The sequence below is a fragment of the Streptomyces sp. NPDC093510 genome, assembly GCF_040683555.1.
GTDB lineage: Bacteria > Actinomycetota > Actinomycetes > Streptomycetales > Streptomycetaceae > Streptomyces.
The window spans coordinates 1-56,296 of the sequence record NZ_JBFBEE010000027.1 but is presented as its reverse complement, the minus strand read 5'-3'; the positions used below and the strand labels follow the sequence as shown (position 1 = coordinate 56,296).

The 56,296-nt window shown below is 69.7% G+C and carries 53 protein-coding genes and 1 pseudogene (1 of these 54 cut by a window edge); 23 read left to right on the top strand and 31 right to left on the bottom strand.

Going from position 1 to position 56,296, the window contains the following annotated elements; all coding sequences use genetic code 11:
- The 4 genes from AB0N81_RS33580 to AB0N81_RS33565 form a co-directional block, all read left to right on the top strand.
- On the top strand, nt 1-1,418 hold the 3' portion of the coding sequence (locus AB0N81_RS33580; protein WP_365365095.1) for a DUF6119 family protein. The gene continues 331 nt to the left of window position 1, outside the view; only the last 1,418 of its 1,749 coding nucleotides appear in the window; the start codon falls outside the window, past its left edge; the stop codon is at nt 1,416-1,418.
- A gap of 642 nt (nt 1,419-2,060) precedes the next feature.
- The gene (locus AB0N81_RS33575; protein ID WP_365365093.1) at nt 2,061-3,521 is read left to right on the top strand and encodes a CBS domain-containing protein; all 1,461 of its coding nucleotides are present in this window, start codon (nt 2,061-2,063) and stop codon (nt 3,519-3,521) included.
- Between the two features lie 237 nt (nt 3,522-3,758).
- Nucleotides 3,759-3,965 (top strand): hypothetical protein, encoded by a 207-nt coding sequence (locus AB0N81_RS33570; RefSeq protein ID WP_365365091.1) that lies wholly within the window; start codon nt 3,759-3,761, stop codon nt 3,963-3,965.
- 594 nt (nt 3,966-4,559) lie between these two features.
- Nucleotides 4,560-5,672: a hypothetical protein gene (locus AB0N81_RS33565; protein ID WP_365365089.1), complete on the top strand. Its 1,113-nt coding sequence runs from the start codon at nt 4,560-4,562 to the stop codon at nt 5,670-5,672.
- Nucleotides 5,673-5,688: 16 nt separating this feature from the next.
- On the opposite strand, the gene AB0N81_RS33560 is transcribed toward AB0N81_RS33565, so the two are convergent.
- From AB0N81_RS33560 to ychF, 3 genes are all read right to left on the bottom strand, one after another.
- Nucleotides 5,689-6,102 carry a PIN domain-containing protein gene (locus AB0N81_RS33560; RefSeq protein ID WP_365365087.1) on the bottom strand — a complete coding sequence of 138 codons (414 nt, stop codon included), beginning with the start codon at nt 6,100-6,102 and terminating at the stop codon, nt 5,689-5,691.
- Entirely contained in the window at nt 6,084-6,368 is a 285-nt protein-coding gene (locus tag AB0N81_RS33555) for a hypothetical protein (protein ID WP_365365085.1), read from the bottom strand. The genes AB0N81_RS33560 and AB0N81_RS33555 overlap by 19 nt, the downstream gene beginning before the upstream one ends.
- Before the next feature lie 275 nt (nt 6,369-6,643).
- Nucleotides 6,644-7,732 (bottom strand): redox-regulated ATPase YchF, encoded by a 1,089-nt coding sequence (ychF, locus tag AB0N81_RS33550; RefSeq protein ID WP_365365083.1) that lies wholly within the window; start codon nt 7,730-7,732, stop codon nt 6,644-6,646.
- A 197-nt stretch (nt 7,733-7,929) separates the two neighbouring features.
- Between ychF and AB0N81_RS33545 the strand changes: the two genes are divergently transcribed.
- Nucleotides 7,930-8,580: a DUF6542 domain-containing protein gene (locus AB0N81_RS33545; RefSeq protein ID WP_365365081.1), complete on the top strand. Its 651-nt coding sequence runs from the start codon at nt 7,930-7,932 to the stop codon at nt 8,578-8,580.
- A 41-nt stretch (nt 8,581-8,621) separates the two neighbouring features.
- On the opposite strand, the gene ppgK is transcribed toward AB0N81_RS33545, so the two are convergent.
- Nucleotides 8,622-9,362: a polyphosphate--glucose phosphotransferase gene (gene ppgK / locus AB0N81_RS33540; RefSeq protein WP_365365079.1), complete on the bottom strand. Its 741-nt coding sequence runs from the start codon at nt 9,360-9,362 to the stop codon at nt 8,622-8,624.
- Nucleotides 9,363-9,403: 41 nt separating this feature from the next.
- A complete protein-coding gene (locus AB0N81_RS33535) occupies nt 9,404-10,396 on the bottom strand; it encodes a 4-hydroxy-3-methylbut-2-enyl diphosphate reductase (protein WP_365365077.1) in 993 nt (330 codons plus the stop codon).
- Nucleotides 10,397-10,495: 99 nt separating this feature from the next.
- Here AB0N81_RS33535 and AB0N81_RS33530 point away from each other — a divergent pair, with 99 nt between their 5' ends.
- From AB0N81_RS33530 to AB0N81_RS33515, 4 genes are all read left to right on the top strand, one after another.
- Nucleotides 10,496-11,902 (top strand): APC family permease, encoded by a 1,407-nt coding sequence (locus AB0N81_RS33530; RefSeq protein WP_365365075.1) that lies wholly within the window; start codon nt 10,496-10,498, stop codon nt 11,900-11,902.
- Between the two features lie 288 nt (nt 11,903-12,190).
- Nucleotides 12,191-13,429 carry an exodeoxyribonuclease VII large subunit gene (gene xseA, locus AB0N81_RS33525; RefSeq protein ID WP_365365073.1) on the top strand — a complete coding sequence of 413 codons (1,239 nt, stop codon included), beginning with the start codon at nt 12,191-12,193 and terminating at the stop codon, nt 13,427-13,429.
- A gap of 9 nt (nt 13,430-13,438) precedes the next feature.
- A complete protein-coding gene (locus AB0N81_RS33520; protein ID WP_365365071.1) occupies nt 13,439-13,684 on the top strand; it encodes an exodeoxyribonuclease VII small subunit in 246 nt (81 codons plus the stop codon).
- 189 nt (nt 13,685-13,873) lie between these two features.
- Nucleotides 13,874-14,464 carry a malonic semialdehyde reductase gene (locus AB0N81_RS33515; protein ID WP_365365069.1) on the top strand — a complete coding sequence of 197 codons (591 nt, stop codon included), beginning with the start codon at nt 13,874-13,876 and terminating at the stop codon, nt 14,462-14,464.
- A 114-nt stretch (nt 14,465-14,578) separates the two neighbouring features.
- Here AB0N81_RS33515 and AB0N81_RS33510 read toward each other — a convergent pair whose 3' ends face one another.
- Nucleotides 14,579-15,106, bottom strand: a complete 528-nt coding sequence (locus AB0N81_RS33510; RefSeq protein WP_365365067.1) for a DUF4245 domain-containing protein — start codon at nt 15,104-15,106, stop codon at nt 14,579-14,581.
- 179 nt (nt 15,107-15,285) lie between these two features.
- On the opposite strand from AB0N81_RS33510, the gene glpX reads away from it, so the two are divergent.
- The gene (gene glpX, locus AB0N81_RS33505; protein ID WP_365365065.1) at nt 15,286-16,317 is read left to right on the top strand and encodes a class II fructose-bisphosphatase; all 1,032 of its coding nucleotides are present in this window, start codon (nt 15,286-15,288) and stop codon (nt 16,315-16,317) included.
- A gap of 139 nt (nt 16,318-16,456) precedes the next feature.
- On the opposite strand, the gene AB0N81_RS33500 is transcribed toward glpX, so the two are convergent.
- Nucleotides 16,457-16,831: a WhiB family transcriptional regulator gene (locus tag AB0N81_RS33500; RefSeq protein WP_365365063.1), complete on the bottom strand. Its 375-nt coding sequence runs from the start codon at nt 16,829-16,831 to the stop codon at nt 16,457-16,459.
- A gap of 129 nt (nt 16,832-16,960) precedes the next feature.
- Nucleotides 16,961-17,617, bottom strand: a complete 657-nt coding sequence (locus AB0N81_RS33495; protein WP_365365061.1) for a DUF1707 domain-containing protein — start codon at nt 17,615-17,617, stop codon at nt 16,961-16,963.
- Nucleotides 17,618-17,796: 179 nt separating this feature from the next.
- Between AB0N81_RS33495 and AB0N81_RS33490 the strand changes: the two genes are divergently transcribed.
- On the top strand, nt 17,797-19,464 hold the full coding sequence (locus AB0N81_RS33490; protein WP_365365059.1) for a fumarate hydratase: 1,668 nt from the start codon (nt 17,797-17,799) through the stop codon (nt 19,462-19,464).
- A gap of 86 nt (nt 19,465-19,550) precedes the next feature.
- Here AB0N81_RS33490 and AB0N81_RS33485 read toward each other — a convergent pair whose 3' ends face one another.
- Nucleotides 19,551-21,017 carry a ricin-type beta-trefoil lectin domain protein gene (locus AB0N81_RS33485; protein ID WP_365365188.1) on the bottom strand — a complete coding sequence of 489 codons (1,467 nt, stop codon included), beginning with the start codon at nt 21,015-21,017 and terminating at the stop codon, nt 19,551-19,553.
- 224 nt (nt 21,018-21,241) lie between these two features.
- On the opposite strand from AB0N81_RS33485, the gene AB0N81_RS33480 reads away from it, so the two are divergent.
- The 4 genes from AB0N81_RS33480 (at nt 21,242) to AB0N81_RS33465 (ending at nt 26,254) form a co-directional block, all read left to right on the top strand.
- The gene (locus AB0N81_RS33480) at nt 21,242-22,654 is read left to right on the top strand and encodes a class II fumarate hydratase (RefSeq protein WP_365365057.1); all 1,413 of its coding nucleotides are present in this window, start codon (nt 21,242-21,244) and stop codon (nt 22,652-22,654) included.
- Between the two features lie 53 nt (nt 22,655-22,707).
- Complete coding sequence (locus AB0N81_RS33475) at nt 22,708-23,394, top strand: DUF402 domain-containing protein (protein ID WP_365365055.1); 687 nt, start codon at nt 22,708-22,710, stop codon at nt 23,392-23,394.
- 116 nt (nt 23,395-23,510) lie between these two features.
- Nucleotides 23,511-24,152 carry a class I SAM-dependent methyltransferase gene (locus tag AB0N81_RS33470; RefSeq protein ID WP_365365053.1) on the top strand — a complete coding sequence of 214 codons (642 nt, stop codon included), beginning with the start codon at nt 23,511-23,513 and terminating at the stop codon, nt 24,150-24,152.
- A gap of 62 nt (nt 24,153-24,214) precedes the next feature.
- On the top strand, nt 24,215-26,254 hold the full coding sequence (locus tag AB0N81_RS33465; RefSeq protein ID WP_365365050.1) for an ATP-binding SpoIIE family protein phosphatase: 2,040 nt from the start codon (nt 24,215-24,217) through the stop codon (nt 26,252-26,254).
- Between the two features lie 84 nt (nt 26,255-26,338).
- Here the strand turns inward: AB0N81_RS33465 and AB0N81_RS33460 are convergent, their stop codons facing one another.
- The gene (locus AB0N81_RS33460) at nt 26,339-28,585 is read right to left on the bottom strand and encodes a transglycosylase domain-containing protein (protein WP_365365048.1); all 2,247 of its coding nucleotides are present in this window, start codon (nt 28,583-28,585) and stop codon (nt 26,339-26,341) included.
- A gap of 250 nt (nt 28,586-28,835) precedes the next feature.
- Between AB0N81_RS33460 and AB0N81_RS33455 the strand changes: the two genes are divergently transcribed.
- Genes AB0N81_RS33455 through AB0N81_RS33445 form a run of 3 tightly spaced genes read left to right on the top strand, consistent with a single transcriptional unit; the run spans nt 28,836 to nt 32,388 of the window.
- Nucleotides 28,836-29,363, top strand: a complete 528-nt coding sequence (locus tag AB0N81_RS33455) for a PadR family transcriptional regulator (RefSeq protein ID WP_150171593.1) — start codon at nt 28,836-28,838, stop codon at nt 29,361-29,363.
- Nucleotides 29,360-30,046 (top strand): ABC transporter ATP-binding protein, encoded by a 687-nt coding sequence (locus tag AB0N81_RS33450; RefSeq protein WP_365365046.1) that lies wholly within the window; start codon nt 29,360-29,362, stop codon nt 30,044-30,046. The genes AB0N81_RS33455 and AB0N81_RS33450 overlap by 4 nt, the downstream gene beginning before the upstream one ends.
- On the top strand, nt 30,043-32,388 hold the full coding sequence (locus AB0N81_RS33445; protein WP_365365044.1) for an FtsX-like permease family protein: 2,346 nt from the start codon (nt 30,043-30,045) through the stop codon (nt 32,386-32,388). The genes AB0N81_RS33450 and AB0N81_RS33445 overlap by 4 nt, the downstream gene beginning before the upstream one ends.
- 285 nt (nt 32,389-32,673) lie before the next feature.
- Here AB0N81_RS33445 and AB0N81_RS33440 read toward each other — a convergent pair whose 3' ends face one another.
- On the bottom strand, nt 32,674-33,618 hold the full coding sequence (locus AB0N81_RS33440) for a LysR substrate-binding domain-containing protein (RefSeq protein WP_365365186.1): 945 nt from the start codon (nt 33,616-33,618) through the stop codon (nt 32,674-32,676).
- 141 nt (nt 33,619-33,759) lie between these two features.
- Between AB0N81_RS33440 and AB0N81_RS33435 the strand changes: the two genes are divergently transcribed.
- Both AB0N81_RS33435 and AB0N81_RS33430 read left to right on the top strand, forming a co-directional pair.
- Nucleotides 33,760-34,314 carry a peroxiredoxin gene (locus AB0N81_RS33435; protein WP_150171589.1) on the top strand — a complete coding sequence of 185 codons (555 nt, stop codon included), beginning with the start codon at nt 33,760-33,762 and terminating at the stop codon, nt 34,312-34,314.
- A 15-nt stretch (nt 34,315-34,329) separates the two neighbouring features.
- Nucleotides 34,330-34,860 carry an alkyl hydroperoxide reductase gene (locus tag AB0N81_RS33430; protein WP_365365041.1) on the top strand — a complete coding sequence of 177 codons (531 nt, stop codon included), beginning with the start codon at nt 34,330-34,332 and terminating at the stop codon, nt 34,858-34,860.
- A gap of 89 nt (nt 34,861-34,949) precedes the next feature.
- Here AB0N81_RS33430 and AB0N81_RS33425 read toward each other — a convergent pair whose 3' ends face one another.
- The 4 genes from AB0N81_RS33425 to AB0N81_RS33410 all read right to left on the bottom strand — a co-directional run bounded on the left by AB0N81_RS33425 (nt 34,950) and on the right by AB0N81_RS33410 (nt 39,936).
- Entirely contained in the window at nt 34,950-36,287 is a 1,338-nt protein-coding gene (locus AB0N81_RS33425) for an AI-2E family transporter (protein ID WP_365365039.1), read from the bottom strand.
- A 136-nt stretch (nt 36,288-36,423) separates the two neighbouring features.
- Nucleotides 36,424-37,161: a lytic transglycosylase domain-containing protein gene (locus tag AB0N81_RS33420; protein ID WP_365365037.1), complete on the bottom strand. Its 738-nt coding sequence runs from the start codon at nt 37,159-37,161 to the stop codon at nt 36,424-36,426.
- A 382-nt stretch (nt 37,162-37,543) separates the two neighbouring features.
- Entirely contained in the window at nt 37,544-38,866 is a 1,323-nt protein-coding gene (locus AB0N81_RS33415; protein WP_365365035.1) for a PhoH family protein, read from the bottom strand.
- A gap of 308 nt (nt 38,867-39,174) precedes the next feature.
- Complete coding sequence (locus AB0N81_RS33410; RefSeq protein WP_365365033.1) at nt 39,175-39,936, bottom strand: isoprenyl transferase; 762 nt, start codon at nt 39,934-39,936, stop codon at nt 39,175-39,177.
- Between the two features lie 129 nt (nt 39,937-40,065).
- Here AB0N81_RS33410 and mgrA point away from each other — a divergent pair, with 129 nt between their 5' ends.
- Nucleotides 40,066-41,103, top strand: coding sequence for an L-glyceraldehyde 3-phosphate reductase (mgrA, locus tag AB0N81_RS33405; protein WP_365365031.1), 1,038 nt, complete (start codon nt 40,066-40,068; stop codon nt 41,101-41,103).
- Nucleotides 41,104-41,224: 121 nt separating this feature from the next.
- Here the strand turns inward: mgrA and AB0N81_RS33400 are convergent, their stop codons facing one another.
- Entirely contained in the window at nt 41,225-41,755 is a 531-nt protein-coding gene (locus AB0N81_RS33400; RefSeq protein WP_365365029.1) for a hypothetical protein, read from the bottom strand.
- Nucleotides 41,756-42,114: 359 nt separating this feature from the next.
- Here AB0N81_RS33400 and AB0N81_RS33395 point away from each other — a divergent pair, with 359 nt between their 5' ends.
- Complete coding sequence (locus tag AB0N81_RS33395; RefSeq protein ID WP_365365184.1) at nt 42,115-42,486, top strand: DUF192 domain-containing protein; 372 nt, start codon at nt 42,115-42,117, stop codon at nt 42,484-42,486.
- Between the two features lie 216 nt (nt 42,487-42,702).
- Here AB0N81_RS33395 and AB0N81_RS33390 read toward each other — a convergent pair whose 3' ends face one another.
- From AB0N81_RS33390 to AB0N81_RS33320, 15 genes are all read right to left on the bottom strand, one after another.
- On the bottom strand, nt 42,703-43,086 hold the full coding sequence (locus AB0N81_RS33390) for a helix-turn-helix domain-containing protein (RefSeq protein WP_365365028.1): 384 nt from the start codon (nt 43,084-43,086) through the stop codon (nt 42,703-42,705).
- Nucleotides 43,087-43,114: 28 nt separating this feature from the next.
- Nucleotides 43,115-43,993 (bottom strand): class I SAM-dependent methyltransferase, encoded by an 879-nt coding sequence (locus AB0N81_RS33385; protein WP_365365025.1) that lies wholly within the window; start codon nt 43,991-43,993, stop codon nt 43,115-43,117.
- Nucleotides 43,994-44,009: 16 nt separating this feature from the next.
- Nucleotides 44,010-44,708, bottom strand: a complete 699-nt coding sequence (locus AB0N81_RS33380; RefSeq protein ID WP_365365023.1) for a hypothetical protein — start codon at nt 44,706-44,708, stop codon at nt 44,010-44,012.
- 101 nt (nt 44,709-44,809) lie between these two features.
- Nucleotides 44,810-45,499 carry an OmpA family protein gene (locus tag AB0N81_RS33375; protein ID WP_365365021.1) on the bottom strand — a complete coding sequence of 230 codons (690 nt, stop codon included), beginning with the start codon at nt 45,497-45,499 and terminating at the stop codon, nt 44,810-44,812.
- Between the two features lie 4 nt (nt 45,500-45,503).
- Nucleotides 45,504-46,103 carry a hypothetical protein gene (locus tag AB0N81_RS33370; RefSeq protein WP_365365019.1) on the bottom strand — a complete coding sequence of 200 codons (600 nt, stop codon included), beginning with the start codon at nt 46,101-46,103 and terminating at the stop codon, nt 45,504-45,506.
- Between the two features lie 28 nt (nt 46,104-46,131).
- Entirely contained in the window at nt 46,132-46,740 is a 609-nt protein-coding gene (locus AB0N81_RS33365; protein ID WP_365365017.1) for a pilus assembly protein TadG-related protein, read from the bottom strand.
- Nucleotides 46,737-46,955, bottom strand: coding sequence for a hypothetical protein (locus AB0N81_RS33360; RefSeq protein WP_365365015.1), 219 nt, complete (start codon nt 46,953-46,955; stop codon nt 46,737-46,739). Before AB0N81_RS33360 ends, AB0N81_RS33365 begins: the two co-directional genes overlap by 4 nt.
- Before the next feature lie 293 nt (nt 46,956-47,248).
- The gene (locus AB0N81_RS33355; RefSeq protein ID WP_365365013.1) at nt 47,249-48,139 is read right to left on the bottom strand and encodes a DUF5936 domain-containing protein; all 891 of its coding nucleotides are present in this window, start codon (nt 48,137-48,139) and stop codon (nt 47,249-47,251) included.
- A gap of 26 nt (nt 48,140-48,165) precedes the next feature.
- Nucleotides 48,166-49,113, bottom strand: coding sequence for a type II secretion system F family protein (locus AB0N81_RS33350; protein ID WP_365365010.1), 948 nt, complete (start codon nt 49,111-49,113; stop codon nt 48,166-48,168).
- Complete coding sequence (locus tag AB0N81_RS33345; RefSeq protein ID WP_365365008.1) at nt 49,110-50,447, bottom strand: CpaF family protein; 1,338 nt, start codon at nt 50,445-50,447, stop codon at nt 49,110-49,112. Before AB0N81_RS33345 ends, AB0N81_RS33350 begins: the two co-directional genes overlap by 4 nt.
- A gap of 56 nt (nt 50,448-50,503) precedes the next feature.
- Entirely contained in the window at nt 50,504-50,845 is a 342-nt protein-coding gene (locus AB0N81_RS33340) for a TadE/TadG family type IV pilus assembly protein (RefSeq protein ID WP_365365182.1), read from the bottom strand.
- A 35-nt stretch (nt 50,846-50,880) separates the two neighbouring features.
- Nucleotides 50,881-52,497 carry an AAA family ATPase gene (locus AB0N81_RS33335; RefSeq protein ID WP_365365006.1) on the bottom strand — a complete coding sequence of 539 codons (1,617 nt, stop codon included), beginning with the start codon at nt 52,495-52,497 and terminating at the stop codon, nt 50,881-50,883.
- Nucleotides 52,498-52,507: 10 nt separating this feature from the next.
- Nucleotides 52,508-53,218: a Flp pilus assembly protein CpaB gene (gene cpaB / locus AB0N81_RS33330; RefSeq protein ID WP_365365004.1), complete on the bottom strand. Its 711-nt coding sequence runs from the start codon at nt 53,216-53,218 to the stop codon at nt 52,508-52,510.
- Nucleotides 53,219-53,331: 113 nt separating this feature from the next.
- Complete coding sequence (locus AB0N81_RS33325) at nt 53,332-54,249, bottom strand: hypothetical protein (RefSeq protein ID WP_365365002.1); 918 nt, start codon at nt 54,247-54,249, stop codon at nt 53,332-53,334.
- Between the two features lie 215 nt (nt 54,250-54,464).
- Nucleotides 54,465-55,796, bottom strand: coding sequence for an Nramp family divalent metal transporter (locus AB0N81_RS33320; RefSeq protein ID WP_365365000.1), 1,332 nt, complete (start codon nt 55,794-55,796; stop codon nt 54,465-54,467).
- A 175-nt stretch (nt 55,797-55,971) separates the two neighbouring features.
- On the opposite strand from AB0N81_RS33320, the pseudogene AB0N81_RS33315 reads away from it, so the two are divergent.
- Nucleotides 55,972-56,296 (top strand): annotated as a pseudogene (locus AB0N81_RS33315) (zinc carboxypeptidase); the annotation flags it as partial.

Below are 56,296 nucleotides of genomic sequence, written 5' to 3'. Positions count from 1 at the left end.
AGCTCAAGGACGCGCACTTCGGTCTGTCCTTCGGTATCCGCGCCATCAACCCGCGGCAGGTGCGGGACTTCACCGCCAGCGTCCTCGGCCAGGCGCGCATCGACAGTTCCCTGGTCCCTGCCGGCGCCTCCGTACCGGCCCTCGGCCTCCGGGACCATGGGCGGATCATCCGCCACCTCGGCGGCTACCTCGACGAAGTCGACCTCACTGCGGGGAGCGGCACCAGGAACGGGGCCATAACCGCGGAGGGCGGCATCGGTCTCCGTATCAAACTCGGCACCACCCCCACCACGCTGGTCAAGGACATCCGCGCTATCGCCGCGATCTGCGAGCACGTCCTTCCCCACCCCGACCTGGCCTTCGTGGAGCACATCACCCCGGTCAAGGCCCCCTCCCTCATCGACGCGCTCGACGCGGAACTGGACGCCACGCTCGGCCGTCCCGCAGACGGCCGGATCGTCAGCGCTGTCCCCTTTTCCCAGAGCGCCGACCTGTCCCGGTCCACCGCCTGCACCATCAAGATCGGATCCTGCCCACCCCACCTCCAGGACGAGTTCAGTCTCGACTACGTCCTGGAGCGGGCCCGCGTGATCAAGGCAGGCGCACGCGTCGAGGCCCTCCGGCAGGGCACCGTCGAACTGTTCCGCGACACGCTCGCCGCACGGACCGCACTCGCCCCGCGCACCGCTTCCCTCGAAGCCCTGTCCAAGGAATCCGCCATGAAGTGGATTGGGGCCACCTTCTCCCTCAACTCCCGCACGTTCTGCCTGCTCGACGATGAGTGGTACGAGCTCGGGGCGGACTACCTGCGCAACGTCAACGAGACCGTGGCCACGTTGTTCCCCGACGCGCCCTCCGTCGACCTCCCCCGCTGGCCGCTCGTCGAGAAGCTGAACAAGAAGGGAATCCGCGTGATCCGCCCCGCAGACGAAGGCGACTACAACAAGCTGGCCGCCCAGGCCCGCCGCGGCTGGGTCTGCCTGGACAAGAAGAATGTCCACAACCCCTTTCGGCCGAGCAACTCTGTCGAGATCTGCGACCTGTTCACCGAGGACGGCACGCTTGTCCTCGTGAAGCCCGCGCACTCCTCTAGTCCGCTAAGTCACCTGTTCAACCAGGCGCGCGTCTCCGTTGAACTCCTCTTCGAGAACGCGGCCGTACGCGCGGAGTTCGCCCGGTCCGTACACGTCAACAGCGATCCGGCCCGCAGCATCCCCGAGGATTTCACCCCGCGCCGCGTCGTCTTCGCGATCCTTCTGAAGGACGGAGCCAAGCTCACGCCGGACTCCCTCTTCCCGTTCTCCGCCATCACCCTGGCCCAGACCGCGAAGGCCCTCGCCGCTCGCGGCGTGACCGTCGAAGTCATCGGCATCGAAAGCGAGTCGGCCCAGTCGGCCATGCTCGACGAGGCTGCATAGCCGCCCGGGCCCGCTCACCACGTGCAGCGTTCCCGGAGCCTGGCCGAATCCGCTTCCCCTTGAGCGCACCCCTACCTGCGAGCGGCCGACGCTCCCACCGGCACCACCCGCGCCCGCCCCTCCACCCACACCGTCGCACAAACCCGCAGGTCAGAACCATGCGCAACACCAGCCACGTTTGGCGGCTCCCGCCGGGGGCGCACGTTTATGCAGGTTAGAGGCTGTCCCTGGCTCTTCGTGAGATCTCCCGCAGAGGGCCTTTTCAGCACCTCCGAGGTCATTCTGCGCGTAAATAACCCTCGTTGAGAGGGCGCGTCCCACATACGTCCCCGGTTGCGGCACCGACATACGTCTGGCCGCCACTCGCCAGAGAGTCGTCCCTGGTCAGAGCCAGACTGATGACCTATTAGCCAGGAACAGGGCGGGCGCCAAAGCGACGCCTGCCCTGTTCCTGGCTGCTGGCTCGATCTGCTCCGCGCCTGTCGTCACGCCGCAACACGCACGTAGATTCATCCCCAACGCGAGCCGCCCGACGTGGATGCGGCTGGAGGGCTTTACGGGTGGGGAACCATGGTCAGAGCTTGGACAGTCCGCGGGGGCCAGTACGGAGAGCGCGAAGAGCAGGCACTCGACGAGGGCGTGGTGATCGCTGGCTGGGAGGAGGTCGGCGATCTGAGCGGCTGCGCGTCGATCGCTGATGTAGGGGATGTGCTGGCTCGGGCCTATCCGGATGAGCTGCCCGGCCGAGTGGACAACTGGAAGCATCAGCTGTGGCGCTTCATCACGATGGACACCGGGGATCTGGTCGTGATGCCCCGGAAGTTTCTCGGCGTTGTCTCCATCGGACGGCTGACCGGCGGATACGAGTACCGGAGCGAGGCCGCCCCCGGCTTCCGGCACACGCGCAAGGTGGAATGGGTGCGCACCCAGGTCGAGCGGGCCGCGATCGGTGGGGACCTCCGTGACAGCATCGGCGCGTTCCTGACCGTGAGCGAGCTGCGCCGCCGTGACGCAGCACACCGTGTCGAGACACTGGCGCAGACCGGTGTCGACCCGGGCTACAAGGGTGCCGTGGAGCCGCCTGCGGACCCCGATGCGCTGAAGCAGGATGTACGCGACGAGGGCACCCGGCAGCTGACCGCCCGGGATCTGATCGGTCTGTGGGGCTGGCAGAGGCGCACTGGTGACGTCATCGACCTCGTCGACCGGGAGCTCGCGGCTCGAGGTCTGCAGGTGGCCCCTCACTTCACGGAAGTCCAGCTCGACGGCCTGGTCACGGTCTCCGCGGAGGAGACCACCCTGACGGGAGAGACAGCTCAAGAACCTTCGGGGACAGACCTTGGTCACACGCCCACAAGGGCCGCGGGCGAGGACCTGAGTCGCCATTGGCGCATCGGCAGCCTCCCCTTCGCCCGCGACGTGGTCACGGTCGGCTTCGACGAGCCGCTCAGCCGCGCCATCACACGCATGGTCCAGGGTGACTTCTCCCAGCTTCCAGTGGTGAACCGGAACAACGTGCTGCGCGGGGTCGTCACTTGGGAGAGCGTCGCGCGAGCCCAGTTGGGGAACCGCGGCGCCACCATAGCCGCAGCCTTGGATCCGCATCCGCTCACCGCTCAGGAGCAGGAGGAGTTGTTCGTCCGCATCGACGACATCCAACGCCACGGCTTCCTCATCGTCACTGACGGCGACAATCTCGTGCTCGGCATTCTCACGGCATCCGACTTGGCGGATCAGCTCAAACTCCGAGTCGAGCCATTCATCCTCCTCGGCGAGGCGGAGCGGCGGCTACGCCGCCTCACCGATCGGCTGCCCGTGGACGAGCTGCCCACGGGTTCGGGAGTACGCAAGACGCGCACCGCGGGCAAGTACCTCACTCTCGGCCAGTACCCGGAAGTCCTCAAGGACGATGCTTGCTGGGCGAGGCTGGCGTGGCCGTACGAGCAAGACGATCTCGTGCGCCGTGTCACCGCCGTCAAGGAGTACCGGAACGAGCTGGCGCATTGGGACATGGACGCCCCGGAGACGAAAACCGAGGCCCTGACGGAGACCAAGCAGCTTCTGAGTCTGCTGAAGCTGATCGACCACGACCCACGGCCCTGACCGGCTGAGGCGCCCTGGGCCGGGCCCGCTGTCAGGCTTCCGGCTCAGGGCTGTCGAGGCCGAGTTCGATCACCGCGAGTGCACGAGTGCGATGTCCTGATCCTGCCAGCCGACGAGGCTGCACTCTCATGGCAGATCCGGATGGCGCCGCGAGGCAATAAGTGCCTGCTGGCCATCGAGTGCAAGTACTACACCGCCAGTCGGGCCAGCATCGGCCACGCGCGTAATTTCGAAGGGTTGCACACCGACCTGCGGACCGCCCGCAACCTGTTCGTCTCCAACACGGGAGCATCGAGCGTGGTCAAGTACCTGTCCGCCCGCAAGCGGGGATACGAGCGGGAGGTCGTACCGGCCAACGTCAACACCGTCGGCTACACACGTGGCCAGATCCGCGAGGCGTTTAAGATCTACCTCGGCGAGACGGCTCCGTCCACGGTGATCTGATTCAGACGCGCACCGCGGCGACCGTCGACAACGTCCACGAACGCCCGATCTCGGGCTCAGCTGCGTGCACGACGATGTCGGCCCACTGCCCCTCCCGGACGTCCACCCGCACCCCAAGCCAGTTCAGCCAGATCCCTATCGACGACTCTGAACCCAAGCCGTTTCGCATCAATGCCAGGAATAACTACTCTCGCCGTAAACATGCCCTCTATATCTCTCACCCGAACGAGGAGTCCTTTCAACAGCCCGGAATTCCCGCAAGGGCAGCGGGCATCGTCTCCGGGGGCAGGGCAGCCAGGGAACGGCGGGAGGCTACATGGAACAGGCCCTCAACAAGCGGCAGCAGGCCGTGCTCGACTGGGTGGGCCAGGGGTGTCCCGACGGAGTCTGGCCGGACAGCACGTACAAGACCAGCGGACAAGCCCTGCAGAACCGAGGGCTCATCAAGGTCACCAAACGCCGCGGGCATTGGAGCGCCCACCTCACCGAGAAGGGGCAGCAGCATCTCATCGACCGCGGCATCCGCCCCGTGGAGCAGAGCACCCGGCCGCCGGAACGGCCCGCTCGAAAGCCGTCACCGCCGCGCCCCGAGCCGTGCCGAAGGCCCTTGCGAACTACGCGGACCAGCTACTCGATGAACTGGCCGTTGCGAACGACCGCTGTCTCATCAAGCCTATCGAATCCGGCCCGCACGCGGTGAATTGGGCGTCACGGGTCAACGCCGCCCGCAAGTCCGGCAAGATCCCCCACACGCAGGAACTCCACGGATACCGCACCCACCGCGGCTACGAGATCAAGCTGGTCGACATCCCTGCCTGGCGCCTCGCGGAACTAACCCCGCTCCCTGTGCCGGCCAGACTCACCAAACCCCATGCCGTCGTGGCCGCCCTCCAAAAGCAGCCGCAGCCCATGGGCCTGACCAAACCCCTCCAGGGCCGAGCCCTGCGCATCATCCAAACCCTCATCGCCGCCACCACAGCCCAAGGCCACAAGGCATCGCTCGGAACCACACAAGGCGCACCCCCGCCCCATCGGCGCCACAAGGCACCACCGCACTTCTCCATCACCACCCAAGGCGAAAGTGTCGGATTCCTCGTCCTCCAAGAACAGGACCGCAGCGAACAGGTCCCCACAGACAAGGAACTCGCCGACGCCAAGAAGTACTCATGGATGCGTATCCCCCGCTTCGACTACACCCCCTCCAGCCGCCTACGCTTCATACTCCGCGGCGGCAGCCCGCACCGCGCAAGCGAATGGGCAGATCTCCCCGACCGGTCTCTGGAAGAACAACTCGCCGAGATCGTGCAGGAGGTCGGACTCCGCGGCGAGGCCGCAGAACGCAAACGCCTTGCAGACCAGCAAGCCAGAGAGGTACAGCAAAAGCGCTGGGAAGCCGCCATGCAGGAAGCCCACGCCGCCTACGCCCACGCCTACCGCGTCAAACACCTCGGAGAACAGGCAGACACCTGGTACCAGGCCAGCCGCCTGGCCGAATACATCGCAGCAGTAAGCGACCACGCCACGTCACTGCCGCCTGGGCAGGATCGGACCGAGATCGAGGCGTGGCTCGCGTTCGCGGACGCTCACCTTCAACACCTCACCGAATCGGTCTCAGCGCCGAAGCTGCCCACGCCGCCGAAACCCAGCGGCGACGACCTCAAGCCTTTCCTCGGTCACTGGAGCCCCTACGGACCCCGCTCCTACTGAGCCGGACCACGGGAAATCACACCGCCACGAGCCGGACCCGCTCGCCGCACAGCTTGGCCATGTCGTCAATATCGGAAGTCAGCATGACCACGGGGCGGTGCTGTCGCAGCGCGGCCTCGGCGACGGCCGCATCGATCGCGTACTTGTGTCCGTGCAACCCGGCATTCATCAGCAACTTCGAGGCAGCCCTCGCCTCCTCATCACCGACCGGGACGACCCGCAGCCCGGAAAGCACCCAGTTCAGGCGGGACTTGTTCGTACGGGCATGGACGGCCTCGACGATGGTGAGCGCACTGATCACGACCTCCATGCCGCGCGAGCGCGCCTCAGCGATCAGAGCCACCACCTGCTCGTCGTCGGCGAGCAGCTTCGAGAGTCCCTCGCTGTCGAGGACCAGAGTCCCCTCATGACTCAACCTGCGGCGGGCCACTCGGCCTCCCCGGCGAACACCTCGTCGAAGACCTGCCGCGCCCGCTGACGAGCCGGCTCGGAGACCGGCCCCTTGCGGCTCTCGTAGTCCGCCAGGTACTCGTCCATGACCTGCCCGCGCAGCTCGCGCTCGACCGCCTCGGCAATGAACGCGGAGAACTCCCTCTTGCCCACCCGCGCCCGGATCGCCTCCGCGGTCCCCTCCGGCAGCGACAAGCTCACCCGCGTCGCTGGCCCTTCCCCGATGCTGTACGTCGCCTCAGCCATGCCCCCGATTGTGTCAAACGAGTAGGAAAAGCGCCACGTCCGCACTACCTTCACAGCTCGGTCAGCGCCCCGCTCGCACAAATCCCAGCACGGGCACCCCATCCCAACACGATCCCAGCACAGTACGGATGACCAGGGATGACGACAGGTGACGAGGGGTCAGCTATCCCAGCACCATCCCAGCACGGGAAAACGCAAAGGGCCCGACCCTGAAGAGTCGGACCCCATATGACCTGCACGTTTGCGAGATCAGTGACGTGGTGATATGTCAGCCGCTACACATTGAACCGGAACTCCACCACATCCCCGTCCTGCATCACATACTCCTTGCCCTCCATGCGCGCCTTGCCCTTCGCGCGGGCCTCGGCGACCGAGCCGACCTCGACCAGGTCCTCGAAGGAGATGACCTCGGCCTTGATGAAGCCCTTCTGGAAGTCGGTGTGGATGACACCGGCCGCCTCGGGGGCCGTCGCGCCCTGGGGGATCGTCCAGGCGCGGGACTCCTTGGGGCCTGCCGTGAGGTAGGTCTGGAGGCCGAGGGTGCGGAAGCCCACGTGGGCGAGGGTGGCGAGGCCGGGCTCTTCCTGGCCTACCGACTGGAGGAGTTCGAGGGCCTCGTCCTCGTCCAGCTCCGCGAGGTCCGACTCCAGCTTCGCGTTGAGGAAGATCGCCTCCGCGGGGGCGACCAGAGCGCTCTGCTCGGCCTTGAACTCGTCGTCCGTCAGCTCGTCCTCGTCCACGTTGAAGACGTAGAGGAAGGGCTTCGTGGTGAGGAGGTGCAGGTCGTGGAGGAGCTCCTCCTTGCCGGAGCCCTGGACGATGCCCTGGGAGAAGAGCGTGTCGCCCTTCTCCAGGATCGCCTGGGCCTCCTCGACCGCCTTCACCTTCGGAGCGACGTCCTTCTTGATGCGCGACTCCTTCTGGAGGCGCGGCAGGACCTTCTCGATGGTCTGGAGGTCGGCGAGGATCAGCTCGGTGTTGATCGTCTCGATGTCGTCCTTGGGCGAGACCTTGCCGTCGACGTGGACGACGTTCTCGTCCTTGAAGGCGCGGATGACCTGGCAGATCGCGTCCGACTCGCGAATGTTCGCGAGGAACTTGTTGCCCAGGCCCTCGCCCTCGCTCGCGCCGCGCACGATGCCCGCGATGTCGACGAAGTCGACCGTCGCCGGGAGGACCTTCTGGGAGCTGAAGATTTCCGCCAGTTTCGTGAGGCGGGGGTCCGGGACACCCACCACGCCGACGTTCGGCTCGATCGTGGCGAACGGGTAGTTGGCCGCCAGCACGTCGTTCTTGGTCAGGGCGTTGAACAGGGTCGACTTGCCGACATTGGGCAGACCGACGATTCCGATCGTGAGCGACACGTTGCGACTTCCCGTACGTGAGGGCTGGGGGTGGACGGCCCGGAGGGCCGTAGCGACCGTGGGGCGATCCCCCAGTCTACGGCGTGCCGTCGCCGCCCCCGCCTGCCCGCCGCCTCCTCTTCGAACGCATGGCCAAGGTCGTCCCAAAGGCGTGTCCCGCGACGGATTCCGCGTGGTACCCCGCCTAGGTTGGTCCAGTGGAGCAACACAGGACGCGTCCCCCTCAGTCCGGCCCCAGGCCCGCCCGGTCCGCCCCCGGCACCACCTCACCGGCCCGGCCGCCCCGCCGGCCCGCCCCGCTGCCACCACAGGGCGGCCCCGCCGTGCCGGGCACGGCGGGGCCGGCCGTTCCCCGCCCGCGCCGTCCCGCCCCGCCGTTCCTCCGGGCCCTGCGCCGGGCGCCGCTGTACCGCGCGCTGCGACGGATGCCGAACCCCCGCCTGACCGGGCTCGGCAGCGGTCTCTTCTGCACGGCGGTGATGTTCCTGCTCGCCTGTCTGCTCCGCCTGGCCGGGGGCGATTACGTCGTCGCGTACGGCGTGCTGTTCCTGCCCGTGGCCGCGCTCACGGCGCTCTGGGTGCGCCCGGCCGACCTGATCACCGCGCCGGTGGGCGTGCCGATCGCCTTCGCGGCCGGCGTGCTGCCCGTCGCCGGGGGTGAGGGCGGCTTCGGCGGCCAGTTCATGGGGCTCGTGACGACGCTCGCCCTGCACGCCGGCTGGCTGTACGGGGGGACGCTCGTCGCCGGGCTCGTCGTGACCGTACGCAAGGCCAGGCTGATGGCGCAGCGGCGGAACGCGCGCCCGCCGCAGCGCCCGGCCCGCGAGGGGCGCGTCCCCGCCGCCTGAGGAGGGGGCCTTCCACAACGCTCGCGCCCCTCCTGGAGGGCCTACGCCTCGGCCGCCGCCATCGCCGCCCCCACGATGCCCGCGTTGTTCTGCAGCTGTGCCGGGACGATCTCCGCGGAGATGCCCTCGATGTGCGGCAGGAACTTGTGCGCCTTGCGGCTCACGCCGCCGCCGATGATGAACAGTTCCGGGGAGAAGAGCATCTCCACGTGCGCGAGGTACTTCTGTACGCGGTGCGCCCAGTGCTCCCAGCTCAGGTCCTCGTCCTCGCGGGCCTTGGAGGAGGCCTTCTTCTCCGCGTCGTGGCCGTGCAGCTCGAGGTGGCCGAGCTCCGTGTTCGGGACGAGGCGGCCGCCGGTGAACAGCGCGCTGCCGATGCCCGTGCCGAGGGTGAGCATGATGACCGTGCCCGTACGGCCGCGGCCCGCGCCGAAGTGCATCTCGGCGACGCCCGCCGCGTCCGCGTCGTTCAGGACGGTGACGGGGACACCGCCGAGCCGCTCCGCGACGAGCTTTCTGATGTCCGTGCCGATCCAGCTCTTGTCCACGTTGGCGGCGGTGCGCGCCACGCCGTTCGTGATCACCCCGGGGAAGGTCGCCCCGACGGCGCCCTTCCAGCCGAAGTGCTCGACGACCTCGCGCACGCCGTCGACCACGGCGTCCGGCGTCGCCGGATGCGGGGTCAGCACCTTGTGCCGCTCTTGTGTCAGGTCTCCACGATCCAGGTCAACGGGAGCGCCCTTGATCCCGGATCCGCCGATGTCCACACCGAAGATCTGCATGGCTCCCACCGTACGGCGCCCGCGCCCTCAGAGCCTGTCTTTCAGCGCTGGGACAGCTCGGCCGCTTCGGCGCGCAGGTCCCTGCGGAGCTCCTTGGGCAGGGAGAAGGTGATGGACTCCTCGGCGGTCTTCACCGTCTCCACGTCTGCGTAACCCCGCTCGGCGAGCCACTCGATGACGCCGTCGACCAGGACGTCGGGCACGGAGGCTCCCGAGGTCAGGCCGACCGTGGTGACGCCCTCCAGCCAGGCCTCGTCGATCTCGTCGGCGTTGTCGACGAGGTGGGAGGCGGCGGCGCCCGCGTCCAGGGCGACCTCGACCATGCGGATGGAGTTCGAGGAATTCTTGGAGCCGACGACGATGACCAGTTCCGCGTCCTCGGCGAGCTTCTTCACCGCGGTCTGGCGGTTCTGCGTGGCGTAGCAGATGTCGTCGCTGGGCGGCGAGAGCAGGTTCGGGAACTTGCCCTTCAGGGCGTCGACCGTCTCCATGGTCTCGTCTACGGAGAGTGTGGTCTGGGAGAGCCAGACGACCTTGTCCGGGTCGCGGACCTCGACGTTCGCGACGTCCTCGGGGCCGTCGACCAGCGTGATGTGGTCGGGCGCCTCACCGGACGTACCGATGACTTCCTCGTGGCCCTCGTGCCCGATCAGGAGGATGTCGTAGTCCTCCTTGGCGAACCGGACCGCTTCCTTGTGGACCTTCGTGACCAGCGGGCACGTCGCGTCGATGGTCGCCAGCTTGCGCTCGGCGGCCTCCGCGTGGACGGTCGGGGCGACGCCGTGCGCCGAGAACATGACGATGGAGCCCTCGGGGACCTCCGCCGTCTGGTCGACGAAGATCGCACCCTTCCTCTCCAGAGTCTGCACCACGTACTTGTTGTGGACGATCTCGTGGCGTACGTAGATCGGGGCCCCGTACTGCTCCAGGGCCTTCTCGACGGCGATCACGGCACGGTCCACGCCCGCGCAGTAGCCACGGGGAGCGGCGAGCAGGACACGGCGGGAGCCAGGCGTAGCAGTCATGCCCACCATCGTAAGGCCGCGTCCAGCGCGTCAAAGATCGCCGGGTTGGGGAGACTGGGGACCTGCGTTGATCCACGCGGCCTTGATCCACGGAGGCACGGAGGCACGATGTCCGGACAGTCCGCCAGTACGGGAGCCCATGCCGAGCCCACGGGGGGCGCCGAGCCCGCACAGGGGGACGGGCTGCGGCGAAGTCTCGGCTTCCGGGACCTCGTGGTCTACGGACTGCTCTTCATCGCACCCATGGCGCCGGTCGGCGTCTTCGGGACGCTCGACGCGAAGTCGCACGGCGCGGTCGCCCTCGTCTATCTGATCGCCACGGTCGCGATGGCGTTCACCGCATTCAGCTACGCCCAGATGGTGCGGGTGGTCCCCCAGGCGGGTTCCGTCTTCGCCTACGCGCGCGCGGGGCTCGGAAAAGGCCCCGGGTTCATCGCCGGGTGGATGGCGATGCTCGACTACCTCCTCATCCCGGCGGTGGCGTACCTCTTCTCCGGGATCGCCATGAACTCGCTGGTGCCGTCGGTGTCCCGGTGGGTGTGGACGGCCCTCGCGGTGCTCATCACGACGGCGCTGAACCTTTGGGGGGTGCGGACGGCGGCGCGGGTGGGCTTCGCGGTGCTCGCGATGGAAGTCGTGGTGCTGCTGGTCTTCGTCGTGGCGGCCGTCGTGGTGCTCATCCGGGACGGGGCGCAGCGGGACTGGCTGTCGCCGCTGACCGGTGACGGTTCGCAGGGGGCGTTCGCGCTGTCGGCGGTGGTGGGAGCGGTGTCGATCGCCGTCCTGTCGTATCTGGGCTTCGACGCGATCGCCTCGTTCGCGGAGGAGGTGACGGGCGGTTCGGCGAAGGTCGCGCGGGCGGTGCTGTTCTGTCTGACGCTCGCGGGCGTGCTGTTCGTCGCCCAGACGTATCTGGTGGCGCTCCTGGAGCCGCTGTCGTCGGCGGAGCTGGCGGCGGAGCCTGGCAAGCAGGGCACGGCCTTCTACGACGCCGTGGACTCGGCCGCCGGGTCGTGGCTGCACGACCTGGTGGCCGTGAGCAAGGCGATCGGCGCGGCCTTCGCGGCGCTCGCCGGGCAGGCCGCGGCGGGGCGGCTCCTCTTCGCGATGGCACGGGACCGGCGACTGCCGAGAGTCCTGTCGAAGACGGACTCCGGGACGCCGCGGATCGCGCTGCTGTGTGCGGCCGTGGTGACGATGGTGGCGGCGGTGTGGGCGGCCCGCAGGGACGACGGCATGGACCACCTGGTGTCGGTGGTGGACATCGGCGCCCTGACGGCGTTCCTGCTGCTGCACGCGAGCGTGGTGGGCTGGTTCGCGGTACGCCACCGCGGCGCCGCCTTCAGCTGGTGGCGGCATCTGCTGGTCCCCGCCCTCGGTGCGGCCATCGTGGTGGCGGTCATCTGGGAGGCGTCGGGCTCGGCGCAGGTGGTGGGGGCGGTTTGGCTGGGGGTGGGCTTGGTTGTGTTGCTGGTGCAGGGGCGGGAACGGGGAGAGGAACGAGCGGGGGGCTGAGGTCGCGTCCCGGGTGCGGGGCTGTTGTGGCTGGTCGCGCAGTTCCCCGCGCCCCTGGGGCGTCTGGCCGGTGCGTCGCCTGTCCCGTGCGGGTCCGTCGTGGTTGCTCGCGCAGTTCCTCGCGCCCCTGAGGCCCCTCGCCTGTGCATCACCTTGTGCGGGTCCGTCGTAGTTGCTCGCGCAGTTCCCCGCGCCCCTTGAGCGGCACCTGGGCCCCGCCCCCGTTCCGTTGAGGGGCGAGCGTCTCGTGTACCCAGGGTTGTCGGTGGGGGCCGTTACGCTCGGTGTATGGCTCTCAACACGTCCGCGGACGCGCCGCTTCCCGTCGGGGAGGTGTCGCGGCTCATCGGTGGGTGGATCGACCGGCTCGGTGCCATCTGGGTCGAGGGGCAGATCACACAGCTGTCCCGCAGACCCGGCGCCGGCGTCGTCTTCATGACGCTGCGCGACCCGTCACACGACATCTCGGTGAGCGTGACCTGCTACCGCCAAGTGTTCGACGCGGTGGCGGACGTCGTCTCCGAGGGCGCCCGCGTCGTCGTCCGCGCCAAGCCGGAATGGTACGAGCGGCGGGGGCAGCTGTCGCTGCGGGCCGCCGAGATAAAGCCGGTCGGCGTCGGTGAACTGCTCGCGCGGATCGAGCAGTTGAAGAAGAGCCTCGGCGCGGAGGGACTCTTCGCGCCCGAGCTCAAACAGACGCTGCCCTTCCTGCCGCAGCTCATCGGCCTGGTGACGGGCCGCGCGTCGGCCGCCGAACGCGACGTCCTGGAGAACGCGAGGCACCGCTGGCCCGCCGTCCGCTTCGAGGTGCGCAACGTCCCCGTCCAGGGGGTGCACGCGGTGCCGCAGGTCGTGCAGGCCGTCAAGGAGCTGGACGCACTCCCCGAGGTCGACGTGATCATCGTGGCGCGGGGCGGCGGCAGCGTGGAGGACCTGCTGCCGTTCTCGGACGAGCAGCTGGTGCGCGCGGTGGCCGCGTGCCGTACGCCGGTGGTCTCCGCGATCGGCCACGAGCCGGACAACCCCCTCCTGGACCACGTGGCGGACCTGCGCGCCTCGACCCCCACCGACGCCGCCAAGAAGGTCGTGCCGGACGTCGGCGAGGAGTACGAGCGCGTGCAGTGGCTCCGCGACCGCGCCCGGCGCAGCATGGACGCCTTCCTGGACCGGGAGGCCCGCGGTCTCGCACACGCTCTGGGCCGCCCCTCCATGGAGCATCCGCACCGCATGGTGGAGGAGCGCGAGGAGCAGGTCTCCGCGCTCGTCGACCGCAGCCGCCGCACGCTCGGGCACCTCCTCGACCGGGCGGGCTCGGAGCTGACGCACACCCACGCGCGTGTGGTGGCCCTCTCCCCCGCCGCGACGCTCCAGAGGGGGTACGCGGTGCTGCAGAAGCCGGACGGCGCGGTCGTGCGGGCGCCCGAGGAGGTGGGCGCGGACGACGAGCTGAGGGCGCGCGTCGCCGAGGGCACCTTCACCGTACGAGCGGTGGGAACCGCACAAAACGATGGCAATGACGAGAATTAGGGTGGGCGCATGACCAGCACAACGGACGAGGCCGCGGGCTCCGCCGACGCTCTCGGTTACGAGCAGGCGCGGGACGAGCTGATCGAGGTGGTGCGCCGCCTGGAGACCGGCGGCACGACCCTGGAGGAGTCGCTCGCCCTGTGGGAGCGCGGCGAGGAGCTGGCGAAGATCTGCCGGCGCTGGCTCGACGGCGCCCGCGCCCGGCTCGACGCGGCCCTGGCGGGCCCGGAGCTGGACGAGGACACCGAGGCCTGAGGAATCAGAGAAACAGCACTGACCCGGGAAACAGCACTGACCTGGAAACAGCACTGACCTGCTATTTGTGAACCGGATCACCCAACTCCAGTTTTGATTGAAAGTTGAACAGCACCGGCGTACTGTCGTTGTGGCGGGCTCGGAAACGGGCCCGGCAGACACACCCCGTACGTCGAAGAAGGTTGATCCATGTCTCTCGCCCTTGACCCCGCCGCCCAGGACCTGCTGTTCCGCGAGGCCCGCACCGCGAACACCTTCACCGACGAGCCGGTCACCGAGGAGCAGGTCCAGGCGATCTACGACCTGGTCAAGTACGGCCCGACCGCCTTCAACCAGTCGCCGCTGCGCGTCACCCTGGTCCGCTCCCCCGAGGCCCGTGAGCGCCTGGTGCAGCACATGGCCGAGGGCAACCGCCCGAAGACGTCGACCGCGCCGCTCGTCGCGATCCTCTCCGCGGACAACGAGTTCCACGAGGAGCTCCCGGCGCTGTTCCCGCACTTCCCGCAGGCCAAGGACGCCTTCTTCTCGGAGCGCCCGGTCCGCGAGCAGGCCGCGCTGGTCAACGCCACGCTGCAGGCCGGGTACTTCATCGTCGGCGTGCGCGCCGCCGGTCTGTCCGCGGGCCCGATGACCGGCTTCGACTTCGCCGGCGTCCAGAAGGAGTTCCTGGACGACGACCACACCCCGCTGATGATCGTCAACATCGGCAAGCCGGGCGAGGACGCCTGGTTCCCGCGCTCCCCGCGCCTGTCCTACGAGGACGTCGTCACCACGGTCTGAGTCACCCCCCGACCGACGCGTGAAGGGCCCCCGGCACACCGCCGGGGGCCCTTCACGCGTACAGGATCAGAACATCACAGGGTCAGGACATCGCAGGGTCCGGACATCGCAGGATCAGGACATCTTCAGCGACTCGGCCATCTTCGTCAGCTGCCCGAAGGACGCCGTGCCCGTGACCACCGTCGTCGCGCCCTTCTCACCGGTCACCAGGGCGTCGTACTTGGGGCCCTCGTAGCGCGTCCAGGTGCGGCCGCCGATCTCCGCCGTGGTCTTCGTCCTCGACGCGTCGTGCGTGACCCTCTTGATGAAGGCGGCCGGCTTGGCCGTGGACTGCTCGATCGCGACGTACTGCTCGTCCGGGTCGAGGAAGCCCAGGTGCCAGGAGTCCTGCTCGGCGCCGTTGTACCGCACGGACGTCGCCTTCCACGCCTTGGCCAGGCCCTCGGGCGCGGCGACCGGATAGGCCGCGGCCCGCCGGGCCGTCAGGAGCTCGACGCGGTAGTCGACGCGCTTCACGGAGCTCTTGGACTCGTTGTGCGGGATGAAGAGGTAGATCACGCCCGCGGCGAGCGCGATCACCACCAACGACCACAGCATGTTCTTGACGGTCTGAGTGCCTTGTCTTCCTGCCACGCCCCCCATGGTCTCAGGCGCCGTCCGCACCCCTTCCCCCGGTGTCCGCTCCCCGCTTCCCCCGGTGTCCGCTCCCCGCACGGGCCCGCTCATGCGTGGGCCCCACTGCTCATTTTGTCGGCCTGCGGATAGAGTCGTTCACAATCCCTCATTCGGCTGTCGTCGTATCAGCAGAAAGGTGCGCTCCGATGACCGAGCATCATCTCCCGTCCGAGCTCGAGGTCTCCCCCGAGGCCCCCGACCGCAACCTCGCCCTGGAGCTCGTCCGGGTCACCGAGGCGGCCGCCATGGCCGCGGGCCGCTGGGTGGGCCGCGGCGACAAGAACGGCGCGGACGGCGCCGCGGTCAGGGCCATGCGGACCCTCGTCCACACCGTCTCGATGAACGGCATCGTCGTCATCGGCGAGGGCGAGAAGGACGAAGCCCCGATGCTCTTCAACGGAGAGCGCATCGGTGACGGCACCGGCGCCGAGGTCGACATCGCCGTCGACCCGATCGACGGCACCACGCTGACCGCGAAGGGCCAGCCGAACGCCATCGCCGTGCTGGCCGCCGCCGACCGCGGCGCCATGTTCGACCCGTCCGCCGTGTTCTACATGGACAAGCTGGTCACCGGCCCCGAGGCCGCGGACTACGTGGACATCAACGCGCCCGCCTCGGTCAACATCCGCCGCGTCGCCAAGGCCAAGAACTCCTCGCCCGAGGACGTCACGGTCATGATCCTGGACCGCCCCCGCCACGAGGGCATCGTCAAGGAGATCCGCGAGACAGGCGCCCGCATCAAGTTCATCTCGGACGGCGACGTCGCGGGTTCGGTCATGGCCGTCCGCGAGGGCACCGGCGTCGACCTCCTGATGGGCATCGGCGGCACCCCCGAGGGCATCATCTCGGCCTGCGCGATCAAGTGCCTGGGCGGCGTCATCCAGGGCAAGCTGTGGCCCAAGGACGACGCGGAGCGCCAGCGCGCCATCGACGCGGGACACGACCTGGACCGCACGCTCTCCACGGACGACCTGGTCAAGGGCGACAACGTCTTCTTCGTCGCGACCGGCATCACCGACGGCGAGCTGCTCCAGGGCGTCCGCTACCGCGCGGCCACCGCCTCGACGTCGTCGCTCGTCATGCGCTCCAAGTCGGGCACGATCCGCAAGATCGACTCCGACCACCGGCTCTCGAAGCTGCGCGCCTACAGCGCGATCGACTTCGACCGCGCGAAGTAGGAAATCGCTGAGCAGGAAGTCGCTGAGCAGGAAGTCACTAAGCGGGAAGTAGGGCGTACGCGGCGGGAATTGCGCGGCAGTACGTGCGCGAAGGGGGCGTCCCGTGCGGGGGACGCCCCCTTCGACGTACGTGAGCGGGCTACCCCGCGGCGGCGATGCCCGCCGCGTGAGCCGCTTTCTGCAGCTCCAGGTCGCGCCTGCGGCGGCGGGCCAGGACCACGCGGCGCTCGGCGGCGGTGAGGCCGCCCCACACGCCGTACGGCTCGGGCTGCAGGAGCGCGTGCTCGCGGCACTCGACCATCACGGGACAGCGGGCGCAGACGCGCTTGGCCGCCTCCTCGCGGGAGAGCCTGGCCGCGGTCGGCTCCTTGGACGGGGCGAAGAAGAGTCCGGCCTCGTCGCGGCGGCACACGGCCTCGGTGTGCCATGGGGCGTCATCGTCCCGATCTCGCACGGGCACCCGCTGTCCGGGAACGGCGGCGACCTGCAGAGACTGACGCGACGGTTGCAGCACGGGTCTACTCCTGACGACGGCTTCGCGAGCGAGAGACGATGCAGCAAGCTCTACCCGCTGTGTGCGCGCCTATGCACTGAGTTCCGATGTCCGGAGGTCCGGGTTCCCCGTGGCGGGGCCCGTGTGCCGTCAGCGCCCGAGGTGCTTGCGCAGGTGCCGGTGCAGATCGCGGACGAGCTTGCCCCGCTTGGGCCGTGCCTCGATGCTGCCGAGGACCGCCATCCCGTCCACGTAGACGACGGGGGCGTCCTGGTCCGGGGAGTCGAGCGTGTCCACCTCGAAGCTGCCGAGGACGCCGGCGCCGCTGCCGCGCAGCGACACGTTCTCCGGGACGCGGATCTCGACGGAGCCGAAGATCGCCACGGCCTTGATGACCACCTGGCGCTGCTCGAAGATCGCCTCGCTCAGGTCGATCTCGACGCTGCCGAGGATCGCGTACGCGTGGGTGCGGCGGGCCACCCGCCAGCGGCCCCTGCGCGAGGAGCTGCTGAGCACCGCGACGAGGTTCTCGTCCGCGACCGGCGGGACGACTCCGGGGGACGGCCTGGACGGGGCGGGCTCGGGTGCGCGGTCCCTGGCGGCCGTCCGCGTGTGCGCGGCGGGCAGGTCCCTGATCAGCGGCTCCAGTTCGGCCGTGGTCTTGGCGCTGTAGACCCCGTCGATCCGCTCCGAGTGCTCCTCGGCGGTCAGGCGGCCCTCGGCCAGGGCGTCGCGGAGGATGTCCGCGGTGCGGTCCCGGTCGGCGTCGGAGGCACGGAGCGCTGGGGGCTGCTTTTCGAGGTCCACGGGAGCAGCGTACCCAGACGCGATAGATCGCGACTAGCCCTGTATCGCGACTATCGCCTCCCGGTGACGCCTCTACTGAGCCTTACCTCACAGGAACGGTCCGCCGGGCGCGTTCTACGCTGGTTGGCGCGTCGCCAATGGAGGCCGCGCCGCTGTCTGCCGAGTGAGGAATGGCCGCAATGCCAGAGTTTGAGTACTCCGATCTGCTCCCCCTGGGAGAGGACACCACCCCGTACCGGCTGGTGACCTCCGAGGGTGTCTCCACCTTCGAGGCCGACGGGCGGACATTCCTCAAGGTCGACCCGGAGGCGCTGCGCAAGCTGGCCGCCGAGGCGATCCACGACATCCAGCACTACCTGCGGCCCGCGCACCTGGCCCAGTTGCGGCGCATCATCGACGACCCGGAGGCGTCCGGCAACGACAAGTTCGTGGCGCTCGACCTGCTGAAGAACGCGAACATCGCGGCCGCCGGCGTGCTCCCCATGTGCCAGGACACCGGCACCGCCATCGTCATGGGCAAGCGCGGACAGAACGTCCTCACCGAAGGTGAGGACGAGAAGGCGCTCTCCAAGGGCATCTACGACGCGTACACGAAGCTGAACCTGCGCTACTCGCAGATGGCTCCCCTGAACATGTGGGAGGAGAAGAACACCGGCTCCAACCTCCCCGCCCAGATCGAGCTGTACGCGACGGACGGCGGCGCCTACAAGTTCCTCTTCATGGCCAAGGGCGGCGGTTCGGCGAACAAGTCGTTCCTCTACCAGGAGACGAAGGCCGTCCTGAACGAGGCCTCCATGATGAAGTTCCTGGAGGAGAAGATCCGCTCCCTGGGCACGGCCGCGTGCCCGCCGTACCACCTGGCGATCGTCGTGGGCGGCACCAGCGCCGAGTTCGCCCTGAAGACCGCCAAGTACGCCTCCGCGCACTACCTGGACGAGCTGCCCGCCGAGGGCTCCCCGACCGGCCACGGCTTCCGGGACAAGGAGCTGGAGGAGAAGGTCTTCGAGCTCACGCAGAAGATCGGCATCGGCGCGCAGTTCGGCGGCAAGTACTTCTGCCACGACGTGCGCGTGGTGCGTCTGCCGCGGCACGGCGCCTCGCTGCCCGTCGCGATCGCCGTCTCCTGCTCGGCCGACCGCCAGGCGACCGCGAAGATCACCGCCGAGGGCGTCTTCCTGGAGCAGCTGGAGACGGACCCGGCGCGCTTCCTGCCGGAGACCACGGACGAGCACCTCGACGACTCCGCGGACGTCGTGAAGATCGACCTCAACCAGCCCATGGACGACATCCTCGCCGAGCTCACCAAGCACCCGGTGAAGACCCGCCTCTCGCTGACCGGCCCCCTCGTCGTGGCCCGCGACATCGCGCACGCCAAGATCAAGGAGCGGCTCGACGCGGGCGAGGAGATGCCGCAGTACCTGAAGGACCACCCGGTGTACTACGCCGGTCCCGCGAAGACCCCCGAGGGTTACGCGTCAGGCTCCTTCGGCCCGACGACGGCCGGCCGCATGGACTCCTACGTGGAGCAGTTCCAGGCGGCGGGCGGCTCCAAGGTGATGCTGGCCAAGGGCAACCGCTCCAAGCAGGTCACCGACGCGTGCGACGCGCACGGCGGCTTCTACCTCGGCTCGATCGGCGGCCCGGCCGCGCGCCTCGCGCAGGACTGCATCAAGAAGGTCGAGGTCGTCGAGTACGAGGAGCTCGGCATGGAGGCGGTCTGGAAGATCGAGGTCGAGGACTTCCCGGCCTTCATCGTCGTCGACGACAAGGGCAACGACTTCTTCCAGAACCCGGCCCCCGAGCCGACGTTCACGCACATTCCGGTGCGGGGTCCGGGCCTGGCCTGATCTTTTAAGGGGCACGGGGAACTGCCCGACCAGCCACGACGCACCCGCAGAGGCCGACCGGCAGCAGTTCCCCGAACCCGCGGGCCTCAGGCGAACCGCTGGTTCGCCGCGCCCGCGCACTTCTGAAGCCGCACCGGCTCCTTGCCCCCCGCAAGGGTCAGACACAGCCCACTCGCGGCAGCAGGCCGCACCGTCCCGGCCTCCCGGACGAACTTCTGGTTGCCACCCCCGTGGCAGTTCCACAGGACGACGGCGGTGCCTTCCTTGTACGCGCCGTCAGGCACGTCCACGCAGCGGTCCTGGGTCAGCCCGGTGTGCAGGGACCCCCGGGAGTCGTCGTACCACCAGGTCTGGTTGCGGTTGCCGGTGCAGTCCCAGCCCTGGACCTTGGTGCCGTTGCGCGACGCCGACGCGTCAACGTCCAGGCACGTGCCGGTGCCCTCGTTCTTGAGGGGCTTGAACACGTCGTCCCAGGCCAGCTCGTACAGCTTCGGGCTGCCCGTGCTCGCCGGGTCGGCGCAACTGGCCTCGCGCTTGCCGGAGTTCTGGATCTGGGTGAGGCAGGACGCGAAGGCGGCGTGGCCGCGGGCGTTGGGGTGGAAGGACTGCCGGACCGAGTTGGAGTCCGGCGGGAACGGGTTGGACACGTCTACGTAGAGGCCGCGCGCCCAGGTGTCCTCCATGCAGACCTCGTGGCCGTGGAAGAGGCGCGAGTTGTCGAGGTAGGTGGCGCCCGCGTTCCGTGCGGCCTTGCGCATGCCGGCCTCGAAGGCGGGCACCGCGATGTTCCGGCCCCACTCGGTGTCGGAGTCGTAGCCGAGTCCGCCGCAGGCCAGCTTGCCGGGGAACTTCGGGTTGTCGCGGAAGTCCGGTCCTATCGGGCTCGGGTAGCCCATGGCGACGAGCTTGTAGTCGCCTTCCTGATAGCCCGCGTCCTTCATGACGGTCTTCAGGTCGCGGATGGACTGCTCGACCTTGGGCACGAGGGCGTCCACGCGCGCCTGCCAGCCGTCGTTGTACTTGCCGGCGCAGGCACCCTGGAGGAGCAGGTAGCGGGTGACGCAGTCCGTCATCACCGGCGCGAACTGGAGGTCGTCGTTGGCGCCGATGACGAGCAGGATCGTCTTGATCCTCGTGTTGCGCGCCTTGACGGCGAGGTTGTCGCTCTGCACCAGCTCGTCGGCGTACTGCTTCTGACCGCCGATCCTAATGTTGACGGTCTGCGCGCCCGAACAGGCGACGTTGTAGGTCACGTCGGCGGGGATGCCCGTGCGGTGGATGGCCGCGTCCGGCGAGCGGTGGCACCAGTTGTCGGGGCCGTCCGTGCCGGGTTCGTAACGGCCGACGCCCTCGCCGGAGATCTCGCTGTCGCCGAGCGAGATCAGGCCGGTCTTGCGGTCGGCCATGGGGCGCTCGGCCGGGCTGCCGTAGAGCTTGGTGGCCTCCGCGGCCCGGATCTTCTCCAGCTCGGGCGGCAGCGGGGTGGCGGCGGCCGCCTTCGCTTCGCTCCCGTCCGCCGCCTGCGCGGGTACGGCGGCCGCCGTGCCGAGCATCGCCGTCATCGCCGTCATCGCCGTCATCGCGACCGCTGCCGCGAACGAACATCGCAGGCGCCCCCGGCCGCTGTTTCGGCCACTGCGTCTGATGCGCTTCATTGCGCCTCCCCGGTGTGGTGTTACCCAGGGTTTTTACTGGTGGGTAGCAGGCTTGGGAATACCTGGAACAAGACAAGTGCTCAACTTTTCACGGGGTTTGAGCGGAGAGGTAGGTTCACGGCATGACCAGCGACGCCAGCGACGACCGCACCGGTGAGTACCGGACCGAGCACGACTCCATGGGCGAGGTGCGGGTCCCCGCGCACGCCAAGTGGCGTGCCCAGACCCAGCGCGCGGTGGAGAACTTCCCCATCTCCGGGCAGGTCCTGGAGCGCGCCCACATCGCCGCCCTCGCACAGATCAAGGCGGCCGCCGCCAAGGTCAACGCGGAGCTGGGGGTGCTCGACAAGGACATCGCCGGAGCGATCGCGGACGCGGCGGCCGAGGTCGCCGACGGACGCTGGGACGACCACTTCCCCGTCGACGTCTTCCAGACCGGCTCCGGCACCTCGTCCAACATGAACACCAACGAGGTCCTCGCCACCCTCGCGACGGAGCGGCTCGGCCGGGACGTACACCCCAATGACCACGTCAACACGTCACAGTCATCCAACGACGTCTTCCCGTCCTCGATCCACATCGCGGCGACGGGCGCGGTCAGCAACGACCTGATCCCCGCCCTGGAGCACCTCGCCGCCGCCCTGGAGCGCAAGGCCGAGGAGTTCGCGGACGTCGTCAAGTCCGGGCGCACGCACCTCATGGACGCGACGCCGGTGACGCTCGGCCAGGAGTTCGGCGGGTACGCGGCGCAGGTGCGGTACGGCGTCGAGCGGCTGCGCGCCTCGCTCCCCCGGCTCGCGGAACTCCCCCTCGGCGGCACGGCCGTGGGCACCGGCATCAACACCCCGCCCGGCTTCTCCGCCGCCGTCATCGCCGAGGTCGCGCGGACCACGGGGCTGCCGCTGACCGAGGCGCGCGACCACTTCGAGGCGCAGGGCGCGCGCGACGGCATCGTCGAGACCAGCGGGCAGCTGCGGACGATCGGCGTCGGCCTGACGAAGATCGCGAACGATCTGCGGTGGATGGCCTCAGGACCGCGCACGGGGCTCGCCGAGATCAACCTGCCGGACCTCCAGCCCGGCTCGTCGATCATGCCCGGCAAGGTCAACCCGGTCATTCCGGAGGCCGCGCTGATGGTCGCCGCGCAGGTCACCGGCAACGACGCGACGGTCGCGGCGGCGGGCGCGGCGGGCAACTTCGAGCTGAACGTCATGCTGCCGGTCATCGCCAAGAACGTCCTGGAGTCGATCCGGCTGCTCGCCAACGTGTCGCGGCTGCTCGCCGACCGGACCGTCGACGGGATCACCGCCAACCGCGAGCGGGCCCGCGAGTACGCCGAGTCGTCGCCGTCCGTCGTGACGCCGCTGAACAAGTACATCGGGTACGAGGAGGCGGCGAAGGTCGCCAAGCGGTCGCTGGCCGAGCGGAAGACGATCCGCGAGGTCGTCCTGGAGGCCGGGTACGTCGACCGGGGCGCGCTCACCCTCGAACAGCTGGACGAGGCACTGGATGTCCTGAGCATGACGCGTCCCTAGGGCCTGTCCCGCGGGGGCCGGTGCCCGGCAAAGTCGGCGTCTAGTATCTGTGCATGACAGACCTCGACGGGAAGACGACGACCGGTGGCGGGGCGGTGCGGTGGGCACCCGGAGACCACATCCTGTGGCGGTACCGGGAGAATTCCGGGGACCGTATCCACATCTGCCGCCCCGTCACCGTCGTGCGGGACACCGACGAGGTGCTCGCCGTGTGGATGGCGCCCGGCACCGAGTGCGTGAAGCCGGTGATCGCCGACGGCACGTCCGTGCACGACGAGCCGCTGGCCACCCGCTACACCAAGCCGCGCACCGTCCGCAGGGACCACTGGTTCGGCACCGGCGTCCTGAAGCTGGCGCGGCCGGACGAGCCGTGGTCGGTCTGGCTGTTCTGGGAGCCGGGCTGGCAATTCAAGTGCTGGTACGTGAACCTGGAGGAGCCGCGCACCCGTTGGGCCGGCGGCGTCGACTCCGAGGATCACTTTCTGGACATCTCCGTGCGGCCGGACCGCAGCTGGCGCTGGCACGACGAGGACGAGTTCGCGCAGGCCCGCCGGGTGGGCCTGATGGACGACGAGAAGGCCTCCGACGTACGTGCCGCGGGGCGGGCCGCGCTTGACGTGATCGATGACTGGCGGGCACCGTTTTCGGACGGCTGGCAGCACTGGCGCCCCGATCCGTCCTGGGTCGTACCGACCCTTCCGGATGACTGGGACCGTACGCCCGCGCATGTGTCCTCATGAGACCCTTGATGCGCCCCCGTGGTTCAAACGTAGGATCGTCCTCCGCAAGGGCGCACAGCAGTAACTCCGTGGGTCTGCGCGGTGCCTGACAGGAAGTCATCGAGGGGCGGCAGAACGTGAGCGAGGACCGCAGAGGTCAGGCCGAGGCCTTTGACGCCATCGGGCGGCACTACGACGAAGCCTTCCCGCACAAGGAGGGCCAGCTGGCCGCGGGCCGCCACCTCGCCACGGCGCTCCCGCCCGGCTCCCGCGTCCTGGACGTGGGCTGCGGCACCGGTCTGCCGACCGCCCGGCAGCTGGCCGAATCCGGCCACTCGGTGCTCGGCACGGACATCTCGGCGGGCATGCTGGACCTGGCGGGAAAGAACGTCCCGGCAGCCCAGTTCCGGCAACTCGACATCGCCGACCTGCGGGCCGAAGGCCCGGGCGGAGTCGGCCGGTTCGACGGTGTCGTGTGCTTCTTCTCCCTCCTCATGCTGCCGCGCGCCGAGATCCCCGAGGCGCTGCGGCTGCTGCACGGGCTGCTGCTGCCGGGCGGCCTGATGGAGCTGTCCATGGTCGAGGCCGACCTGGACGACGCGGCGATTCCGTTCCTGGGGCACACAATCCGGGTATCGGGTTACCTGCGGGACGAACTGCGGCAGGTCGTGCGTGACGCGGGCTTCGAGATCACCGGCGAGGACACGTACTCGTACGCCCCCGCGAGCACCGACGTACCACCCGAGCACCAGATCTTCCTGCACTGCCGACGCGGCTGAGCAACGTGCAACGCTGGACGGCGCGCACGGCGCGCAGCCCCGGACGGACGGATTCGAAACGCGTGACGGAGCACCTCACCCCCCACGAGGGTCGCAAGGCACCAGCTGCCCGGCCGACCGCCCCCGCGGATCCCCGCGGGGCGCTGCTGCGTTCCCCCGGGACCTCGGAGGAGGGCGGCACAGCCGTGCCGCCCTCCGGTGAACACACCCAGTCCCCGGCGCACTCGGCGTCCTCGGCCGCCGAGCCCGACCCGCACCGGCCGCGCCCCGTCCCGGAGAGCGGCGTGCCGTCGCAGTCAGGACCCGTGCCCGTGGGTCCGCCGGACGGCGAGGAGCGACGCTCCGGGCAGCCGCGGCCCCCGGGGACCGGCCCGGTGGCGATGCGGCGCGACGGCGACCGGCTGCGCTTCGTGGGCGCCGCGACCCGGCGCATCGCACGCGGCATAGACCTCGACGAGATCGTGATGGGTCTCTGCCGGGCGACCGTGCCGACATTCTCCGACGCGATCCTGGTCTATCTGCGCGACCCGCTGCCCGTCGGCGACGAACGGCCCACGGGCCCGCTGGTCCTGCGGCTGCGCCGCTCCGACCGGCTGCGCTCCATCGAGGAGGGCGGCGAGGACACCGACACCGACGGCGGCACGCCGCCCGCGCATCAGTCGGCGCCCGACATCACCGACGTGATGGGCAGCGCCGAGCTGTGCGAGGTGCGGCCCGGCGGCGCGCTCGCCGAGGTGCTGCGCGGTGTGCGCCCGGTCTTCGCGGACTCGGCGGCGGCGCGGGCCGCGCTGCCCGAACTGCTCGGCGAGGGCCGCACCCTGCCGGGCGGCCAGCGCGGCATCCTCGCGCCGCTGCGGGGCCGCCGCCGGGTGATCGGCGCGGCCGTGTTCCTGCGCCGCCCCGACCGGCCCGCGTTCGAGGCGGACGACCTGCTGGTCGCCGCCCAGCTGGCCACGCACAGCGCGCTCGGCATCGACAAGGCCGTCCTGTACGGCCGCGAGGCGTACATCGCCGACGAGCTGCAGCGCACCATGCTGCCCGAGACGCTGCCCCGCCCGACCGGTGTGCGGCTCGCCTCGCGCTATCTCCCGGCCGCCGAGACGGCCCGGGTCGGCGGCGACTGGTACGACGCGATCCCGCTGCCCGGCAGCCGCGTGGCGCTGGTCGTCGGCGACGTCATGGGGCACTCCATGACGTCGGCCGCGATCATGGGCCAGCTGCGGACGACGGCGCAGACCCTCGCCGGTCTCGACCTGCCGCCCCAGGAGGTCCTGCACCACCTGGACGAGCAGGCCCAGCGGCTCGGCTCCGACCGCATGGCGACCTGCCTGTACGCGGTCTACGACCCGGTCTCGCACCGCATCACCATCGCCAACGCCGGCCATCCGCCGCCCGTCCTGCTGCACCTGGGCGGCCGCGCGGAGGTCCTCCGGATGCCGCCGGGCGCCCCCATCGGCGTGGGCGGCGTCGACTTCGAGGCCGTGGAGCTGGACGCCCCCGCGGGCGCGACGCTGCTCCTGTACACGGACGGGCTCGTCGAGTCCCGCCTCCGCGACGTGTGGACCGGCATAGAGCAGCTGCGCGAGCGGCTCGCGGCCACCGCCCAGTTGACGGGCCCCGACCACCCGCCGCCGCTGGAGGCGCTCTGCGACGAGGTGCTCGACATGCTCGGCCCCGGCGACCGGGACGACGACATCGCGCTGCTCGCCGCCCGCTTCGACGGGATCGCGCCGAGCGACGTCGCGTACTGGTTCCTTGAGCCGGAGGACGCGACGCCGTCCCGCGCCCGCCGCCTGGCCCGCAGCGCGCTGGTGCGCTGGGGTCTCGAGGAGCTGACCGACTCGGTGGAGCTGCTCGTCAGCGAGGTCGTGACGAACGCCGTGCGGTACGCGTCGCGGCCGATCACGCTGCGGCTGCTCCGCACCGACGTGCTGCGCTGCGAGGTCGGCGACGACGTGCCGCAGCTGCCGCGGCTGCGCCAGGCGCGCGCCACGGACGAGGGCGGCCGCGGCCTGTACCTGGTCAACAAGATGGCGCGGCGCTGGGGTGCCACGCGGCTGAGCACGGGCAAGGTCGTCTGGTTCGAGCTGAACCGGAACTGACAGGACCCGGCGGCGTACGGGAAGGCGCCCCGGACCTGGATGGTCCGGGGCGCCTTTCTGCGCTGATGCGGCTGAACCCTGCGGTCAGTCCCTGCTGGGCCTGCCGTCCTCCGGGTCCGGGGGCCCTTCGGTGTCCGTCGGGTCCGGGTCGGCCGTCGGCGACGGGGTCGTCTTGGTCGGTGTCGGCGTCGGGGTCGGCGTCGCCGACGACTTCGTCGGGGTCGGCGTCTTCGACGGCTTCTTCGTCGGCTCGTCGTCCTCGGGCTCGCTCGGCGTGCTCGACGGCTCCTTCGGGGCCTTCGACGTCGGGTCAGGGACCGGTGCGATGGCGGCGCCCATGTTCGTGTCGAGGTCGAACGAGCTCGGCGAGCCCATCGCGTCGAACGTGTAGGCCGCCCAGATCTGGGCGGGGAAGCCCGAGCCGTTGATGCGCGGGAAGCCGCCCGCGCCCCTCATCGACACCTGCTTGTGCTCCTCGGCGGTGCCCTGGGCGCCCTCGCCGAACAGACCGACCGAGGTGACCATCTTCGGCGTGTAGCCGGTGAACCAGGCCGACTTGTTGTCGTCGGAGGTGCCGGTCTTGCCCGCCACGTCCTGCGCGGGGTTGCGCACCGCACTGCCGGTGCCGTCGTCGACCACGCCGGTCAGGACCGAGGTGATGGAGTCGGCGGTGCCGCGCTGGACGACCTGGTCGCCGATCGGGTCGGGCAGGTCGACCGTGCGGTCCTTGTGCTCGACCGAGCCGACGAGGGCCGGGGTGACCTTCTTGCCGTGGTTGTCGAGCGTGGCGTAGACACCGGCCATCTCCAGCGGGCTCGCGCCCATGGAGCCGAGGGTCTGGGCGGGCACGGCGGGCAGTCCCTTGACGTCCATGCCGAGCTTGCCCGCCGTCTCCATGACCTTGGGCATGCCCACGTCCACACCCATCTGCGCGAAGACGGAGTTGACGGACTTGTTCATCGCCTTCTGGACGGTGACGGGCCCGTAGCTGATGTCGTCCTCGTTGGGCGGCGAGAAGGCGACGTCGCCGCCCTTGACCGGCCGCTCGCTGGTGCCGTCGTAGACGGTGCTCGCGGTGATCGGCAGGCCCTCCTGCGTCTTGGAGCCGTTCTCCAGGGCCGCGGCGAGGATCAGGGGCTTGAAGGTGGAGGCCGACTGGTAGTCGCGGCGGGTGGCGTTGTTCGTGTAGTGCTTCACGTAGTCCTCGCCGCCGTACATGGCGAGGACCTTGCCCGTCTTGGGGTCGACGGACGCTGCGCCGGCCTGGACGCGGGCGTCCGCCTTGTTCTTCTTGCGGTCGAGCTTGTCGTTCAGCTTCGCGTCGACGGCCTTTTCGAGCTGCTTCTGCTTCTTGGGGTCGATGTTCAACGTGATCGTGTAACCGCCGGCCGCGAACTCGGCCTCGCTGAGGCCGCTGTTGCGCAGGACCTCCCGCTTGGCCTCCTCCACGAGGTAGCCGATCTGGCCCTCACGGCCGGGCGGCGCCTTGGGGTCGTCCGGCACGGGGAACTTCATCGCCTCGCGCTTGCCGGAGTCCAGCCAGCCCTCCTCGACCATGTTGTCGAGGACGTAGTTCCAGCGGGCCTTGACGAGCTTCCTGCCGGTCGGGGTCGCGGCCTGCCAGTCGTACTGGCTGGGGGCCTGGAGCAGGGCGGCGAGGTAGGCGCCCTGGTCGACCGTCAGCTTCTTGGCGTCGACGCCGTAGTAGGCCTGGGCGGCGGCCTGGATGCCGTAGGCGTCGCGGCCGTAGTAGCTGGTGTTGATGTAGCCCGCGAGGATGTCGTCCTTACTCTTCTCGCGGTCCACCTTCAGCGAGATGACCAGTTCCTTCAGCTTGCGGCTGACCGTCTGGTCCTGCGTGAGGTAGTAGTTCTTCACGTACTGCTGGGTGATCGTCGAGCCGCCCTGCTTGCCCTTGCCGGTCACCGTGTTGAGGACGCCGCGGGCCGTGCCCTTGAAGTCGATGCCCTCGTCCTTGTAGAAGGACTTGTTCTCGGCGGCGACGAAGGTCTTCTGAACGCCCTCGGGGACCTTGTCCAGGTCGACGATCTCGCGGTTCACGTCGCCGGTCCGCGCGATGACCTCGCCGTTGCTGTACTTGTAGATGTTGCTCTGCTTCTTCGCGGCGGCGTTGCCCTCGGGGATGTCCACCACGAGGTACAGCACCACGAAGCCGAGCATGCCGAGCAGGCAGAACCCGAAGAACGTCCCGAGGATCTTCTTCCAGGTGAAGAAGCGGCGTATGCCGGTGCGCTTGCCGCCGGACGGGCGCTTGCGCGCTGCCCTGCGGGCCCCGCGCTGCCGCGCTTGTCGTTCTTCGGCTCGGCCCATGACTGAGAGTGCTCCGCTTCCGTCTAGTCAACATGCGTACGTCGAGTCAGCTCATGAAGCTAACACCGCACCCTGGGACAAACTCCTGCCGATCCGGTCTTTTGCGGACGTGACAATGAGCACCTGCCCCTTAAGAACCGACGTTCGCAGGGCCTGGATGGTTGCCCAGCCGTCGCACATGTGAGCTGCCCGACGGACTCTGCACCGGGCGTATACACAGCGGGTATACACGGCGTGTAGAGTGCTCCGCATGTCCATTGGCCACACCCTTCTGGGACTTCTGGAATCCGGCCCCCGGCACGGCTACGACCTCAAGCGCGCCTTCGACGAGAAGTTCGGGCACGACAAGCCCCTGCACTACGGGCAGGTCTACTCGACCATGTCCCGGCTGCTGAAGAACGGCCTCGTCGAGGTCGACGGCATAGAGGCGGGCGGCGGCCCCGAGCGCAAGCGGTACGCGATCACCGAGGCCGGCATCACCGATGTCCAGCGGTGGCTCGCCACCCCGGAGAAGCCGGAGCCCTACCTCCAGTCGACCCTCTACACCAAGGTCGTCCTCGCGCTCCTCACCGAACGCGACGCCGCCGAACTCCTCGATGTACAGCGCGCCGAACACCTGCGCCTGATGCGCATCCTCACCGACCGCAAGCGCAAGGGCGACCTCGCCGACCAGCTCATCTGCGACCACGCGCTGTTCCACCTCGAAGCCGATCTGCGGTGGCTCGAACTGACCGCCGCACGTCTCGGCAAGCTCGCCCAGGAGGTTCGCTCCGCATGACCCCCGCAGGTTCCCTTCTCGTGGCCCACGGACTCCGCAAGGCGTACGGCCCGACCACCGCGCTCGACGGCGCGGGCTTCTCCATCCACCCCGGCGAGGTCGTCGCCGTCATGGGTCCGTCCGGCTCCGGCAAGTCGACCCTGCTGCACTGTCTCGCCGGGATCGTCCGTCCCGACGAGGGCTCCATCACGTACAACGGCCGTTCGCTGACCGGGCTCTCGGACGCGGAGCTGAGCGCCCTGCGCCGCAGCGAGTTCGGGTTCGTCTTCCAGTTCGGCCAGCTCGTGCCCGAGCTCACCTGTGTCGAGAACGTCGCGCTCCCGCTGCGTCTGAACGGCGCCAGGCGCAAGGAGGCCGAGGCGACCGCCCGCTCCTGGATGGAGCGCCTGGAGGTCGACGACGTCGCCGCCAAGCGGCCCGGCGAGGTCTCCGGCGGCCAGGGCCAGCGCGTCGCCGTGGCCCGCGCCCTCGCCACCAGCCCGCGCGTGATCTTCGCCGACGAGCCGACCGGCGCCCTCGACTCCCTCAACGGCGAACGCGTCATGGAGCTCCTGACCGACGCGGCCCGCTCCACCAACGCGGCCGTCGTCCTCGTCACCCACGAGACCCGCGTCGCCGCCTACTCCGACCGCGAGATCATCGTGCGCGACGGCCGCTCCCGCGACATGGAGCGGATCGTATGAGCGCCTGGACACGCGACCTCGGCATGGGCATACGGTTCGCGGCGGGCGGTGGCCGCGAGGGCTGGATCCGTACGATCCTGACCGCCGTCGGCGTCGGTCTCGGCGTCGCCCTGCTGCTCGGCGCCGCCTCGGTGCCGAACATGCTGGAGAACCGCGACGACCGGTCGGTCGCCCGCACGCCGTACGCCTCGATGGACGGCAAGCCGCCCAAGGCGGGCGACGCGACGATCATGGTGCGCGACACCGGCACCGAGTTCCACGGGCGCACCGCGACCGGCAGGTTCCTGAAGGCCGACGGCGACCACCCGGTGCTGCCGCCGGGGCTCGACAAGATCCCGGAGCCCGGCGAGATGGTCGTCTCGCCCGCGCTGCGCGACCTGCTCGACGACCCGGCGAACAAGCTGCTCAAGGAGCGTTTCAGCAAGTACCGCCAGGTCGGGACCGTCGGAGAGGCGGGGCTCGTGTCGCCGCTGGAGCTCTACTACTACGTGGGGGCCGACCCCCTCACCTCCGCGCACGGCGCCCATCGCGTCGAACGCTTCGGCCAGGACGACTCGCTGCCCCTCGACCCGTTCCTGATGGCGCTCGTCGTGCTGATCTGCGTCGTCCTGCTCACCCCCGTGGCGATCTTCATCGGCACCGCGGTCCGGTTCGGCGGGGACCGGCGCGACCGGCGTCTCGCCGCGCTGCGCCTGGTCGGCGCGAGCGCCCGCTCGGTGCGCAGGATCGCCGCGGGCGAGGCGCTGTTCGGGGCGCTGCTCGGCCTCGCGGCCGGCGCCGTCCTCTTCCTGCTCCTACGACAGCTCGTCGGCGTCGTCGACCTGACGAACGTCAGCGCGTTCCCGTCCGACATGGTGCCCGCGCCCGGCCTGGTGGTGCTGGTCGCGGTGGCCGTGCCGGTGTCGGCGGTCCTGGTGACGCTGATCTCGCTGCGGTCGGTCGCCATCGAGCCGCTCGGCGTGGTCAGGGGCGGCAAGCAGCGCAAGCGCCGCCTGTGGTGGCGGGTGGTCCTGCCGGCCGCCGGCATCGCCATCCTGCTTCTCTCCGGCCGCATCGACGCCGACATGGGCAACGACGCCGTCAACGTGACGGCGATCGCGGTGGGTTCGGCGCTCGCCCTGGTCGGGCTCAGCGCACTCCTCCCCTGGCTCGTCGAGGCGGTCGTGGGACGGCTGCGCGGCGGTCCCGTGCCCTGGCAGCTCGCCGTCCGCAGGCTGCAGATGACGTCGGGCACGGCGTCCCGCGCGGTCAGCGGGATCACCGTCGCGGTGGCCGGCGCGGTGGCGCTGCAGATGATGTTCGCGTCCATGCACGACGACTTCAACCAGGTCACCGGGCAGGACCCCACGCGTGCGCAGCTGACGGTCCACAGCATGACCGGCAACGGCCCGCTCGCCCAGCGGATGATCGACGACTTCACCCGGACCGAGGGCGTCACGAAGGTCATCGGGACCGTGCAGGCGTACGTCACCCGGCCCGGCGGCAAGAAGGAGGACGGCATAACGCCGACCACGGAACTGACCATCGGCACCTGCGCGACCCTGCGCGAGCTCGCCGGCATCGGCTCCTGCAAGGACGGCGACACCTTCGTCTCGCACACGGGCAGCCGGAAGCAGAACGAGTGGGTCGACACGACCGCACGCCCCGGTAAGCCGGTCAACGTCGGCCCCGACCCCGACTTCGACAAGAAGGCGAAGCCGGTCCTGTGGACGCTGCCGAAGGACTCACGCACCGTCAAGGCCCGGCCCAACCCGTCCGGCACGAGGTTCGACGGCATCTTCGCCACGCCCGGCGCGGTCGACATCAAGATGCTGGACGACGCGAGTACGACGTCCTGGGTCAAGCTCGACCCGAAGACGCCGGACGCCGAAGAGCACGTACGCAACGCGGCGACCCGCATCAGCCCCTTCCTCGGCGTGGACTCGATCAAGGCGGTCGACCGCGACAAGCAGTACGCGTCCATCGCGCGCGGCCTGCAGATCGGCGCGAGCGTCACGATGGCGCTGATCGCCGCGTCGATGCTGGTGTCGATGATCGAGCAACTCCGCGAGCGCAAGCGCCTGCTGGCCGCGCTGACCGCGTTCGGCACGCGCCGCTCGTCGATGGCGTGGTCGCTGCTGTGGCAGACCGCGATCCCGGTGGCCCTGGGCCTGGCCCTGGCGATCGCCGGCGGCCTCGGCCTCGGCGTGGTCATGACCCGCATGATCGGCAAGAGCGTCACCGACTGGTGGTCGTTCGTACCCCTGACGGGCGCGGGCGCGGCGATGGTCGCAGCAGTAACCCTCCTGAGCCTCCCACCCCTACGCCGAATGATGCGCCCGGACGGCTTGCGCACGGAGTAGCCCCCGTTCGGGGGGGGCGCCCCTCAGGAGCGCGGGGAGGCTCTAAGGGGCGCGGGGGCGCTTTTAGGGGAGCGGGGAACTGCGCGCCCAGCCCCCTCCGGGCCGCAGAAAACCCCGACCCGGAGGACCCACAGTCAGGGGCGCGGGGAACTGCGCGAACACCCCCACCGGGCCGCGGAAAAACCCGAGCCGGAGGCCCCCAGGGGCGCGGGGAACTGCGCGACCAACCCCCACCGGCCCGCGCAGAGAAGCGAACCGGCGCCGCGGCGGAGGAGCCGGTGCGGGTCACACCACCCGCACCGGCAACGGCCGCACCGCCTCCTTCAGGGCCAGGGCCAGCTCCTCGTACTCCGCGGCCCGCGCCGCCCCGGTCCGCATCGCGAGAGCGATCCTCCGCGTGGGCGCGGGATCGGCGAAGTACCCGGTAAGGAGCTGATTGCTGCGGGTCGTCTCGACCCGCACAGCCGTGCGCGGCAACAGCGTCACCCCGAGCCCGCCCGCGACCAGCTGCACCAGGGTCGAAAGCCCGGCGGCGGTCGTGGTGACGGGGGCGTCCGCGCGGCCCGCCTCCCGGCAGATGTCGAGAGCCTGGTCGCGCAGACAGTGGCCCTCGTCCAGGAGCAGCAGGTTGAGCTCCTTCAGCGCCTCGCGGGGAATGCCCTCGCGGCCGCCGAGCCAGTGGTCGAGCGGGGTGACGAGCACGAAGTCCTCGTCGAAGAGCGGCAGTTCCGTGACGCCGGGCATGCCGAGCGGCACGGCGAGCAGCAGCAGGTCGAGCCGTCCTGCCGTGAGCCCTTCGAGGAGCGAGGAGGTCTGCTCCTCGTGCACCTGGAGGTCCAGGTCCGGGTACTTCTCGTGGACGAGGGCGATCACGGTCGGCAGCAGGTAGGGCGCGACGGTCGGGATCACCCCGAGCCGCAGCGCCCCGGTGAACGGCGCCTTGACCGCGTCGGCCTCCTCCATGAGCGCCTCGACCTCGCCGAGGACGGCCTTGACCCGCAGGGAGAGCCGCTCGCCGGCGGGCGAGAGGAGCACCTTGCGTGTGGTCCGCTCCAGGAGCTGGACACCCAGTGCCTCCTCCAGCGCCGCGACGGCCCCGGAGAGCGCGGGCTGACTCATCCCGATCGCCGCGGCGGCATCCCGGAAGTGGAGATGCTCGGCCACGGCGGCGAAGGCGCGGAGCTGCGCCAGGCTGGGCTGTCTGCCACTGGGCTGCTTGCCCCTATTTATGGCTCGCACTGATAACCACCTCCGATCAACACGACCCACTCTAGCTATTTCCCTAATCAATGCACCCTGTGCCACCATCGACATCAGTCCAACCCCACAGGAAAGTCCCCAAAAGGGACTCTCTTCGCGCAAGGAGTACGTGTGCTCACTGTCGGTGACAAGTTCCCCGAGTTCGACCTGACCGCCTGCGTCTCGCTGGAGCAGGGTAAGGAGTTCGAGCAGATCAACCACAAGACCTACGAGGGCAAGTGGAAGATCGTCTTCGCGTGGCCCAAGGACTTCACCTTCGTGTGCCCGACCGAGATCGCCGCCTTCGGCAAGCTGAACGACGAGTTCGCCGACCGTGACGCCCAGATCCTCGGCTTCTCCGGCGACTCCGAGTTCGTGCACCACGCCTGGCGCAAGGACCACCCGGACCTGACGGACCTGCCCTTCCCGATGCTGGCCGACTCGAAGCACGAGCTCATGCGTGACCTCGGCATCGAGGGCGAGGACGGCTTCGCGCAGCGCGCCGTCTTCATCGTCGACCAGAACAACGAGATCCAGTTCACGATGGTGACCGCCGGTTCCGTGGGCCGTAACCCCAAGGAGGTCCTCCGGGTCCTCGACGCCCTGCAGACCGACGAGCTCTGCCCCTGCAACTGGAGCAAGGGCGACGAGACCCTCGACCCGGTCGCGCTGCTCTCCGGCGAGTGAACAGGAGCCTCTGACATGGCACTCGACGAACTGAAGTCCGCCGTACCGGACTACGCCAAGGACCTGAAGCTGAACCTCGGCTCGGTCATCGGCAACAGCGACCTGCCGCAGCAGCAGCTGTGGGGCACCGTGCTGGCCTGCGCCATCGCGTCCCGCTCCCCGAAGGTGCTGCGCGAGCTGGAGCCCGAGGCGAAGGCGAACCTCTCCCCCGAGGCGTACACGGCCGCCAAGTCGGCCGCCGCCGTCATGGCGATGAACAACGTCTTCTACCGCACGCGTCACCTGCTCTCCGACCCGGAGTACGGGACGATGCGCGCCGGTCTGCGGATGAACGTCATCGGCAACCCGGGTGTCGAGAAGGTCGACTTCGAGCTGTGGTCCCTCGCGGTCTCCGCGATCAACGGCTGCGGCCAGTGCCTGGACTCGCACGAGCAGGTCCTGCGCAAGGCCGGTGTCGACCGCGAGACGATCCAGGAGGCCTTCAAGGTCGCCGCGGTCATCCAGGCGGTCGGCGTCACGCTGGACTCCGAGGACGTCCTGGCGTAACGCCCAGAGACGCCCAGAGACACAGAGTGGGCCGGAACCTTCGGGTTCCGGCCCACTTCGCGTTTCCCGTACACCCGTACGGAGTGGAGCTACAGCGGGGGCTGCTTCGTCGGCTCCGCCGGTGACGCGCCCACCGCCGTGGCACCCCGCGGCTGCGGTGCCTGCTTGAGGGCCGCCTCGCGGGAGTACGCCCGCAGATAGCCGACGACCGTGTTCGTGACGGCCACCAGCGGCACCGCCACGACCGCCCCGCCGATCCCGGCGACCATGCCGCCCGCGGCGACCGAGAGGATCACCGCCAGCGGATGCACCCGCACCGCGCGGCCGAGGATGAACGGCTGCAGGATGTGCCCCTCGATCTGCTGCACGGCGAGGACCACGGCCAGCGCCATCACGGCCGTGAACACCCCCTGCGTGACCAGCGCGACGACCACCGCGAGGGCACCGGAGACCACGGCGCCGACCAGCGGCACGAACGAGGCCAGGAAGATGATGACGGCGAGCGGCACCGCCATCGGCACCCCGAGGAAGTAGATGCCGAGGCCGATGAAGATGGCGTCGATCATGGCCACTATCACCGTGCCGCGCACATACGCGGTGAGCGTGCGCCAGGCCCGCGGTCCCGCCCCCGCGATCCCGGGCCGCGCCTGGGCGGGCACCAGCTTCAGGAACCACTGCCAGATGCGCTTGCCGTCGTAGAGCAGGAAGAGCGTCGAGAACATCGCGAGCAGGATGCCGGTCAGCGTCTCGACGATGACCGTGACGCCTTCGAGGCCCGCGGAGGTGAGCTCCTCGGTGTTGGCGCCGACCGCGTCGCGCAGGCTCTTGGCGATGTCGTTGATCTGGTCCTCGGTCACGTGGAAGGGGCTGTTCAGCAGCCACTTGCGCAGGTCCTCGATGCCGTCCTGGACCTGCCGCGACAGTTCGTCGGCGTTCTCCATGACCTGCCACACCACGAACCAGCCGACCAGGCCCATGATGACGAAGCCGAGGATCGCGGTGACCGCGGTCGCGAGACCGCGCGGCAGACCGAGGTTCCTGAGCCGGGCCACCGTGGGCTGCAGCAGCGCGGTGATCAGCAGGGCCGCCACGAAGGCGAGCACCACCAGCTGCACCGCGCTGATGACCTTCATCAGGACCCAGAGCGTGCCCGCGAGGACGAGGAGGCGCCAGCCGGCCTCGGCCGCGACCCGCATCCCCCACGGCACGGCCGCCGCGGGATCGGGCCGGGGTGCCACCGCGGGCGCGTAATCGGGCGGCGGGGGCACGTACTCCTGCTCGTGCTCGCCGGTGATGACGTCACCCGGCTCGCCGGTCTCCGGGTCGGTGTCCCGGTCGGCGTTCTTCTCACGCCGCTCGTTCAACCGCTCGCTCACCCCGCTCAGTCCGGCACCGACCCGGCCGAACCACCCTGGCACTCGCGACATGTTCCGTCCTCTTCCCCCGTCTTTCCCCACCACTCCCCCCTGGAGCTGTCCGGACCGACCGTACACGGATGAGGCCCCTCACCGAAGGACGGTGAGGGGCCTCATCAGGTTGAGCACGGCACGGCCGGAAGGGGGCCTAGTACCAGTTGTTCGCCTGCCAGAAGCTCCAGGCGCCGCACGGGCTTCCGTAGCGGTCGTTCATGTAGTTCAGGCCCCACTTGATCTGCGTGGCCGGGTTGGTCTGCCAGTCGGCGCCCGCCGAGGCCATCTTGGAACCGGGCAGCGCCTGGACGAGGCCGTAGGCACCCGAAGAGGCGTTCTGTGCCTTGTAGTTCCACGTGGACTCGTGGTTGACGATGTTGCTGAAGCACTGGAACTGGTCGCCGGGGACCATCTGCCGTGCCATCGCCTGGACCTGAGCGACCGTGTAAGAGCCCTGGGGCTTGAAGCTGGAGGCGTCGCGGGCGGAGGAGCGGCTGGCCTTGGTCTCGGCCTTCTCCTCACGCTCCTTCTTCTCCGCGGCCTTCTGGGCGGCCTCTGCCTTCTCCGCGGCCTTCTGCTTCTCGATGGCCGAGGCGGCGGCCTGCTTGCGGGCCTCCTCCGCCGCGGTCTTCTTCGCCGCGGTGTCGGCGGCCATGGCCTGCGCGTCGGCCTGCTGCGTCAGGGACGCGGTCTGGACCTGGGCCTGCTGACCCGCGGGTATCTCTGCGAGGAGCGTCGCGTCGCTTGCCGCTGCCTCGAGGTCGTTCGTGTTCGAGGGCTGGGTGTCGCCCGAGGCGACACCCACGACAGCGCCGACGGTGGTGACCGCGGTGGCCGAAGCCACGGCGAATCCCCGGACCGAAATCCGGCTCACACGGTTTCCTTCCAGCATCGCCCGCATAGGTGACCTCGCGGACGCAATCGTGCCCCTGGCGCTGGCCTCCGCTTGTCGATCGGTCACGGGAGGCACGGGCCCGGTGGACAACTCCCGGTGCGGGAGCGTCGCGTGGTGCTTCGGGCGGCATGCGACGGTCACTATGAAGTTCTGTGGTGCTCGGGTTGCCGTACCTCTGGGGGTACAGGTGTGTCGCATGCGGGGCCTGACAGGACCCAGACTCTGCCCCAGCCGGACAGCGCAAGGCAATTCTCCGTTGCGTGGGAAAGCTCACACCCCGTTTGCCCCAGGAGTTTTACGGAAACAGGCACACGCGAAGACGCCGCCCGGCTAGGCTCACTCGCTTCGCCGGACGGCGCCAATCACCGTGCATACCGCGTCAGATGTGGCCGTCCTCCAGCATTTCGGTCACCAGTGCCGCGATCTGTGAACGCTCCGAGCGCGTGAGCGTGACGTGCGCGAAGAGCGGATGGCCCTTCAGTTTCTCGACGACGGCGACCACTCCGTCGTACCGCCCGACGCGGAGGTTGTCGCGCTGGGCCACGTCATGGGTCAGTACGACACGGGAGTTCGCCCCGATGCGGGACAGCACGGTCAACAGGACGTTCCGCTCCAGGGATTGCGCCTCGTCCACGATCACGAACGCGTCGTGCAGCGAGCGTCCGCGGATGTGGGTGAGCGGCAGCACCTCGAGCATCCCGCGCGCCGTGACCTCCTCGATGACCTCCTTGCCCGCGACCGAGCCGAGCGTGTCGAAGACCGCCTGCGCCCAGGGCCCCATCTTCTCGGCCTCGGTGCCGGGCAGGTAGCCGAGCTCCTGCCCGCCCACCGCGTACAACGGCCGGAAGACCATCACCTTCTGATGCTGCCTGCGCTCCAGGACGGCCTCCAGGCCCGCGCAGAGCGCGAGCGCCGATTTGCCGGTGCCGGCGCGGCCGCCCATCGAGATGATCCCGACGTCCGGGTCGAGGAGCAGGTCGAGCGCGACGCGCTGTTCGGCGCTCCTGCCCTTGAGGCCGAAGGCCTCGCGGTCGCCGCGGACGAGACGGACGTTGCCGTCGGCCGTGACGCGGCCCAGGGCCTTGCCCTTCTCGGACTGGATGGTGAGGCCCGTGTGCACGGGCATGTCGGCCGCCTCCGGGACGTAGAGATGGTCCTCCTCGAAGAGGAGGTCCACCTGCTCTCCGGAGAGCGTCAGTTCGGACATTCCGGTCCAGCCGGAGTCCGTGATGGCGAGCTCGGCCCGGTACTCCTCGGCGAGGAGCCCCACGGACGACGCCTTGATCCTGAGCGGCAGGTCCTTGGAGACGACGGTGACGTCGTACCCCTCGGCCTGGAGGTTGCGTGCTACGGCGAGAATCCGAGAGTCGTTGTCCCCCAACCGGTAGCCGGCCGGGAGCACGCCGGGATCGGAGTGGTTGAGCTCGACGCGCAGCGAGCCGCCCAGGTCCCCGATCGGGATCGGGGCGTCCAGGCGGCCGTGCCGGATACGGAAGTCGTCCAGCAGGCGCAGTGCCTGCCGGGCGAAGTAGCCGAGCTCCGGATGGTGCCGCTTGGCCTCCAGCTCCGTCACCACGACGACGGGCAGCACTACTTCGTGCTCGTCGAAGCGGGTCAGGGCGTTCGGGTCGGCCAGCAGGACGCTGGTGTCGAGAACATAGGTGCGCCTGTCGGGCATGCGGCGCTTTGTGCTGGTCACCACGGAAGGACGTACCCCCTCGGATGAGGTCGGGGAGCGACGGGAGGGTGCAGGACCGGTCTCGGGCCACGATGCGTGGGCCGAGCGCCGGCCCTCCACGTCGCCCGTGTTGCGCACACGGTCGTCCTGGTGCAAAGGGCCTCCCGGGCGGACGGCCCCATGCCGTCCGCTGAGATACGACGTCCCTTTTCGGATACTGCTGGGACGTCGACCTGGAAGGCTTATTCCCTCGAACAAGCGCAGCCATGCCAGGGCATATGACGACGCGTTGGTTAACTCCGGGTTACCCCGACCTCAGGGGCACGGGCGGGTCAGCCGCCGTAACGCCGGTGGCGCGCCGCGTAATCACGCAGGGCACGCAGGAAGTCGACCTTCCGGAAGGCCGGCCAGAAGACTTCGCAGAAGTAGTACTCGGAGTGAGCGGACTGCCAGAGCATGAATCCGGAGAGGCGCTGTTCACCACTCGTACGGATCACCAGGTCGGGGTCCGGCTGGCCGCTGGTGTAGAGGTGCTTGGAGATCTGGTCGATGTCGACGCTCTCCGCGACCTCCTCCAGGTCGGCGCCCTTCGCCGCGTGCTCCAGGAGCAGTGAGCGGACGGCGTCGGCGATCTCCTGGCGGCCTCCGTAGCCGACGGCGACGTTGACCAGTATTCCCTTGTTGTGGTGGGTCGCCTCTTCGGCTTCCTTCATGACCATCTGGGTGTGGGCAGGCAGCAGGTCGAGCGCGCCGACGTGGTGCACACGCCAGCGGCCGTCCGCGACGAGCGAGCGCACGGTGGCCTCGATGATCCCCAGGAGCGGCTTCAGCTCGTCCTCGGGCCGGTCGAAGTTGTCCGTCGAGAGCATCCACAGCGTGACGACCTCGACGTCCGTCTCCGCGCACCAGCCGAGGAACTCCTCGATCTTGTGTGCGCCCGCCTGGTGGCCCTGTGCGGTGGTCCCGCCCGCAGCCTTCGCCCAGCGACGGTTGCCGTCGAGGATGACCCCGATGTGCTTGGGCACCTGGTCGTGGTCGAGGCGGCCTTCCACCCGGCGTGCGTAAAGTCCGTACACCAGGTCGCGCAGGTTCACGTGTGTCAGCCTCCAGCAGATGGCGATCCTCCAGGGGCGCGCCCAGAGCAACCCCGAGGGCGACACCCTACCGTCGCTCTAGTGTCCCTCCACAGTCGGGGCGCAGGCTGCTGAAGTAGCTTCGTACCCATGAACGACACGTCTATGTATCGCGCGGCGCCGGACCGGTACGACTCGATGGAGTACCGGCGCACGGGTCGCAGCGGCCTGAAGCTGCCCGCCGTCTCGCTCGGCCTCTGGCACAACTTCGGCGACGACAAGGCCCTCGACACGCAGCGCGGGATTCTGCGGCGCGCCTTCGACCTGGGCGTCACCCACTTCGACCTGGCGAACAACTACGGTCCGCCGCCCGGCTCCGCCGAGCTCAACTTCGGCAAGGTCTTCGCGCAGGACTTCGCCCCGTACCGCGACGAGCTGGTCATCTCGACCAAGGCCGGCTATCTCATGCACCCCGGCCCGTACGGCGAGTGGGGCAGCCGCAAGTACCTGCTGTCGTCGCTGGACGCGTCGCTCGCGCGCATGGGCCTCGACTACGTGGACATCTTCTACTCGCACCGCTTCGACCCGGAGACTCCGCTCGAGGAGACGATGGGCGCCCTGGCCTCGGCCGTGCGGCAGGGCAAGGCGCTCTACGTGGGCGTGTCGTCGTACAACAGCGAGCAGACCGCGGAAGCGGCGCGCCTCCTCAAGGAGATGGGCGTTCCGGCGCTCATCCACCAGCCGTCGTACTCGATGATCAACCGATGGACCGAGGAGGACGGTCTCCTCGACACGCTGGAGGCGACCGGCATGGGCTGCATCTCCTTCGTGCCGCTCGCCCAGGGCCTGCTCACCGGCAAGTACCTGAAGGGCATCCCGGAGGGTTCGCGCGCGACGCAGGGCAAGTCCCTGGACCCGGGGCTCCTGAGCGACGAGGTCGTACGCCGCCTCAACGGCCTGAACGACATCGCGGCGGGCCGCGGCCAGTCCCTCGCCCAGCTCGCCCTCAACTGGGTGCTGCGTGACGAGCGGATGACGTCCGCGCTGATCGGCGCCTCCAGCGTCAAGCAGCTGGAGGAGAACGTGGCGGCGCTCGCGGGTCCGAAGCTGACGGACGCCGAGCTGTCCGCGATCGACACGTTCGCCGTGTCGACGCCCGGCACCAACATCTGGGCCGGGCGGGGCTGACCCGGCGGGTCGATACGAGGGAGCCCCGGGCCGGAGTCGTTCCGGCCCGGGGCTCCTTTCGCCCACGGCGTGCGCCGGAGCGTTTGCTGTTCGGCGCGTAGCGTGTTTGCTCCGTGCTCCGTCAGGCGCGCGGGCGGTTGAACCACGCGCCTGCCGCGCCCTGCGAGAGCAGGATGACCGTGGCGATCGAGCCGAGCAGCGGCAGCAGGCCGCCCGGGTTGCCGGAGGCCGCGCCGCCGAGGCCGAAGAGGATCTGCACGCTCATCAGGACGATGCACGTGATGCGGACACCGTTGCCGCCGGCGTCGAAGCGAAAGGCCATGCCGGCCGCGACCAGGAGGCAGATGTTCACGCCGAGGGCGGCGCCGCCCGTCTCCGGGTTGGCCATGGCTATCAGGATGATGCTGCCGAGGACGGTGAGTCCGCCGAGCACCCAGATGACGATCTGCGCGGCGCGCACGACGCCCGGCATCTGCTGCGGGGGCATCGGACCGGGTCCGTAGCCGTAGCCGGGTCCGTAGCCGGGTCCATACCCAGGGCCGTATCCGGGGCCGTATGCGTGTCCGGGGTCCTGGGCGGGGCCGGTGTACCTGGGGAGGCCGGACTGCGGGTCGGGCTGGGAAGCGGGCGGCGGCGGGAACTCGTTCGACATGTCCCTGACGATAACGGGGTGTCGATCTTCACCGGCGGTCGGTCCGGGGCGATCGGACCCGGCCTGTGGGCGCCCACGCCGTGGCACAAAAAAACGGGCCGGTCCGTGGGGGGGAGACGGACCGGCCCGAGGGGGGGTTTCCACCATAACCCTTCGTAAGTGCTGCTGGGTGCATCCGCGCCACACAACTACTCTCCGAGAGCGGCCGACGACTGCGCGGTCCCGTTCTACCGGCGGAATCGCGGGTTCGAGGGCGATTTCCGGCCGGGCGCGGCCGTACCTCCCAAGAGGGACCCCTGAAGGGGCGCGCGCTTGACGCCCCGGGCTGCCGGGCCGCTAACTTCGCGGACATGGCGACGATGACGGTCTCCGCTCCCCCGCCCGAAGCCGCCCCGGGGACTTCCCCGGAGGCCCGATCGCAGACTCCGGAGATCCCGCTGGAGATCGCGGGCTCGGCGCGGGCGCGGCGGCAGGGTCTGCTCGGGCGCGCGGGCGTGGCGGGGGCGATCTTGCTGACGCCGGCGAGCAGTGTGCACACCGTGCGGATGCGCTTCGCCATTGATGTGGCGTATCTCGACCAGGAGTGGCGCGTGTTGTCCGTCCGGACGATGCGGCCCGGGCGGATCGGGCTGCCGCGCCCGCGGGCCCGGCATGTGATCGAGGCGGAGGCCGGGGCGATGGCCCGGTGGGGCGTACGCCGGGGTGCGCGGATCGTCGTGCGCGACGGTTGATGCGGCGGGAGGTGCAGGCTCGCGGTGCCGCGCGGCCCCCTCCACCGCGCGGCACCGCCCGCGCGGTTTGCTCGCGCGAATTAGCCTTGGTCTGAACTTACGTGACGCCGACGGGCGGATCGAGCCAGTATTGATAACGATGCGGAATCTCGGCTTCGATTACGGGACATACGTCACGAGGTGCGACACAAGGCGCGTCATGCCCGAATTCCCCACTTACGCGGCACTATTCGCGCCTTCGCCCGCTCCGGCGCCCACCGCGCCCTTGTTCGCGATCACCTGCTGCATGTGCTCGTCCCCCCACAACCCCAGAGGCAACAGGGCCGCGTTGAGCGACTGGCCGAGGTCGGTCAACGAGTACTCGACCTTCGGCGGCACCTCTCGGTACACCTCGCGGTGCACGATGCCGTCGGACTCCAGCTCCCGGAGCTGCTGGATCAGCACCTTCTCGCTGACGCCGGCGATGTGCCGCCGCAGCTCACCGAAGCGCAGCGTCACGCCCGAGTGCAGCGCCCAGAGAATCATGGGCTTCCACTTGCCGCCGACGACGTCCACCGCGGCGTCCAGTCCGCAGGCGTACGGCTTGCTGTCCTTCGGCACGGCCAACTCCTCTGCTCCGTCCGCACACTTACCGATCGACAGCCGACAGTACCGGCTTGCGGAGGTCGAAGAGGTGCCGCGTGCTGTGGGCCACGAAGGGGCCTTCCGCCTGGATGCGGTCGTGCAGCTCGCGCAGCCGCGGACGGTACGCCGCCACGGTGAAGCCGGGGACCATCCACACCACCTTCCGCAGGAAGTGGACGACCGCGCCGATGTCGTGGAACTCCATCCGCAGCCGTTCCGCGCGCAGCTCGACGACCTCGAGCCCCGCCGCCTCGGCCTCGGCGCGCTCCGCGTCGGGATGGCGGGCGTTCCTGACCTCCTCCGGCTGCGCCCCGAGGAAGTACTCGACGACCTCGAAGACGCTGGCGGGCCCCACATGCTGGGCGAAGTACGAGCCGCCGGGGCGCAGCACGCGGGCGATCTCGTCGAAGTGCGCCTTGACCGGGTGACGGCTGGTGACCAGGTCGAACGCGGCGTCCGCGAAGGGCAGCGGGGCGTCCTCCGCCGACGCGACGACCGCGACGCCCCGCGGGTGCAGCAGGGCGGTCGCCTTGGCGACGTTCGCGGGCCAGCCCTCCGTGGCGACGGCGAGCGGGGGCAGGGTGGCGGCGGAGGCGAGCACCTCACCGCCGCCGGTCTGGATGTCGAGGCTCGCCGTGGCGTCCGCGAGCCGCCGCGCCATCGCCTCCGCGTACCGCCACGAGGGCCGCGCCTCGGTGGCCCGCCCCTCGAACCAGGAGAAGTCCCACCCTTCGGTGGGCGCGGCCTCTGCTTCGGCCACGAGGTCGTCGAAGGGGTCGGGGGCTGTGGGGCGGGGATTCGTGGCGCGGGGGTTTTGGCTGTTCCTGTTGGTGTTGGTGTTGATGTTGGTGTTGGTGTCGTTGTTGCTGCTGCCGCCGCTCATGGGGCCATCCTGACATTTACAGGTCCGGCCAGACGTACCCCTCGACGTAGGCGGGCTCGCCCCGGAAGAACCAGTCGGCGAGGTCTCCGATGCGTTCGAGGCAGTCCTCGTAATAGGACTGGGGCGCCGGACGTGGGAAGTCGGGATGCGCGGTCCAGGCCGGGACGGCCGTCGCGACCTCGTAGAAGCCGTCGGCCATCCAGCGGTGGAGCTGCTCGCTCGCCTGGTGGTGCGCGCACGCGATGCGCATAGCCCGCTCCAGACGGGTGAAGGCCTCCCGGTCCCACGTCAGGTCGCACCTCAGCCGCAGCAGAAAACTCCCCTCCTCGGCGGCGAACTCGCGCCGCAGGACGTCCATGGACTTCTCCACGCGGTCGATGGGGTGCCCGATCAACATGGGCCAGTCGGGCCGCCAGCGGGCCAGATACTCGGCGAAGTCGTCCCGCAGGAGCGCGGGATCGGCCGGCTTCAGTCGCAACTGCTGCCGGTGCTCGTCCGCCCACCACACCTCGAAGTCGGCGACCGTGCCTTCCGCCGGCCAGTGCGCCACGTCCCGAGGCATGAGCACGACATCGACGAACCCCTGCACAGGCAGCCCCACGTCCACGAAGATGCCGATCGCTCCGGGGTTCGGCACGTGGGCGACGGTGCCGGTGAGGATCTGCCCGAGGCGCAGGTCGCTTCGGAGCCGGGTCCACTCGGCGTCGGTGATCATCCGCGCATTCTGACATCGGGGGTGGGTCGCGCGTAAGGATCTGTCGCGGTGGCGGGGCGGTCGCGGTCGCCGGCGCGGTGGTGGGGCGGTCGCGGGCAAGCTCAGCCGGTGCTCTCGGTGCTTTCGGTGCTCCCGCTGTCCGTTCCTGTCGCGCCGCGCGGGAAGGAGACCTCGACGCGGCGGTTCTTCTTGCGGCCCTCCTCGGAGCCGTTGTCGGCGATCGGGTAGTCCTCGCTGTAGCCGCGTACCGCGTACGTGACCTCGGGGCCGAGGTAGCTCGCGAGCCTGTCGTGGACGGCTTCCGCGCGCTCCCGGGAGAGCTTCTTGCCGTGGCCGTAGGACCCGAGGTTGTCCGTGAAGCCGAACACCCTTACGTCCGTGGCCTTCTGGGCCTCCGCCTCCTCCGCGATCGCCTTGATGCGGGCGTTCGCGTCCGGGTTCAGCTTCGCGCTGTCCTTGGGGAACAGAACCTCCGCCTGCAACGCGAACTTCACATCGGTGTTGGTGTCCTCACGCCGCTCCTCGCCGCCGAGATCCTCGACGACGGACTTGATGTCCAGCACCTTGGCAGGCGCGAGCGTGGCCCCGTCGGCGAGCTTCAGCCCCGGGCTGTTGGAGTCGACTTCGGGGGGTGGGGAGGTGGTGGTGCTGCCTGGGGGGGCGGAGGGGTCGTCGTCGGCCAGGGCGGCGCCTGACCCGACGAGGAGGATCAGGGCGGTGAGTGTGGCGGTGGCTGTGGTGGTGCGGGGGTGGTGGGGGCGGTGACGGTTGCGGTGGCCTTGGCGAGTCATGGGGTTACTCGCCCTCGGAGATCTCGATGGGGGCGGGGGGCATGGCGCCTACCTGGAAGGTGACCTTCTCGGTGCCTTCCGGTGGGGCGGGGAACTGGGCGAACCAGTTCGTCGTCTGCCCCGAGAGGACACCTCCCGTGAAACGCGTGCACAGGCAACGGCCCTGGGTGTCCCGCAGGATGAGGTACTTCTTCTTACCTTGGGGGTCCACCACGCTGGCTCCTGCCATGGAACCGCCGTTCTTGGTCAGTTCCTTTTCATCACCACGCCAACTGGCCGCCACCCAGGCTTTGCCGCTGCCATTCGTGACGGTCCCCTCAACAGTCAGGAAGCCGCCTTGGTCCCGCCTGGCGGAAGTCACTTTGAGGGTCAGCCCGGCCTCACCCTTGACCTCGGCCAGAACACTCTCGTCCGCCGCTGGTTGGGACTGCTTGTCTTCCTTGGCGTCACCATCGCTCTTTCCGTCGGGTGACGAAGAGCTCTTCTCCGACTCGGGCTCCTCTTCGCCCCCACCACCGCAACCGGCGACCGTGAGGACCAGCCCAGTCGTGATCGCCACAGCGGTCATAGCCCTGCGAGTCTTCATGGTGCGCCGAATGTTCATCGCTACTGCTTCCTTCTTTCGTAGCCGGTCACTCAGCCAGGTGGACAGAGAAGAGAACGGATGCCTCCGGAAGATCGTCCGGTTCGAAGTCGTCTGGATCGAACTCGAAGAGTTCGCCGCCGTCGCAGTCGAACTCCACAGCCTTCTCCGGGTCCACCGACGGGTCCATGTCGCAGCGCGGTTTTATGATGGCAGTGGCATCAGCTGTGGCGTGCTTGTTCTCCGTGCCCGGGATGATCGAGTCACCGACCGTGTAATTGGTCTTGACCGATACCCGGTAACCGGGGAACCCGTTTACTTCCGTCACATCGAAGCCGTTGACCGACGAGTCGTTGTCCGCAGCGAGGGCTGATGCTGCAGCTCCCGCATCGGCGTCGGTGAGCTGGTCACCGGCCAGCCAGCCCAGCCAGTCACCACCCTCCCCGATGGCCAGACCGAGCCCCTCGACCAGTTGGTCCCTGGACTCCTGCGCGGCTGCCAGCGCTGCCGCATCCGCGGCTGACTGAGCACCATTGCGCGCCGAGGCCGCTTGGGCGAAAGCGAAGAACGCGAACGCAACAAAGAGCAGAATCCCCGTCATCCAGATGTAAATGGGGAGAGTCTGCCCTCGGTCGCTCTTGAACTGCGCTCGGCTCACCCGCCGATGACGTTGTTCACCGCGTCGAGGATCGCCCCGGAGATCAGGCCATCGAGGCCCAGCCCGTCGATCAACGTGAAGATCCCCGCAATAAGAATCATCAGCCCCGCATACTCCACAAACCCCGCCCCCGCATCCCGCCCCCTCCCCCGAACCCGGGACGTCACGGAAATCGTCCAGTCGACCCAGACCCTGAGCACGCGTTCCTTCAGCACGACGGCCCCTTCTCTCCCACCCGATACCGCGCCCGATACCGCATCCGATACCGCGCCCTTTGTGGTCAGAGGCAACGTACGCCACACGGCGTGCATCGGCAGCAACTCTGCGCAACGCAAGCGGTATCCGGGGTGCCCGGCCCGCAAGTTGGCGGGTTCTCTTCCCCCTCGGTGAGATCACCATGCACGAAGTCCCCTCCCGCGAACCGTGAACTCGGGTTTGACTGTCCCACATCGAGTTGCATCCGCGAAGAGCTTTCGCGAAGTCGGTGCGACCGAGGCCGTCATCGTTCTCAACGCCCCAGGATGGAGCCGAAGTCGGAGCCCGAGCCGAGGAACATTCCCGCCGCGATCAGGATCATCGTGGCCGGGAGCATGAAGACCAGGGTCACCATCGTCGCCTTGGGGATCGTCTTCGCCGCCCGGCGGCGGGAGTTCTGCGCGTCCGTGCGGCGCATGTCCGTGGCCAGTTGGATCAGCGTGTCCGCGATCGGGGAGCCCAGCTCCTCGCCCTGCTGGAGGGCTGAGACGAACTGGGCCACCTGTTCGGACGCGTTGCGGCGGCGCAGCTCGTCGAAGGCCTGGCGGCGGCTGACGCCCATGTCCATCTGGCGGAGCGTGATGCGTAGTTCGTCCGCCCACGGACCCTCGTACCGTTCCGCCACGCGGTCCAGTGCCTGGCGGAAGCCGAGGCCCGCCGAGACGACGACCGCGAGGACGTCCAGGAAGTCGGGCAGCGTACGGTCGATGACCTCGCGGCGTTCGCGGATCGCCTGCCAGATCAGCGCGTCCGCCGCGACCGCCCCGAAGGCCAGGGTGAGCAGGCCGAAGAGCGGGGAGCCGTTCACGAAGAACACCAGGCCGAGGACGAGGCCGAAGACACCGTAGACCGCGCGGCGCGCCGCGTAGCGGTCTATCGTCAGGCCGCCCGGGTTGCCCGCCATGTCGATCCTGCGGCGCTTGGCGTCGACCCGTTTCCGGCCCATCAGACGCAGGACCAGGGGCGCGAACCGCATGCCGAGGCGGTCCACCGCCGAGCCCGCCACCGAGACGCGTGTCGCGCCGACCTCCAGGGCGACGGCCAGGTCGGAGGGCAGCTTCGCGTCCGCACGGTACATGCGGACGCCCTGGCAGGCGCCGGCCACGGCGAGGCCCATCGCGGCCGCTAGCAGCAAGCCCAGCAACGTAACTCCCTCCCGGGTTCCGGTTTCTAGACTTCGATCTTGCCCAGGCGTCTGATCACGAAGAATCCGACGCCGTACAGGCCCAGCGAGATCAGGATCAGGGTCTGGCCCAGTGGTGAACCGGTCACGCGCTCCAGCGCGCCCTCGTTCGACGAGTTGATCAGCAGCAGAGAACCCAGACCCAGCAGCGGGACCGTGAACGCCGTCGCGTTGACCTCCGAAAGCATCGTGCGGACCTCGCGTCGCGTCTCTTTCCTGTCCTCCAGGGTCTGCGTGAGGTTGCGCAGGGAGTTGACCACCGTGCCGCCCGCCTTGTTGGAGAGGACGAGGGTGGTGACCAGGACGATGAGCTCGCGGGACGGGAGACGTTCCGCCAGTTCGCCCAGCGTGTCGTCGATGGAGCGGCCGAGCGTCAACTGGTCCGCGACATGGGAGAGTTCCTCGCCCGCCGGTGCCTCCAGCTCCTCCGCCGCCATCGCCAGCGACGTGCGCAGCGCCAGACCCGCCGCCGTCGCGTTGGCCAGGATGCGGGCGACATCGGGGAGCTGGTTGATGAAGGCCTCGATGCGTTTCTGGCGCTGCCAGTTGAGGAAGGCGGCCGCTCCCCACACCGCCACGATGCCGGCGATCGGGCCGAAGAACGGGGCCAGCGTCGCCGCCGCGATCAGCCAGAGCGCGGCGACGACGGCGACGACGTAGGTGAAGAACTCGCCCGCCGTGAGGTCCAGTCCCGTCGAGGACAGGCGCAGGTGGATCGCCCGGCCGAGGCGGGTGCGGCGCAGGCGGCGGTCGACGGCGGCGAAGCGGCGGGAGCGGCCGTGCGGGCCGCCGTCCCCCGTGCCGGGGCCGAGCGCGAGCCGGTCGACCAGGGCCTGGCGCTGGGCCCGGCCCGACGCGTACGCGTGGACACCCGCGACGGCCAGCGTGCCGGTCAGGATCGTGGCGCCCAACGCCAGCAGGGCGAGGTCGGTCATCCGATGGCATCCCTTGCGTCCAGTACGTCGATGGCCTCCGCCACCCCGAACGCCGGCGGCACCGGCTCGTTCGCGACGTACAGCTTGTCGGCGATCTCGCGCGGCAGCGGGAGGTGCTCGAACCGGCCGCGCACCACGCGGTCGGCACCCAGCGGGTACGCGACGAAGCGGGTGACCGGCACGATGCGGAACTGCTGGCGGCCGTGCGAGACGAGCAGCACGATCTCGGCGACCTTGCGGGAGCCGTCGCCGTGCCGGGCGAGCTGGATGACGACGTCGACGGCCGAGTTGATCTGGTCCTTCAGGGCCTCGAAGGGGATCTGGACCTCCGACATGGAGCCGAGGGTCTGGAGGCGCATCAGGGCGTCCTCGGCCGTGTTGGCGTGGACGGTGGCGAGCGAGCCGTCGTGGCCCGTGGACATCGCCTGGAGCATGTCGAGGGTCTCGCCGCCGCGGACCTCGCCGACGATGATGCGGTCGGGGCGCATGCGGAGGCTGTTGCGGACGAGGTCGCGGATGGTGATCTGGCCCTTGCCCTCGACGTTCGGAGGGCGCGATTCGAGGCGGATCACGTGCTCCTGCTGGAGTTGGAGTTCCGCTGAGTCCTCGATGGTGATGATGCGCTCGTGGGCGGGGATCAGGCCGGACAGGGCGTTGAGGAGCGTCGTCTTCCCTGTGCCGGTGCCGCCGCTGACGATGAGGTTGAAGCGGGCGCGCACGAACGCGGCGAGCAGCATCAGCATGTGCTCGTCGAGTGATCCGAGGCCGATGAGTTCGGGGAGCGTGTACGCGCGCGGGAAGCGGCGGATCGTGAGCGTGGCGCCGGTCAGGGCGAGCGGCGGGATGATCACGTTGACGCGCTCGCCGGTGGGCAGGCGGGCGTCGACCATGGGATTCGACTCGTCGACGCGGCGGTTGACCGTCGAGACGATGCGTTCGATGGTCTGCATCAGCTGTTCGGCGGAGGCGAAGCGGAGGGGGAGCTGTTCGACCCGGCCCGCGCGCTCCACGAAGATCGAGTCGGGGCCGTTCACCATGATCTCCGTGATGGAGGTGTCGGCGAGGAGCGGTTCCAGTACGCCGAGCCCGAGGGCCTCGTCGACGACGCGGCGGATCAGCTGGGCGCGCTCGGAGGTGGAGAGGACGGGGCCCTCGCGGCTGATGATGTGGCCGAGGACGCGCTCCAGGCGGACGCGGCGGTCCGCCGCCGCGAGCGAGGACATCTCGGCGAGGTCGATCTCCTCCAGGAGCTTGGAGCGGTAGACGGCGACGAGGCCGTCGTCGCGGCTCGGCTCGGTCTGGCGGGTGGGGGCCACGCGGTCGCGCAGGCTCATGTCGTCCTCCAACCTCCTTCTGCCGTACGTGGGTTGTGCGGGTGAGCGGTGTCGGTTCAGTCGGCGTCAGCGGCGTCGGCGGCGTCGTCATCGTTCGGCATCGTGGCCTCCTTGGTCACGCTCCAGTCCGTGTCCACGAAGGGGAGCAGCGTCGGGACCTGGACCTCGACGGTGGCTGTCGTGGTCGCGCCGCCCTGGCTGACGCCGATGGAGGAGGTCAGGCCCCCGTCCATGGCCGCCGCCCCCGCCGCCTCTCCCGAGTCCCCCTGCGAGGCCGCTCGGGCCGCCGCGCGGGCGCCGGAGCCGGCCTGGTTGGCGGCGTAGCCGACGAGGCCGAGCTGGATCGCGGCGAGGCCCACGAGCAGGAGGATCGGCAGGAACCCGGCGAACTCCAGCATGGACACGCCCCGGTCGTCCCACCTCCGTGGCCGTTTCACCCGTCCTCCCCCTCCTTCGCCGCACCCGCCTTCCCGTGGACCTCCCACCCCGCGTCGAAGCCCGGGAAGAACACAGGGACGTCCACCGAGACGCTCGCCTTCCACACCGTGCCCTCGTCCGTGCAGGACACCGCCGCGCCCTGCCAGGCGTCGGGCAGGTGTTCCCGGGCCGCCGCGGAACAGGCGCCCGCCGTGCCCTCCCCCGCCGCGTACGCCGCCGTGGCCGCCCGCGCCGCCTCATCCGCCGCGTTCCCCGCCAGGGAGTACGAGTACCCGTACAGGGCGCACTGCCAGAGGATCGCCATGACCGCCAGCAGCAGGGGGAACATGCCGGCGAATTCGAGGGTGACCGCGCCCCGGTCGCCGCCCGCCGCCTTCCTCCGGAGGGACAGCGCGCCCCGCTTGCCGCCCGTGGCCGACGGGTCCGGTTCGACCAGGCCGAGTTCGCCCGCGAGGCCCCACAGTGCCTGTTTCACCGAGGAACGGCTGTCGAGGTCCTGCATGCGGCCCGCGTCGACGGCGGCCTGCAGTTCCTTGAAGCCGGCGGGCACGGTGGAGCGTGCCGTCCGGGTGCCGGTGACGCGTTCGACGAGGGAGGGCTGGATCTCGGCGGCCTTGCCGTGCCGGTTGACGACGGTGACGGTCTCCTCGGCCTTGCGGATCTGCAGGCGGTCCCAGAGCCGCACCATGCGCTTGGCGGCGCGGACGGCGACCACGTCGGGGGTGACGAGGAGCAGTGCCTGGTCGGCGAGTTCGACGGCGGTGGCGCTCGCCCCGGTGACGTAGGCGCCGCAGTCGACGACCACGACGTCGTAGCGGGCGCGGAGGGCGCCGATGGTCTGGCGGGCGACGCGGTCGGTGACCTCCTCGCCGCGCTCGCCCTCGGCGGGGGCGAGGAGCAGGCCGATGCCGCTCTCATGGGTGTAGACGGCGTCCTGGAGGACGCGGGGCGTGATGTCGGTGATGGCGGCGAGGTCGGCGACGGAGCGCCGGAACTGCACGTCGAGGTAGGAGGCGACGTCGCCGGACTGCAGGTCGAGGTCGAGGAGGGCGACGGAGCGGCCCGATGCGGCGGTGGCCAGGGCGAGCTGGACGGCCGTGACGGTGGTTCCGACGCCTCCCTTGGCTCCGCTGACCGCGACGACGGTTCCCGTCCCGGGGCCGGTGCCCGCGTACACCTCCAGGCTGCCGCTGCCGCTGCCGAGGTGGCGCCGCATGCCCGTGGACCAGGAGGCGGCGGCCTGGACGCGTTCGGCGAGGGCGTCGTAGGCGAGGGGGAGGCCGACGATGCCGCGTGCGCCGGAGTCCATGGCGGCGGTGAGGAGTCCGGGGCCGGTGTCGGCGGTGATCAGGACGACGCCGACCGCGGGGAAGCGCAGGACGAGGTCGCGGATCAGGTCGAGGGCCGGGACGGGGCCGATCCGCTCGTGGACGAGGACGACCTCGGGCAGCTCGTCGACGGACTCGGCGGCGAGCCGCGCGAGGGTGTCGAGCAGGGCCGTGGAGTCGGCGACGGGCAGCGCGGGTTCGGTGTCGGGCAGCTGGCCGGTCAGCGTGGACAGGGCGCGGGCCGCGTCGATGTCGCCGACGGCGGGGAGGATCCGAGTGGTCATACGTGACCTCCTACTTGTCCTCGTCGAGGGTGTACGTCCGGTCGCGGGGCGGCACGGTCGCCTCGCCGCCCGCGCCGACGAGGGCGAGCCTGACGTGTGTGGCGAACGACTCGGCGTACGCGACGCGCTGCGCGTCCGCCGTGCCGAGGGCGAAGGTGATCGGCACGGCTTCCGTGGCCCTGCGGCGCGTACGGTCGTCCTGGTCGGGTTCGAGCGGGGTGAGCTTGCCGACGTCGAGCACCTTGGCGCCCTCCACGATGACTTTGGACTGGTCCTTCGCCTTGTCGGTCTCGCCCTTGAAGGTGGCGTAGATGTTGACCTTCGAGCCCGGTGTGATCTTGCCGGCGACGCCGGTCGCCGCGTCGATCAGGATGGCGATCTCCTGCTGGCCAGGACCGAGTTCGGGGCGTCCGACGATCATGTCGGACTGGAGCAGGGAGCCCTTGCGCAGCTGGGTGACGGCGATCTTGCCGCGGATCTCGCGGAGGTCGGTGACGGCGTTGTCCGACAGCCACCGCTCGGGCATCTCGACCTTCTCGAACTGTCCGGCCGTCAGCTCCTTGTAGGGCGCGATGTCCCCTTTGAGCTTGTACGCGGGGACCTCGGGGCCCACCTTCGAGTTCGCGTCGCGGATCACCGAGAGGACGCCCGCGAAGGCGCCGACCGCGCACAGGACCGACAGGACCAGCAGGATGACGCCGCGGCGCTGGCGTGAGTTCATGGGCCGGACTACCTCGATCGAGTGCGGTTGGCTACGGACAGTGAGCGGGGTGGCGCACGTGCGGTCGTCGGTCGCGTTCGAAGTGCGGGGTCGGGCGGTCGGTCGGTCTCGGCCTAGGTCGCGCCGTGGGGCAGGGCGGTCACGCCTCGTGCGGGGGCGCGCTGCGAGGGGCGTTCGGCGGGCGGCGGCAGCGGGGCGGCGCAGAACGCGCAGCGGTCGCCGATCAGTTCGAGGCCGCACCAGTGGCAGTCGTCGCGGCGGACGGACGACACCAGTTGGTAGAGGACGGAGATGTCCGGGATGGCGGCGGCGAACTCGACGAGTCTGCCGGTGGCCCACCAGCGTTCGGACTCGCCGGGCAGCCGGGCCTCCGTGACCTCCTGGGAGCGCCACGCGGGGGCGAGGGTGTCGGTCACCCAGCCGGGCGCCAGCTTGCCGGTGGCGTAGAGCATCCGCGTGGCGAATCCGGGTCCCGGCAGGTGTGCCTCGTCGCCGCCCGACACCTTCACGAGCTGCGGCCGGGGCGTGGCGAGGACCGCGAACTGGGAGCCGGGCACCCAGGACTTGGCGTGCGACTGGAGGGTCACGTCGATCCTGCCGCGGTCGAGCCTGGCGACGGAGCCGAGCAGGGCGCCCGCGTAGATGTAGTGGGACAGGAGCCGGGCGGCGGAGGCCAGGACGCCGGGACTGAAGTCGCAGACCGACAACTGCCGCAGCTGGAGCGCGAGTACGGCGAGCCCCAGGGGCGGCAGGTCGGAGCGGACGACGGCGATGCGGTCGCTCTCCAGGACGGAGCGGACCGCGTGCAGGCGCTGGGCGACGGACGCGGGCGCGGAGGACGGGCAGAGCGCGATCACGTAGCCGTGGTGCTCGATGAGGGTGTGCATCTCGGTGAGCGCCTGGTCCAGCGAGTACGTGCGCGGGGACTGGACGGCCGACTGGAGGACGGCGGCCGACGGGGTGTGCCGGTCGGGCGACGGCAGCACGAGATCGGGGCCGGTGACTGCTATGGCGGTCGGCAACGCGTACACCCCCGGTCCTCGTGCACTCCTGCCTCAGCACCATATCCACGTCATGGTCGCCTCAACACCCAACTTCCCACTGTTCATGTGGAGGTGAGGTATTCCGGCGGGGTGGCCGGTGGCGCGCGGCCCCTTGACAACCCGATTGGTCTGGACCAACTTGTACGAGCATGCGGCAGCGGCGCCCCCGCTCCCCCGGGCGGCGCCGCGCCCCTCGGCGCGGGTCAGAAGAAGCTGCTCCAGTCCTGGTCGGTGATCTGCTTGACGCACAGCACCAGGAAGAGCAGACCGGCGACGGTCAGCATGCCGTTGCTGAGCCAGCCGTTACGCCATTCCCTGGGTGTGCGCGAGGAGTTGAGGAGCCAGACCAGGGTGAGCGCGAGGAAGGGCATGAAGGCCGCGCCCAGGACGCCATAGAGGATGATGAGGCGGAACGGCTGCCCCTGGAAGAGCAGGATCATCGGCGGGAACGTCAGCCACAGCAGGTACGCGCGGAACGGCACGGACTTCTCATGGGTGCCGGACGCCACCTCCTCGCCGGTCAGCGCCTGGCTCCCGGCACCGACGCGCTGCTTGCGGTAGCGCTCCACGAAGTCGGCGAACATCAGGCTCACGCCGTGCCACACGCCGATCAGCGAGGTGAACGACGTGGCGAAGAAGCCGATCAGGAACAGCTTGGCGGTGGCGTTCCCGTACTCCTTCTCCAGGATGCCGGAGAGCTGGACCAGGCCCTTGTCGCCGCTCGCGATGGCCACGTTCGAGGAGTGCAGGAGCTCCGCGCCGACGAAGAGCATGGAGACGACGAAGATGCCGGTGGTGATGTACGCGACGCGGTTGTCGAGCCGCATCACCTTCATCCAGCCGGTGTTGGTCCACCCCTTGGCGTTGACCCAGTAGCCGTACGCGGCGAGGGTGATGGTGCCGCCGACGCCGCCGATCAGACCGAGCGTGTTGAGGATCGAGTCCTTCTCGTCGGGCAGGACGGGCAGCAGGCCCGCGAAGGCGTCGCCCAGGTTCGGGGTGACGCGGACGGCCAGGTAGACGGTGACGACGAACATGATGCCGACGAGCACCGTCATGACCTTCTCGAAGACGGCGTACTTGTTGAACCAGACGAAGACCAGGCCGACGAGTCCGGTGAGGATTCCCCACCACTTGAGCTCCATGACGTCGGGGAACAGCGCCTGGAGCGGCAGCCCGGACGACGACATGGCGGCCGCCCCGTAGACGTACCCCCAGATCACGACGTAGACGACGAAGAACCACGTCGTCCAGCGGCCGAGGCTCGCCCAGCCGTCGAAGAGGGTGCGGCCGGTGGCCAGATGCCAGCGACCCGCCGCCTCGGCGAGCGAGATCTTGACGACACATCCGATGACCGCAGCCCACAGGAGTGTGTAGCCGAAGTTGCTGCCCGCGATGAGGGTCGCGACGAGGTCGCCCGCGCCGACGCCGGTCGCCGCGACGACGATGCCCGGACCGATGTACTTCCAGCTCGCCTTGCGGGGCTGGGGGGCCGACTCGCCTGCGGAGACGCCACTGCCTGTCGTTTCAGCCATGCCGATCAAGAAAGCGCATCGGGACCCTCCGCACAAGGGGTTGGCCGAAGACAGCGTTGACCGGTGCATGCCACGCACCGAGGATGGGGCGGCGCAACCCGCACCCCCGTAAGCGGTACACACCCCGCACCCGCACGTCGCACTGAACACCCCCCCCCACCCCTGAGGAGACTTCATGCGACTCCGCATACGCGGCAGGAGATCCGCCGCCCTCGCGGCTCTGCTCGCCCTCGCCGTGGCGGCACCCCTCACCGCCAACGCCGCACCGGGCGGCGCCGACCGTGCCCCCCGCGCCGCGGCGACCGCCGCCGACGAGGACACACGCCAGTACGAGATCCCCCTGCGCGACGACCGCGCCGCGCGCACCGCGCTCGCCCGCACCGGCGTCGCGATCGACGAGGTCGACGCCCGCGCGGTGGTCGTCTCGGCGGACGCCGCCGAAGCCGCGGCGCTCCGCGAGGCCGGCTACGAGCTCAAGCCCCTGGCCGGGCCGCCGAAGC

What these genes read in the sequence shown, in the direction of transcription:
- AB0N81_RS33555 (WP_365365085.1), bottom strand. Translation starts at nt 6,368, where the DNA reads ATGGCTGAGGCGACGTACAGCATCGGGGAAGGGCCAGCGACGCGGGTG.
- ppgK (WP_365365079.1), bottom strand. Translation starts at nt 9,362, where the DNA reads ATGCAGATCTTCGGTGTGGACATCGGCGGATCCGGGATCAAGGGCGCT.
- AB0N81_RS33535 (WP_365365077.1), bottom strand. Translation starts at nt 10,396, where the DNA reads ATGGTGGGCATGACTGCTACGCCTGGCTCCCGCCGTGTCCTGCTCGCC.
- AB0N81_RS33530 (WP_365365075.1), top strand. Translation starts at nt 10,496, where the DNA reads ATGTCCGGACAGTCCGCCAGTACGGGAGCCCATGCCGAGCCCACGGGG.
- xseA (WP_365365073.1), top strand. Translation starts at nt 12,191, where the DNA reads ATGGCTCTCAACACGTCCGCGGACGCGCCGCTTCCCGTCGGGGAGGTG.
- AB0N81_RS33520 (WP_365365071.1), top strand. Translation starts at nt 13,439, where the DNA reads ATGACCAGCACAACGGACGAGGCCGCGGGCTCCGCCGACGCTCTCGGT.
- AB0N81_RS33515 (WP_365365069.1), top strand. Translation starts at nt 13,874, where the DNA reads ATGTCTCTCGCCCTTGACCCCGCCGCCCAGGACCTGCTGTTCCGCGAG.
- AB0N81_RS33510 (WP_365365067.1), bottom strand. Translation starts at nt 15,106, where the DNA reads ATGGGGGGCGTGGCAGGAAGACAAGGCACTCAGACCGTCAAGAACATG.
- glpX (WP_365365065.1), top strand. Translation starts at nt 15,286, where the DNA reads ATGACCGAGCATCATCTCCCGTCCGAGCTCGAGGTCTCCCCCGAGGCC.
- AB0N81_RS33490 (WP_365365059.1), top strand. Translation starts at nt 17,797, where the DNA reads ATGCCAGAGTTTGAGTACTCCGATCTGCTCCCCCTGGGAGAGGACACC.
- AB0N81_RS33485 (WP_365365188.1), bottom strand. Translation starts at nt 21,017, where the DNA reads ATGCTCGGCACGGCGGCCGCCGTACCCGCGCAGGCGGCGGACGGGAGC.
- AB0N81_RS33480 (WP_365365057.1), top strand. Translation starts at nt 21,242, where the DNA reads ATGACCAGCGACGCCAGCGACGACCGCACCGGTGAGTACCGGACCGAG.
- AB0N81_RS33475 (WP_365365055.1), top strand. Translation starts at nt 22,708, where the DNA reads ATGACAGACCTCGACGGGAAGACGACGACCGGTGGCGGGGCGGTGCGG.
- AB0N81_RS33460 (WP_365365048.1), bottom strand. Translation starts at nt 28,585, where the DNA reads ATGGGCCGAGCCGAAGAACGACAAGCGCGGCAGCGCGGGGCCCGCAGG.
- AB0N81_RS33455 (WP_150171593.1), top strand. Translation starts at nt 28,836, where the DNA reads ATGTCCATTGGCCACACCCTTCTGGGACTTCTGGAATCCGGCCCCCGG.
- AB0N81_RS33450 (WP_365365046.1), top strand. Translation starts at nt 29,360, where the DNA reads ATGACCCCCGCAGGTTCCCTTCTCGTGGCCCACGGACTCCGCAAGGCG.
- AB0N81_RS33445 (WP_365365044.1), top strand. Translation starts at nt 30,043, where the DNA reads ATGAGCGCCTGGACACGCGACCTCGGCATGGGCATACGGTTCGCGGCG.
- AB0N81_RS33430 (WP_365365041.1), top strand. Translation starts at nt 34,330, where the DNA reads ATGGCACTCGACGAACTGAAGTCCGCCGTACCGGACTACGCCAAGGAC.
- AB0N81_RS33425 (WP_365365039.1), bottom strand. Translation starts at nt 36,287, where the DNA reads ATGTCGCGAGTGCCAGGGTGGTTCGGCCGGGTCGGTGCCGGACTGAGC.
- AB0N81_RS33420 (WP_365365037.1), bottom strand. Translation starts at nt 37,161, where the DNA reads ATGCTGGAAGGAAACCGTGTGAGCCGGATTTCGGTCCGGGGATTCGCC.
- mgrA (WP_365365031.1), top strand. Translation starts at nt 40,066, where the DNA reads ATGAACGACACGTCTATGTATCGCGCGGCGCCGGACCGGTACGACTCG.
- AB0N81_RS33400 (WP_365365029.1), bottom strand. Translation starts at nt 41,755, where the DNA reads ATGTCGAACGAGTTCCCGCCGCCGCCCGCTTCCCAGCCCGACCCGCAG.
- AB0N81_RS33395 (WP_365365184.1), top strand. Translation starts at nt 42,115, where the DNA reads ATGACGGTCTCCGCTCCCCCGCCCGAAGCCGCCCCGGGGACTTCCCCG.
- AB0N81_RS33385 (WP_365365025.1), bottom strand. Translation starts at nt 43,993, where the DNA reads ATGAGCGGCGGCAGCAGCAACAACGACACCAACACCAACATCAACACC.
- AB0N81_RS33380 (WP_365365023.1), bottom strand. Translation starts at nt 44,708, where the DNA reads ATGATCACCGACGCCGAGTGGACCCGGCTCCGAAGCGACCTGCGCCTC.
- AB0N81_RS33375 (WP_365365021.1), bottom strand. Translation starts at nt 45,499, where the DNA reads ATGACTCGCCAAGGCCACCGCAACCGTCACCGCCCCCACCACCCCCGC.
- AB0N81_RS33370 (WP_365365019.1), bottom strand. Translation starts at nt 46,103, where the DNA reads ATGAACATTCGGCGCACCATGAAGACTCGCAGGGCTATGACCGCTGTG.
- AB0N81_RS33350 (WP_365365010.1), bottom strand. Translation starts at nt 49,113, where the DNA reads ATGACCGACCTCGCCCTGCTGGCGTTGGGCGCCACGATCCTGACCGGC.
- AB0N81_RS33345 (WP_365365008.1), bottom strand. Translation starts at nt 50,447, where the DNA reads ATGAGCCTGCGCGACCGCGTGGCCCCCACCCGCCAGACCGAGCCGAGC.
- AB0N81_RS33340 (WP_365365182.1), bottom strand. Translation starts at nt 50,845, where the DNA reads ATGCTGGAGTTCGCCGGGTTCCTGCCGATCCTCCTGCTCGTGGGCCTC.
- AB0N81_RS33335 (WP_365365006.1), bottom strand. Translation starts at nt 52,497, where the DNA reads ATGACCACTCGGATCCTCCCCGCCGTCGGCGACATCGACGCGGCCCGC.
- cpaB (WP_365365004.1), bottom strand. Translation starts at nt 53,218, where the DNA reads ATGAACTCACGCCAGCGCCGCGGCGTCATCCTGCTGGTCCTGTCGGTC.
- AB0N81_RS33320 (WP_365365000.1), bottom strand. Translation starts at nt 55,796, where the DNA reads ATGGCTGAAACGACAGGCAGTGGCGTCTCCGCAGGCGAGTCGGCCCCC.